This is a genomic window from Pelotomaculum propionicicum (assembly GCF_048984525.1).
Taxonomy (GTDB): domain Bacteria; phylum Bacillota; class Desulfotomaculia; order Desulfotomaculales; family Pelotomaculaceae; genus Syntrophopropionicum; species Syntrophopropionicum propionicicum_A.
On sequence record NZ_JBMGJC010000014.1, the window covers coordinates 1 to 57671 of the forward strand.

Here is a 57671-nt window from a genome sequence, read left to right on the forward strand (position 1 = left end):
TTATTTGGATTACTACAATAACCGTAGAATTAAGATCAAATTAAAAGGAATGAGTCCTGTTAAATACAGAACCCATTCTCTAAAAATCGCCTGATAAAATTTTGTCTAGCTTTTTGGGGTCAGTTCACTTTGGGTGGTTTATTGAAAACGAAGATGATTTGGCTGGCTGTATTACTGCTCTGGTGTATGGCCATATATAATTTTACCCAGCAGACTGTATTTAATGATGAATACACCTATAGGATGTTTTCTCTTCTGGGCCTATCTTATACAGTTACTGAAACTATAGACTTTATTGCCCGTAAGCTAGCCCATGCCGTCATTTTTTCTTTGCTGTCATATTTGGCTTTAAAGGTCATGGAAAATTGGCGCTGGAAATACCCCGCGGCATGGGTCTTTACCACCTTATGCGGGCTGTCGGATGAATTGCACCAGCTTCGTGTGCCCGGACGTACTGCTTCGCTCAGTGATGTAGTTATTGATTCAGCAGCTGCATTAATATTAATTATAATCATATATATTGGGGATAAACGGAGCAGATTATGACATTCTTGTATAATATCAGTTAATATGGTAAATAAGTCCTAAAAAGTTTATACTAAAGTAGTATATGATTTTAAAAGCTAAAACTTGACCTGTAATTTTATAACATATATAATTTTACTTAACATAACTTGTACAATTGAAAAAGGCAAAGTCATCGAAAGGTGGCGGCGCAAAGCTATAGGGACTAAAGCGAAACAATCGCTATGTCAGCCAGTTGCCGGGTTCAAGTTTATTTATTTTTTATAGACTGAGTAACCACCCGACTGGCGGGTGGTTATTTTTTTACAATAAAAATTATGTTTAATGGGCAAAATCACTGAAAAGTGACGGCGCAAAGCTATAGGGACTAAGGCGGTGATTAACCGCTATGTCAGCCAGTTGCAAGTTTGAGTATAACCACTCGCTGCTGGCGGGTGGATTTTTTTATTAATAGGGGTATCATCAAATGTTAGCATTTCGTAGAATATCTTATATTGTTTTAATTTCCCTGATGCTTGCCCTGTTTTTCTTTTCACCGCGTCAGACTGCCGCCTCCGTGCCAGGTCTGCCAATCGGCAGTGTGTCGGATCGGTTTCTGGTCGGTGATAAACCCGATAGGTCGGAAGCCTCCAAAAACCTGAACAACACCGGCAAAGATAAGGAAAAGGTCAAGACATCTGCTGAAGGATCCAATGCTAGGTCTGACATGCCTAAAAAAGACGCTAGCGACTTGAATGATGCAGTTGCCGTTCAAAAAGTTGATAACTCTGCGGAAGGTGTATCGTGTGATGATTTAGGCATGGTCCCCGATGATGAAGCAAAGGGGTTGTATAATTACAATATACTACTTGCTGAGGTAAAAAAGGGGATAAAAATTAATGTTTATGGCACATATTACCTGCAATCACCATATAGTGCAAACTCTATTGAAAATGTAGTTGATGCAAGCTTGTTTTTGAGCGGCAAATCATCTGATATAAGTAAGCTAATCCTAAAAGGAGGAGAATTTTTTGATGTCAAGGGCAAAGCGCTTATAGAAAATATTTCTATTGAATGTCCAACAAGTAGATGCTCTTATTTAATCAGTATGACTGCGCCTTTTGTTAATAATATAACATTTAGAAATAATTATATAACTGGTAATATCCGGTTGATTACATCAGATATTCCAATAAATTTTGATTTTATTTCTACTCTATGCTATATAGAAAATTTAACTGTGGAAAATAATGAGTTTCATGATGTTTACAACAGCGAGGGATCCTTGACCGTAATAAGAGCAGTAGATACCCCGGTAAAATCAGCTTATATCAGAGACAATAAAGTAACAAATTTCTCTTATGTGTTTTATGATAACAGTATAAATAACGACAATCTATCGGTGCAATATTTGATAGAAAATTCTAATGCTGTTATAGAAAACAACGAAGTTATATGTACGGACGATTACGATGCAATTACTAAAAATGGCGGTAAGAAAGGATATTATTATTGTTTTGCAGTAATAGAGGGGTTCAGTGTTGAGTGCAGGGGTAATATATTTGCAGGTTTTCATACTTCAGATGCACCTGATACTTATGTATATGATAATTATTTCAGTGTTACCAAGTTGCTATATGAAAACAATACTTGGAGAAATATTGTAAATTTTACCCCCAGTATTGAGTATGTGGATATTATGAAGTCAAAGTATGCCCCCGAAGTTGCCGGTGAGAAGACAGAAAGGATTTATAGAAATAATACTTACATTGTGGAGCCTGATTATGCCGACAGGTTTGGCAAGGATAGGTTCTTATTAAGGAAAGAAATAAATACCTGGCAGGGTGGTATAGACCGCATAATTATTGAAGATAATGATTTTGATATGTATATACTTAGTTTTACAAGATATGGTGAAAAGTTTAAAGAGTTATACAAATTTAATAGAAACAAAATATTAACGGATACCATCGAACACAGTATAAATACGCAGAATTTTGCTTATGTTGGTGAAATGAAAGATAAATCCGGTGAGTTTATTCCGAGGGATTTAATATTTACAAATAATACTATTACATGCGGAAATGAGCCTTTTGGTCAGGCAATAGGTACAAAAAAGTCTTCTTTATTATGTTATGAGGCAGGGAGCGGAGATAAGACCAGGGTTGATTTCAGTAATAATAATATTAATGTGCCTGGATTGGTAACTATCATATCTGGCAATAGAGCATTCACGGACATTGCAGCGTCTGTTAACTTTGAAAATAATAGGATCGTTGGTATTGAGCCGATTCCGGAACTGGCAAAACTTCCGGTGAGCAAGGATTCAGAACTGTAGTCAAAACTGGACATGTGTGCATATTTCAACAGAGAGTTTTAAGAATTTATGTGTAGAAAGCTAAAGACTAGAAAGCTCCGGTTAAATTTATACAACCCTGGAGCTTTTTAAATATTAAAAATTGGGACTTGTCATTATCTGGCTTTACCAGTATAATTTATATACTTAAGAATATTAAGTTTGTTAAAGGAGGGACTAGAGCAGATGTTAGATAAAGAAAAAGAAGTAAAACTGTCTTGGTCCATGCCGCAAGTAAACGAGATAAATATCAAAATGACAGAAAAACAAAAACCTTATAGCGGAAATGATGGAATTGGAATAGGTCAAGGTCCGGCAGGTGGTTCAGATACCCCTCCTGTATCATAAGCATATAATGTTTTTATCCTGTTGATTCGTATTGATAAAATATGAGTGCTATATGCGGCTTTTATCATTGTAATGGCAGACCAGCTGCACCTGAAAAAGGCGCGGCTATGTTGTGTGAATTTAATATCTATTGCGCGGACGCGGTGAGTTTTTGGCGCCGCGGCTCTGTTTTTTTGGGCTGCCATGCTGTACATATCACGCCTGAATCGGTGGGGGAAACCCTTCCATATCATGATGCACAGGCTGGTTTAACTATTACCGCGGACGCTATCATCGACAACCGGGCTGAACTCTGTGATAAGCTGAAAATTGAGCATGCCCAGCTGGATAAAATAACTGACAGCATGTTAATTATGCTGGCCTTTCAGAAATGGGGCCAGGCCTGTACAAACTATATTTTGGGAGACTATGCCTTTGTTATCTGGGACGAAGGGCGCCGGGAAATGTTCTGCGCCGTGGATCCCACCGGGACAAGGGTTTTTTATTATTATTTTTCAGGTGGCCTCTTTGCTTTTTCCACCATGATCAAGCCGCTTTTTATCCTGCCGGAAATTGAGAAAAAATACAACGAGACCTGGGTTGCTGATTTCCTGGCCATTCCTACCGTAATGCACCAACTGGATCCTGAAATCACTTTATATGAGGGTATTTACCTGTTGCCTGCCGGGTACACATTGACAGTGGGGCCTGCGGGAACCAGGAAACAGCAGTACTGGCAGGTTGAACGTCAGCCTGAGCTGAAATTGCATTCAGATGCCGAATACGAAGAGGCTTTCCGGGAAGTACTGGGTGATGCGGTGCGCTGCCGGTTGCGAAGCACGCGGGGGGTCGGGGTGATGATGAGCGGCGGCCTTGATTCTACCTCGGTAGCCTGCCTGGCAGCCCGGGAACTGGAAAAGAGCGGCAGGCGGCTCCTGGCCTTCAGCTCGGTGCCGATGTCCAGCTACAGGGACTGGGTGAGAGCCGACATGCTGGCTGATGAAACTCCCTATATTGAAGCGGTCAAGGAGCACAGCGGCAGTATGGATGTAGTATACTGCCGCTCGGAGGGCAAGCACCCGCTCAGCGGTACCGGCCGGCTGCTGAACATATTGGAGCAACCTTATAAAATTCTGGAAAACTTGTTCTGGCTTGACGATATCCTGGCCAGGGCACAGGAGCTTGACCTGGGTGTCGTTTTAATGGGGGGCGCCGGTAATGCCACAATCTCCTGGGGCGAACTCAACGCCTATTTGCTGTCGCTTTACCGGTCTGGGAGGTGGCTCCGGCTCTTCCGTCAGAGCTGGCCTGATGCCGGTAGTCAGCCCAGCCCGCTGAGGGCTATGTACAGGATATTCAGGGGCCTATACCATGCTTCTGATGAACGCCAGTTCAAAATACACAGCCTGTCGCCAATCAACCCCGCTTTTGCTGGCCGCAGCGCTGTTGCGGAAAGGTTTCGCCAGCTGCGATATAATCCGCTTCGTCTATTCGACTCCTGGGAAACGCGCCAAACGCTGCTCAGCCCGGAAACATTCAGCCATTTGGGTGTAATTGCTGCCAAACTGGGGATGGCCCACCGGGTGCTCGAACGCGATCCCACAATGGACAGGAGGGTAATAGAGTTCTGCCTCAGTGTGCCGGAAGACCAATATGTGCGGGGCGGCAGGGAGCGGTATTTAATCAGGCGGGCCATGGCCGGCATTTTACCGGACAAGGTGCGCTTAAACGAAACAGTTCATGGGGTACAGGCTGCCGACTGGGCCCAGAGGCTGGAGCCCCAATGGCCGGAAATTAAGGATGAAATATCAAAAATAGGCGTGCTGGCTGCTGAGCGGGAATACCTTGATATAGATAAAATCCAACTTGAGCTAAAGAAATACGATACGCTGGGGGATGCGGCAGCAGGTGATAACAGCCTGCGCATGCTGATCCGCAGCCTCATCTTCAGCAGGTTTTTAAGGCAGGATGGCGTAGTAACATAATAGAAACTGTACAATAATATACAGGATGTGATCATAATGTCTCAAATAGCAGTAATTGGCACTGGCTATGTCGGCCTTGTGTCCGGCGCGGTCTTATCAGATTTCGGCCATACGGTAACGTGTGTTGATGTTGATGAGAATAAGATCAAAGGGCTTAAAGAAGGAATAATTCCTATATTTGAACCGGGACTTGAGAGGATAGTCAAGAATAACTTCTATTATAAACGCCTTGATTTTACAACCGACATTCGGTCATCAGTTGAAAACAACGATGTTATCTTCATAGCTGTGGGAACTCCACCGGCGGAGGACGGCAGAGCTGATTTGCAGTATGTCATCTCTGCGGCAACGGACATTGCCGCCTATATGAACAGTTACAAGGTGATTGTAAATAAGTCCACCGTACCTGTGGGCACCGGACAAAAGGTCAAAGAAGCGATGCAGAGAATACTTTATGAACGCGGTTTTGAATATGATTTTGATGTCGTTTCCAATCCTGAATTTCTACGCGAAGGTTCTGCCGTACACGACTTTATGCACCCTGACCGGGTTATCCTGGGCGCTGAAAGCGAGAAGGCACTCAACACAATGAGGGATGTCTACAGGGTACTTTATATCAACGAAACTCCTTTTGTCGAAACCAACCTTGAAACCGCTGAGATGATCAAATATGCTTCAAACGCTTTTCTGGCCATGAAAATCACGTTTATCAACGAAGTGGCTAACGTGTGTGAAAAGGTCGGGGCGGATGTTCAGAAAGTAGCCAAAGCGATGGGGCGGGACGGCCGTATTGCGCCGAAGTTCCTGCACGCGGGACCCGGATATGGTGGAAGCTGTTTTCCCAAAGATACCAGGGCTTTAATGAAAATTGCCCGGGATTGTGGAGAGTCCATGTCCCTGGTGGAAGCAACAGTGGCGGCAAATGAACGACAGAAAATTAAGATGGTACATAAAATCGCTGACGCTTTAGGTGAGCTTAATAATAAAAGCATTGCTGTTCTCGGCGTCACCTTCAAGCCAAATACAGACGACCTCAGAGATGCGCCGTCACTGGTTATCCTTCCGGAACTGGCCAGGCGCGGCGCCAGGTTGAAAGTATACGATCCTGCCGGACAGAAAGAGGGCAGCTGGCGTTTTTCCAATATTAAAGACAGCATCACCTGGTGTGCTGATGCCTATGAAGCCTTAAGAAACACTGATGCCACAGTTATCCTTACGGAATGGAATGAATTCAGGAACCTGAATTTTGATAAGTTTAAGGAAATTAGCGCCGGTGAGTATTTGTTCGATTTAAGAAACATATATGATAAAAAGACCATGGTCGAAAAGGGCTTTAAATATTATGGTGTAGGTGTATGATGACGCGGCTGAAACCGGTTGATGATCAAAAGATTTATTTGGTGACAGGCGCGGCCGGTTTTATTGGTATGCACCTGTCTAAAAAGCTTTTAGAGCTTGGCTGTACTGTTATCGGCCTTGATAATATGAATGATTATTATGATGTCCGGTTAAAATCTGCTAGATTGGACGTCTTAAAAAAGCATGTAAGGTTCACCTTTTTCCAAATGGACCTGGCCGAAAAAAGTTCTTTGGAAGACCTGTTCAGTGAAAACCGCATTGATGTGGTGATAAACCTGGCCGCCCAAGCCGGTGTGCGCTACAGCATTGAAAATCCGGAGGTTTACATCCAGTCTAATATAGTAGGTTTTTTTAATATCCTTGAAAACTGCAGGAACCATCCTGTTCAGCACCTGCTGTACGCTTCTTCCAGCTCGGTCTACGGGGCCAACGACAAGGTGCCTTTTGCCATTGAAGACAGGGTGGATCACCCGGTCAGCCTCTACGCGGCCACTAAAAAATCCAATGAGCTGATGGCTTATACATACAGTCACTTGTACCAAATACCAATGACCGGGCTGAGGTTTTTTACTGTCTACGGGCCTTACGGCAGGCCGGACATGGCTTATTTTTCGTTTACAAAAGCGATTATGGATAATAAGCCGATCCGGGTATTCAACAACGGCGATATGTACAGGGATTTCACCTATGTCGATGATGTCGTAAGCGGTGTACTGCCTTTAATCGAAAACTCCCCAGTGCTGGATACGCAGGGTGTGCCGTATAAGATATATAACATCGGTAACAACAGGCCGGAAAAACTGCTGGATTTTATTGCCGTGATTGAAAAAGCGGTAGGTAAAGAGGCTGTAATGGAGTTTTACCCCATGCAGCCGGGTGATGTTTATCAGACCTATGCAGATGTGACGGACCTGGTGGAAGATGTAGGCTTCAAGCCCAGTACTGGCATTGGTGAGGGTATTGATAAGTTTGTGGCGTGGTACAAGGAATTTTACAAGTGCTGAACCAGACTTTTATGGATTTTTGTCCGGGATCGTACTCTTTCTTTACAAATAAACCTCAATGTTTATAATGTACAGGAAATAGCAGAATAAGATACTATTGTATTTCGGGGTGAGCTGATGAAAAAAAAGATATTATGGTTGGCCATACTACTGCTATGGTGTGTGGCCATATTTATTTTTACTGAACAGCCAGTATTTAACGATGAACACAGCTTAAAGATTATCTCGCTACTGGGGTTATCTAAGACTGCAACTTCAGTGATAGACTTTATTGCCCGCAAGCTTGCCCATGCCGTCACTTTTTCCCTGCTGGCTTATTTGGCTTTAAAGGCCATAGGCAATTGGCGCTGGAAATACCCCGCAGCCTGGGTCTTTACTACTTTTTGCGGGCTGGCTGATGAATGGCACCAATTGCAAGTGCCCGGACGTACTGGATTGCTACAGGATGTGATTATAGACTCATTTGCTGCCTTTGTATTAATCACAATCGTGTACATTTGGGATAAAAGAAAAGGCAGGATGGGTTGTTAACATAAATAAGCCAGGTTTATTTTAGATAACCAGAGATAAAATGAAGGCTGCCGTTTATTTACTCGCAGCCTTCATAAGCCAAGTCATAGTTATTCTTAAGTAATGCTAGCCTCAGCGCTAAGATCAGCTAACGCTAAGTAAACCGCTGACAGTTGCGAAACCGCTGCCGCCAACTATACTGCCGCCGCCAGCGAAACCGGCGCCGCCACCGCTGCCGTCACCGAAACTGCAACCGCCGCCACCACCGTATCCGCATCCTCCGGATTCAGTCATTTTTAGTTTGATTTCGTTTAGCTGCGGTATGGACCACGACTTCTTTTTACTGCATTTATCTTCTGTCATTGTTTTTTAAACCAGGCCTTCTAATTCAATTTCCTGGCTTATTCGACATTTTACGGTTATTCCCCTTTTTTAGAAAATAAAAAAATCAAATTTTAAAAAAAAATAGGAATAAAGTCCTATAAATTCATTCCACAATAAGGCTGTACAGCTCCTCCAGTTTATAGCCACGGTATTCAGGGTAAGTTGTGACATCACTATATTGTTTTCTTGAATCTGACAGAGAAGGTAGTACCTTCGGTCCCAGTCTTGATATCAATTTTTGCGTTGTGTCTTGATGCAATACTGTAACATACAGCCAGCCCCAGGCCGGTTCCGTTTTCCTTGGTGGTATAGAAGGGTATACCGATTTTTTCTAAAATCTCAGGTTCGATGCCTTTCCCGCTATCCTTTACAGTTAATACTACTTCATCTTCTTCCGAATATGTCCGTATTTCCATTTTTCCTCCCGGGGACATAGCTTCCAGGCCGTTCCGGACAAGGTTTAAAACTAACTGGCGAATTTCCTTCTCATCGAGCAGTAAATCTGATACAACCTGTGTTTCAAGATTAATATATTTATCTTTTACCTGGCCATCTGCCTGTATTAAAGGCAGTATGGAATTCAGGATCTTATTAAGGTTCCTTTTCTTTATATCCACATTCTTATTTTTCGCTAATGACAGGAATTCAGAGATGATGGAGTTGGCCCTGTCCAGCTCATCTATCATAAGATCAAGGAATTCTCTATCCTGAAGGTATCTGTCTTTTTCGCTAAGAAGCTGCAGAAAACCCTTTATTGTTGTCATGGGGTTTCTGACCTCGTGGCCTATACCAGCAGCCATTTCCCCGATGAGGTTAAGCCTGTCCAAACGTGCCATTTCCTCTTGGATCATTTTTTGTTCAGTCATATCCTTAAAATAAACAAACAAGCCATTTTTAGAAGGATAGGCACTAATATAAACCCACATCTTTCCATAAACTGAGAGATGCTCAAAATGTACACTCACTTGTTCCTGAACAGCTCTTTGAAATTCACGGTATAATTTTGTATCAACCAGTTCAGGAAGCGTTTCCCAGAAGTTCTTGCCTGACAGCTCTTCTCTATTAACCCCCAAGTTTTTTTTGGTAAAGAGTTCTGCTTCCTTGTTTAAGTAAATAGCACACCATTTTTTATCTAATACGAAAAAAGCGTCAGTAATGCTTTCTAGAATATTGGTAATTATATTGTTGGAAATTTTTAATTTTTCTTCTGTTTTATTAAGCTCAAAACCATGCATTGCTTGCCACTTGTTATCTCTCTTAATAAAAGTGTATTTATGGTTGACGACAACTTCAATAATTTCCTGGATGTTACATTTATCAATAAGGTAGGTACAAATTGCATTTATATTTAACCCATCAATAACATCGTTAAATCTGGCTTCGTAATCGATAAAATCATTCCACAGCCCTTTATCAATCCAACTGGTATTGCCTGTAACCCTTAACCCGTCATAACCGTTGGATAAGGCTTCATTAAACGATACTACCCAAGAACTTAGAATTTCCTCAACACTAAAGATACTGTTTTTATAATAGTGCTCAGTGTATGGAAGGATCTTCATCTGTCCCCGGTTCAAGTAAATCTCAAAATCAGGGATAAAATTTCTCATTGCTTCCTCGGCTTCCTGTACATTTAAAACTTCCGAAGTCACCCATAAACAAAACTCGTTATTATCTAAGCCTGCTTTGAAGTAGGGAACCAGAATTTCGAACAGATCTTCTTTAGTCTGATAGAAAGTACAAATATGACTTCCCCAGGGTATATATTCGATAAAATCCAGTCCGGTTTTCCTCGTCCTTTCTTCAATTGTAATAAGTGCCAACTTTATAACTCCTTAAAAATGAATAAATTCTAAATTATTACAACCTTCTATTACCATATCTGCCGGCGCTTTTCCTTTAAGAGATTATGTCGATAAATGAAAAATAAAGGGGGAAGCAGGATAACCGTCCCCATGCTTCTGTTCTTTATGCGCCTTATGTATGCGCGACAAGTGACCCTAGAAGTTTGGCCATGGCCAGCAAATCCAGTTTGTTGTGTTCGATGACCGGCTGGATCAGGCCGGCTTCTTGTTTTTGGGCAAAGCGGTGGTAGGTGGCGGGAATTAGGTAGCCGGGAATATCATCTTCGCGGCGCAGGTCGAGCAAGTGCTCTTCCAGGGTTACCAGCCTGCAGTCGGGGAGAGAACCCCTGTAGCGCCTTCTGGCGTGGTGGAGCAGGTCGACCTGGTGGTGGGGGTAGCTGTAAAACAGGCGGTGCTCTATGCTGCGCCCGTAAATGTACGGGAGGTCAAAGCGTTTTCCGTTAAATGACACTACAACCTTGAAATCCTGGATCAAGTCGTTGGCCGCTGCCAGGACCGCTTTTTCCTCCCGGTAGTGCCTGGCCAGGAACTGGCTTACGCGGAGCCGGCCGTTTTTGCAGTACAGCAGCCCGATCAGGAACAGAGGCTGGCTGGCCCAGAGGCCTGTTGTCTCAATATCCAGGAAAAGGAGGTCTTCCGGGTCAAAATAAGAAAGCAAATGGTGGTCCCTGGCGCCCAGCGATCTCAGCTCGTTTATATGGCGTTTTTCCACCAGGTTTGCTATCTGCCGGGCATGGTATCCCCAGCGCGGGTGATTGTGCAGATCCGGGATGCTGGTATAACCCTCGCCCTGGAGTTTGGTTTCCGTTGCCGGCCCGATCCCCTTTATTAATTTAAGGTCAAAAAGCAGGGAAGCGGGGTCGCAGTCCGGGTAACAGATGTCCTCCTGACGTGTTTCTTCAAGCAGCAGACACCTGCCGAATTTTGAGGATATTTCCCGGGCGTCAGGGAGGACGACCGGTTCTTTGGGCCTGGTGTCCCTGGGTTGGATCGTCTCGCGCCCTTTAATGCCGTTTAACCTTTGAAACAGGCTCATCAATAATCACTTCCCTAACGGAGCGAGCGGAGCGCTTTTTTCAGGTGCTCGCGCTTTTGCTTTTGCTCACCGGCTGTGGGGGGAGGAGTGTAGGCCCTGCCGAGGAGCATGTGCAATATGCACACGGCGGCTTCTTTATCCAGCGGGCGGTTGTAGTTGGAGCATTTAGGGGAGTATATGCAGGCCGGGCAGCCCGCCTCGCACTCACAGGACGAGATGGCGTCCAAGGTGGCCTCGAACAGCCTGGTCACCTCGTCATAACCCTTTTCGCTGAAACCCACCCCCCCGTGGCAGGTATCGTGGATAAAAATCGTCGGGCCTTCCGTCTGCGGGTGGAAAACGGTGGAGAGCCCGCCCAAATCGTTCCGGTCGCACATGGCGAAAAGCGGCAGCAGCCCGATAGCGGCATGCTCGACGGCGTGCAGGCCGCCCATCAGGTTCAGGCCATACGCCCTGGTCGCCGTGGCAGCCTGGGCGTTTACCAGCACCCACATCCCCGTCGTTTCCAAAACCCTTTCCGGCAGTTCAAGCTTGCCGCCGCCCACGACTTCACCGGTCCGTTCGTGTTTCTTGATATAACCTGTGACCCTGGTTGTAACTTTGAGCTGCCCGGTAAAAAGTTTGTGGCCAAAAAAATCTTTACTGCGGTCAACTGCCAGGATTTCAGTCGACTTCTCGCGCCCGCACATGGTGTAGTAGTCCACTTCCCTTTGTTCCAGAAAAGCGGTGCCAGTATCAACATCGAGGTCTTTTACCACAAAGGTGTCGCCCTGGTGGGTATAAACCGCGCCGGGGTAAACCTCGGACATGGCCGCGTTCTCATCAAGGACTTCAATGAGGCGGTTCCCGCTGCCGGTGTCCCTGAGGTGAAACAGGGAAGAGGAACTGGACCTGACATTAACCTTTTCAGCCGGGTAGCTCTGCCCGTTGTAATAGAATGATCCCCCGGAGTGAATGACCTTGCCGTCCTCTTCCAGAATGGTGAGCAGGTCGGCGAAATTATCTTCCCAGAGTGAACAGTCATACGGGGTGACAGGCATTTCATGGGCTGCGCAGAGGGCGTGCCCGATCAGGATATAAGGGTTGTCCGGGTCTATTAAAGCCTGTTCGGCAGGCCGCGCGAAGAGAGCCTTTGTATTGCGTACAAAATATTGGTCCAGCGGGTTTTCCACCGCTATGAATATTACTAAAGATTCTTTGCTGCCCCGGCCTACCCGCCCGGCCTGCTGCCAGGTGGAGGCGATGGTGCCCGGAAAGCCGGCGATAATGCAGACCTCCAGGTCGCCCACGTTTATGCCCAGTTCCAGGGCGTTGGTCGAAACCACCCCCAGCAGGGAGCCGCTGAAAAGAGCGTGCTCAATGGCCCTTCGCTCTGTGGCCAGGTACCCGCCGCGGTAAGCCGTCACTTTTTCGGCGGATTTTTCATCCCGCAGGCTTTGCCGGGTAAAACGCAGGATCCGCTCGGTGACCTGGCGCGCCCTGGAGAAGGTGATAGACCTGTACCGGTTGGTCAGGCATAGCGAAAGCAGCCAGGCGACCTCCTGGATATAAGGGGTATGGAACGGCGGCCGCCACAGCACAAATTTAACCTTTCCCCTGGGGGCCCCGTTATTGTCTATCAGAGTTACCTTTTTGCCTGTCAGCCTTGAGGCATGCTCCCCGGGGTTGGCTATGGTGGCGGAGCACAGGATGAAAGCGGGGTCCGAGCCGTAGTGCCGGCACAACCTGCGCAGGCGCCTGATCACGTGTGACACGTGGGTCCCGAATACTCCCCGGTAGTTATGGAGCTCGTCTATGACCACGAATTTCAGGTTTGAGATAAAGCTGTTCCATTTCAGGTGGTTTGGCAGGATGCCCTGGTGCAGCATATCAGGGTTGGTGATAATGATCCTGGCGTTGTCCCTTAAGTCAGCCTTACGGGCGTCAGGTGTGTCGCCGTCATAGACCCCGTCTTTTATCGGCAGGTGGAATTCCCGCAGCGTGTTGAGCTGGTCCTGGCTCAGGGATTTAGTGGGGAAAAGGTAAAGGGCAGTCTGTTTTTCATGTTTTAAAAGGGAATCTAAAACCGGGATATTGTAGCACATGCTTTTGCCGGAGGCGGTAGGGGTGACCACCACGATGCTGTTTCCCCGGCGCACTTCTTTAATCGCTTCAACCTGGTGGGAATACAGCTGGCTTATACCCCGCTGGTGCAGCGCTTTTTCGATTAACGGGTGGATGTCGCGGCATGGTTCGCCGAACACGGGATCCTGGCAGGGCAGGTTTTCGGTGTGGACGATCTGGCCCCGGTAAGAGGGGTGTGACTTTATCTTTTCCAGCAGTTTTTCCATTTCGCCGGCCTCTCAAGAATTGGTTACTTTAATTATAGATTAGGTTTGCCATTATGAATAGATTGAAAACGAATAAATGTTCGACAAAATATAAACCAGGAAGCATGGGGACGGTTCTCCTGCTTCCTTTTTTTCAGAAGTGGAAGCACTGTGACAATTCACTTGCTTCTTATGTCATACATGGTAAAATATAGCTAAAAATTGTGAGAGCTGATACCAATGCCACGAATAAAAGTAATAGAGGAATCTATTTAGCTTTTTTAGGGGGCGTAGGGATGAATTCCAATTAATTAATTAGGGAGGGATAGAAACAGCATGTCAGATTCGAGTAGAGGCATAGCCCAAATAATAAGACAAAGGCCCCTTGTTGCATTTTTTATTTTTTCTATTGCTTTTACTTGGCTGGGGGTTTACCTCATGGTCGGCTTATTGGGCCTTGACGACTATACATTTGGTTTAATAGCAGGTTTTGGCCCCACTATATCAGCGATAATTATCTCAGCAGCGATGAATAATAAACGATCGGAATTTAGACGTGGCGTTTGGTTATGCACATTCTTCCTGGTATTAGTAATTGCCGGTTTTGTCCGCTGGATCAGCCGTATATGGTGGAACCACAATTTAGATTGGAATGTGTTGCCGGGGGATTTTCTTTTGGTTTCACTTGCAGCTTTTGTAATAGCCAGCGCTTTTTCAAGTAATGAGGGTATGCGCTCTTTGTTACGGCCTTATCTTAATTGGAGGGTGCCTCTGATATGGATTATAATTGCCATCGGATTATGGCCGGCTATTACACTAGCCGGCAATTTCATCGGTGAATCATTGGGCTTATCCTCGCCGGCAATGCCTTTAAGGCCAGATGTGCCTTTATACCTGACAATACCGGTTTCTTTTGTTTGGGCTTTGTTTTTCAATGGCTCATTAGGTGAAGAAGCCGGTTGGCGTGGTTTTGCCTTACCCCGTTTGCAGCAACGGTTCAGTCCTCTTGTTGCAAGTCTTATATTGGGTTTTTTTTGGGGAGCCTTTCATTGGATTTTCTTTTTTGTGAACCTGAGGAGCGAGTCCTGGTACATGTTCTGGGTCCGGCTGGGAGATATTCCTCTGGCTATCCTTTTTACCTGGTTGTATAACCGGACAAAAGGGAAAAGTCTTCTCCCTGTACTGCTGCTGCATGCTTCAATGAACGCCACTCTCGACTATCTGCCGCGCATCAAGCTTACTGTTTATGCGGTACTTGGAGTTGTTGTATTAATCGTTATTTTAAAAGATCGTATGTGGCGCAAGATTAATGAGTTTTAAAAAAGCCGGAAGGAACGGATTTTTCATGCATAACAAAACGACTATCCATAATAGGACGGTCGTTTAAAGATAAAGGAAACGTCTCTTAAAAACCAGGAAGGCTGCCTACTGGCAGCCTTCCATCGTAAATTCCCGGGCGAGCTTGCTGATCGCCCTTTTCTCTATGCGCGACACATATGAGCGCGATATGCCGAGGCTGCGGGCTATCTCCCGCTGAGTCTTGCGGTCACCGTCCTCCAGGCCGAACCTGAGTTCAAGCACTTTTTTTTCGCGGCGGGAAAGGTGCAGCACCTTTTCCTTGAGCCGCTTCCTTTCGAAGCTGTTTTCCACTATTTCGGACACCACTTCCGAGTGGGTGCCCAGCACGTCGATGAGGGTGATCTCGTTGCCTTCCTTGTCGACTCCGATCGGGTCGTAAAGCGATACCTCCGCCCTGACCTTTTTCATGAAGCGCAGGTGCATCAGTATCTCATTTTCAATGCACCTGGCGGCGTAGGTGGCCAGCCTGGTGCCTTTACTGGGGTATTATTGTGTTTTTCTTTTTTGTTTTTTATTTGACTTTCTATAAAACTTATCGCCAGCTGCAGATGTTCCTTATCAGATTTCACCGACACCGCATTAATTTTTTATTAGTAGAGGCAGCAGTGCACAGAAAAAAATTATATTTCATAGAAGGATATTTTATATATTAGCAGAAAATGTATTTAATATTAGATATATGTAAAATAACCGCTAAATGGCGGTTATTGTATTTTATAAATGATTCGACAAAAATATACATTATGTAACACTAATTAAGAATGGCATAAATCGGTTACATTTTATTTGCGAGTTAGGGGTACCCCAAAAATATTAACGGATGGGTATCCCAATATTAAAGTGTAGCAATCAAAAGTGAAAATACAAAGATAGACTTCTTATAACTTATAATGGGGGTAATTATTATGTTGTTTATGTCCGGCAAAACTTTCACCTGTAGAATTTCATTATTCAGATTGAAGTTTGTAATTATTATAAGTTCACTCCTGCTACTATTTAGTTTTTTACCTAACCCTTTTGGATTTAGTTTTGGTGTGCAGCCGGCTTCGGCTAACTACGAGTGGGAAGACAGTACAAGCTGGCACAGAGTCAAAACATCCGGGATAAATGGGATGGTTTCAATTCAGAAAAAAACAGACGGAGAGTTGTTGATGGTAGCCATCGAATCGGTTACTGGCGAGGTTTACCAGGGGACTATTCCGAATGTTGAACTGCTGACTAGTATGGATAACTCGGTCTCGAATTGGACAGGTACAGGTATTTTTGCGCCATACGGCGGTTCAGCCTGTCTTTCCTGGGCTGAAGGGGATCTGTATTTAACTGTATGTTGCTCAGGAAACGAAACAACAAATTCTTTTTATAAGATATACAAGTCTACTTCCGGTAACGGTGGGGACTGGCAGATTTATTCAACTCTTCAAGATATCCTGCTGCCCTATATATATACTCCTAGTAATAGTCCAGCAGGAGAGATAAAGGTCCTTGATAGCGGAAGATGGCTTTTGCCCGGACCTTACTATGAGTCGGCATACGACTGGTGGAAAGTGTCAAGACCGTCAGTCTTTGCTTCCGATGATAACGGTCAGACTTGGACCAAAATGGTTTCTGGATACTACGGACCATCAGATCATGCTTATTATACCGGTGCAACATCACGTTGTGTTGTTGAGACGAACACCGGTTCACTTTATTGGGGTTTCGGATACAATCACGGTAGTTCAGGGACAATGTATAAGAGAAGCGTAGATGACGGAAATACTTGGGTAGACGCCTTCCATGTAGATGATGTTTTGCGGAAAAACGGCAGCGTAATGGGTAATTCTATGTCATCAGGGGTAATAAGTGACGGACAGGAGGGCCTTTATGTTCTGGCAAGGGATTGGAATGATATAGAGACATCCATAGTTCATGTGACTACCCCTGATACAACTCCTGTACAAAAATGTGTTGTTGACCTTCCTAATCTACCTCAGAGTTTATCAGTACGCCAGGGACTAACATTAATTGATGGCAAACTGATAATTATTGATAACCTATTTGTTACTGGCGGCGATAAATATGTTATCTCAGGATTAGGGGCAGAAGGCAGCCTCATAATTAGAGATCCAAAAGACATTCTTCAGCCTACTTGTCAAGGTGATCCTGTTGACACTGCATCAGGCGCAATGAATATAAATAAATCGCTTCTCGCCGTCAACGGCGCCAGGCCGCTTTCTTTCGACGTTACCTACAACTCTCTCCTCCTTAATGAAGGTCCTCTTGGAAAGGGCTGGGGTCATAATTTTGAAACCTACCTTGAGCAGTTAATTGACGGCAATGTCAAAATCCATTGGAACGCTAACCGCGAGAATACCTTTATAAACGACGGCTCAGATAATTTTTCCGCTGCAGAGAGAGCTATCCTTTTCGATACTCTGGTCAAGAATGCCGATGGGACTTATACTTTGACCCGCCAGGACCAGCGTGTCTATCAGTTCAATGTCCAGGGCAAACTTGTTGAGCAGAAGAACAGGATCGGACAGTCCCTCACAATGACTTACGACGATTCTGCAGGTCTACTTCAGACCATTACCGAGCCCGTTTCAGGTCGTTATATAAATGTTCATCACAATATCGATGGCTTGATTGATCAGGTCTCTGACCCACTAAACCGTATAGTGTCATTTTCTTACGATTCCGAGAAAAACCTAACTGGTATTACCGACGCACTTGGAAGAACAACATCCTATACCTATAACACAGAAGGCCAGGTGCTTACCGGTACCGACGCTGACGGTAAGCAGTATATTTCACACACTTATGATAGTAAAGGTCGTGTAATTACACAGGATGATGGGCTGTCTTACAACCAGTTGTTCCGGTTCAGTTATGATGAGGAAGATCAGCCTGGTAAGATTGTTACAACAGTTACCAACCGTATCGGAAAAACCAAGGTTCTGGTACATAACAGGAAGTACCAGATGGAAAGCGTCAAGGACGAACTTGGTAACACTACCTATTATACATATGACACTGATGGCAATTGTAATGGGTATACGGACGGTAATGGCCATACCACCAGTTATACTTATGATAATAGTGGCAACATCCTTACCATAACCGATGCGCTTGGACATGTTACAACCATGACCTACGATAGTAAGAATAACCTTAAGACTATAACCAATAATGCTGGTAAGGTCAGTACCATGGAATACGATGCTATGAACAACCTGACTTCGGTAATTGATTTTATGGGGAACAGAACAAGCTATACATATAATTTCAACAGCCTAATGGAAACTAAGACCATGCCGCGCTTAGGGGTTATAACATGGACATGCATCAATGGCCTCCCGGAGACTGTTACTGATGCCCATGGGAACACCACCACCTTTGGTTATGACGCTGCAGGACGAGTGATAAGCACCACTAACCAGGCCGGTAAGACAAGCTATATTTCCTATGACAACGAGGACAACATATTAACGCTAACCGATCCTCTTAACCGTAGCGTCAGTTTCACTTATGGCTGTCGTGATAACAAGCTTACCCAGACCGACGCTAGGGGTTATACTACTACTTTCACATATGATGCCAACAGCAACCTCAAGACTGCTGCCGATCCAATGAACAACATAACGCAGTATCAGTATGATGGAGAAGATCGACTTTTCAGGGTTATAGACGCACGAGGCAATGCCACTACCTACATCAGGGACGACAAGGGCAGGGTGACCGGTATTACCGACCAGCTTGGTTATACCCTAAGCTACGAATATGATGCTGCGGACAACCTAACCGGCACATGGGATAAAAAGGGCATAAAGACAAGCACAATAACTTATGATGCCATGAACAACCAGAAGGCGCTCACAGATGCTTTGAACCGGACATTTATTAAAGACTACGACAACTTGAACCGCCTTTCACAGGTTACCGACCCGGCCGGACATATAACGAAATTCGGTTACGACAACATGGACCGGCTGACGTCCGTTATTGACGCCTTAAGCGGAACGGGAAGCCAGACCTTCGATGCTGACGGAAACCGGAATACCATGACTGACCCAAACAGTAACCAGACAGTTTTTGATTACGATCTCGCTGGACGGTTGACTAGCGAAACTTCCTCTGCGGGAAATATCGTCTTAATGGCCTATAATAATAGAAATCTTCCAGAACAAATCACCAACAGCCGCGGACAGATCATAAGCTACACCTACGATGACGCGAGCCTCATCAAGACTTCGACCGACCCAACTGGGACGGTAGCCTATAACTACGATGAAAACGGAAATGTGTTAACGGTTACAGACAGCAGTGGAACCATCACACGGGAGTTCGATTCCCTAAACCGGGTCAAGAAATATACCGATGCCCGGGGAAATATCATCCAGTATTCCTACGACGCGGTCGGCAACCTTAAAACTCTGACTTACCCAGACGGTCGTCAGGTTGCCTATGAGTACAGTACAGAAAATCTTCTAAAGAAGGTCACCGACTGGGCAGGGCGTGTAATTACTTATGACTACGACCAGAACGGGAAGTTAGTCACAATTACAAGGCAAAATGGGACAACCCTCAGCTGTAGCTACGATGACGCCGGGCAGCTTTTGCAGATGAAAGACGTCGATGCACATAATAATATAATTTCACAATATGACTTAACCTACGACAGCAAAGGCAACGTTGAAACAGAAGTTCCAGCTATTGAGCAGGAATCGTTTATAATGGAAGATGCGGCAATGACTTACACCAGCAACAACCGAATTGCCACTTATAATGACCAGACCATTGTTTATGATTCCGACGGAAATATGACAACAGGGCCTTTAAATGGGCAGATGGTAAACTTCACGTATGATGCGCGGAACAGGCTGACCGTAGCCGGAAGCACATATTATCAGTATGACGCTGAAGGCAATAGGATCAGCGTTGTTGATGGAGTCTATCAAGATAGCTACATCATTAACCCGCACGCCAACTTGAGCCAGGTACTTATCAAAACCGATGGCCAAGGTAACCAGACCTATTACGTCTATGGACTAGGTCTGATCGGCCAGGAGGAACCCGGAGGATCTTATCGAACATATCACTATGACCTCCGTGGCAGCACCATTGCTCTTACTGATGAGAACGGAAACATCATAGACCGATTCCAATATGCACCGTATGGAGAGCTAGTTAACCATAGTGGAAATAATTGGACTCAATTCCTTTTCAATGGTAGTCACGGGGTTATATTTGATGGTAATGGTATCTATTATATGCGGGCAAGATACTATAGTCCCGAGATAAGAAGGTTTATTAACCAAGATCCAATAGTAGGTACCATTGCAGATATGCAAAGCCTTAATCGTTACTCTTATGTTAAAAATAGTCCAGTATTACACATTGACCCACAAGGATTATGGGACAATACAGTGCATAAGGATAGGACTATTATATGGGCTTTGGAAGCTGGTTTTTCAGAAGATGATGCTAATATAATTGCCGATGCTTGTAATGAAATTGACAATAGTTGGAATACTAATCCATTAACTCATAAAGACTGGCATTTCAACAGAGCGAATTTTATGCAGGTTGACGGGGCTCCTGTTGGCGAAGATACCAGGATTTCTCATAAAAATAGCGAGTTTAATCAAGCTACTGAACTACTGAAAAATCCAGAAACACGGACAGAGGGATTAAAACACTTAGGATGGGGGTTACACCCCCTACAGGACATTGATGCTCACATGAATGCGGGTGTTGATTCTCGTTTTATAGTAAGTAAACATGATCTTCATTATCTTGACAAAGATTATTATGACGATATTTACTGGGATTATAGAGATAATCAATGGGTAAAAGTAACTAATGTTGATGACAATATGAGGTTATCGAGGACCCGTGATGCAACAATAGATTATTTAAAAAGTGCAAGGAGCTGTCCTTAATGAAAAATAGAATACTACTTATTGTAATTATTATCACTATTATAATAGGATTTTATCGCTTTTTCATAATGCACCTTTATTATAAGCAAGATGTAGATGTGGGACCAATGGTTGATTTGATAGTGAAGGATCCACTAAGTACCTTAAACGGCATGCCATGTGATAAAATCCATGTGCTAAATGGCTATAACTACACAACAGGAAGTTATAGGGATGATGCAATTAAAGATTGGATAACAATTAATCATGGTTATGGAACAAATGTTGAGATATTTCTTTACAGTAATAATATTGATGCTTTGAAAAATTATCTTATAAAGAAAAAATATAATAAAATTGAATATGATTTAGTTAACTCTGATTATGACTGTTATTTTATCACTTTCATTGAACAATATCGAAATGCTGATAATTACTATTTGCCATCAGGTAATTATTCTTCGAGAGTTGTGTTCTTAAAAAGCAATCTTTTAATTGAATTTTATCAATTAAATAATAATATTGATGTAAAGCAAAAAGAAGAACTTATAGCTATTGTTTCTAGTTATTTAAAGGAGCAGATATTAAAGCAGGAAAATACTAAGACCTAATTGATAGGTAGATAGTTAACTCAATAAATGTAAACAAAAACTATGTGGACTATAACTGGAAAAATAATAACAAGATAATATGGTATTATGGCCTTCCAATTTTGCGGACTCCAAAGTAACATTTAATTTACCAGGAAATTACTGGGCTTACCTTTATTGCACAATATTCTGTTAGCAAGGGTAACATTGATATAAATAATTAGTTTGCGACTTTCATTTAAACCCATTTAATTATATTAATGCCATATTTATGGAGGAATGAAACTATGAGAAAAGGACCAAAAATACTATTAACTTATTTAATATTGGTAATGTTCTTGCTGATCTTGACGCTTCCATCTGGCGCAGTTGTCTACGAATATGATGATTTGGGTCGCCTGACGACAGCAACCTATACGAATGGCCAGACCCTGACATATACATACGACGCTGGAGGAAACCTTCTCTCAGTCTCCCTTACTGATAATTCTCCTCCAACAGTAAGCGTCACGGATCCTGAAAACAATGCGTCAAGTATAAGGGTAGATAAAACCATAACAGTTACTTTTAATGAGAGTGTTGTCCAAGGATCGAGCTTTAACAATATTACGCTCAAGAATGACACAAATGGATCATCAGTTAGTTATACAGCGACTATCTCTGAGAAAACACTAACCATCGATCCGACAAGTAACCTCGGTTACGGAAATCCTTATGTAATAAATATACCGGCTGGAGCTGTCAAAGACAGCAAGGACAACACATTGGCTGCAGATTACAGTTTTCATTTTAATACTTTAGACTCCACTGCGGCGCCGGTCATAACCAGTACAAATCCCTCTGACGGCGCGGAAAATGTTTCAGTCAGCACACCTGTCCACGTTAATTTTAACGAGACTGTTGTTGAAGATGTTTACTTTGACGGCATTAATATGGTGGATACAAATAATCAATTTGTAGTTGATTGTAACTATAATCTGAGCGGTGATGTTTTAAACATTGTGCCTTTAAACAATCTTAACCAGAGCGTTACATATTCGGTATACATACCGGCCCGCGCAGTTAAAAACTCTATAGGCAATTCCCTTGAGAGCCCATATACCTTTAATTTTACTACCGGCAGTACGCCGGTTACCACCTATCCAAATTCCGACCCTGCCGATGGGGCAACAGGTGTCGCCGTGAATAAAACAATTGGAATAACATTCAAAGAGAGTATAGTTGATAACGTTTACGGCGACATCACCATTTCTCATGGCAGTACAGTAGTAAGCTACACTTACGGTGTCACGAATGCCACACTTAGGCTAGATCCCGTGGACTACCTGGAGTGCAACACAGCATACACGGTGACCATTCCTGAAGGTTCTGTCAAATACACAGACGGTGAAGGCCTTGAAGATGATTTTGTATTCAGTTTCACAACTGCAGCAGAATCGGCTGACCGTTTGTATTCCGAAGAATCTATAGAGGATTTTGAAAAAGGTCAACTAGCAGGTGTCCAGGCTACAGGTGACGGTTTATCACCAATTGTTCCAACTGTGGTTAACCAAGCGCTTATATATACCAATGGTTTGACCAAGCCGGCAGGTTATAGTGCCAGCTCCACATATTATCAAGATCACCCTTCAAGCGCGTTTGATGGTGCTGCACATGAAACTGACACATCTCCAACCAAACAAAACCGCGGTATGTGGTATAGTACCTCCGGCTCCAAGACAAATCAATGGCTCAAGGTAGACTTTACTTATAATACTTTTAAAATAACAAAGCTGAGGTTTCACTCAGCAAGGCTGTCACAACAGACACGGAATCCAAAAGATTGCATATTCCAGGGAGCGAATGATGGGGCAAACTGGACAAATATCTATACATTTACGGTAGCGGCTCAAATAGGATGGCAGGAGTGGGAATTTAGCAACCAATCATCATACCGGTATTATCGCTTATTTATGCAGAACAACTGGGGTGACAGCTATATAGGCGTTGGAGAATTGCAACTGTTTGAAACAGGATATATACCTACGGGTCACCGTATTACCAACCCTATTGATTTATCTAACCTTGAAACCAATCGTTATAAAATGGAGTGGGGTGAAACAGTGCCGGATGGGACAAGCGTTAATGTCCACACCGCTGTTACGAATGAACTTGCTTGTTCCGAACAAGTACCACTCATTTCTAATACTATACAAGAAGATATGTGTTATCCCAATACTATTACTGGTAGTAGCTATACGTATATAGAGTCGAGTATCGATACGAAACAAGCATTTGAATTAGGTGCAGTAAAATTTTTAAACAGTGTAAGTGGAAATGTTACTTTAACCATTAAAGATGTGAGTGGAAATGTTTTGAGAGGGCCGGTAACTCAGAATGGTTCCGGCTGGCTAAGGTTTGAATTTACACCTCTTCATGTTAATAATGCAACTCGATATAAACTTTGTTTCAATGTTCCAAACGGACAGCATTATAGGACAGGCACCAATTACGACGGCGTTTTGTGGAAACAGGTGAGCTGTATTTTTGGAGGTTCATCATATAGTTATACGCCAGGAATAAGTTTAGAGTCTGTAGATGCTTTTTATAGGCTTAGCAACTACCCAGCCGACAGGCATAACGACCTGGTTATATACCTGGATGGTAATCCCACTAACGCTTATACCAGGTCTGATAATGATCCGAGAATAATTCTGTTTAATATTCTCCCCGCTGCTGGAACAGTAGTTAACGCCGAATATACCGGGGTGAGAAATCCTGTTAATTGGGAGGACCAGGACACCGGCGATCCTATCCAGAGTCTTCCTACGGGAAGTATGGCAGGCAAACATTTATGGATTAAACAAAATCTAGATTCCAATATCCCAAGTGTAATTCCTGAACTGCATTACGTCCATGTAGATGGATACTAAGAGATTGTTATTTTCTTACTATTGGGAAAAAAAACTGAAGCCTGTATTATATAAACAATGGAAGGCTGCCATCACTGGCAGCCTTCCATTGTAAATTCCCGGGCGAGCTTGCTGATCGCCCTTTTCTCTATGCGCGATACATACGAGCGCGATATGCCGAGGCTGCGGGCTATCTCCCGCTGAGTCTTGCGGTCACCGTCCTCCAGGCCGAACCTGAGTTCAAGCACTTTTTTTTCGCGGCGGGAAAGGTGCAGCACCTTTTCCTTGAGCCGCTTCCTTTCGAAGCTGTTTTCAACAATTTCGGACACCACTTCCGAGTGGGTGCCCAGCACGTCGATGAGAGTGATCTCGTTGCCTTCCTTGTCGACTCCGATCGGGTCGTACAGCGAAACCTCTGCCCTGACCTTTTTCATGAAGCGCAGGTGCATCAGGATCTCATTTTCAATGCACCTGGCGGCGTAGGTGGCCAGCCTGGTGCCTTTACTGGGGTTAAAAGTGTTGATTGCCTTGATTAAGCCGATGGATCCGATGGAGATCAGGTCATCCGGGTCTTCCCCGGCGTTGTCGAATTTCTTTACGATGTGTGCCACCAGGCGCAGGTTCCGCTCTGTCAGCACATTGCGGGCTTTCTCATCGCCCCGCTTCAAAAGCATGAGGTACTTTGCTTCTTCCTCCTCTGACAGCGGCTGTGGAAAGGTATTGTTGGCGATATATGAGACAAGCAATAGGAGGCCGTTTACCAGTGATACCAAGGTCAATGTCCAGAGACCCGGCAGCATCCATTTATCCCCCCTAAAAATTGCATGCTATTAATCATATGCGCCGCGGCTGTTTTGGGTGCGTGTCTATAAATAAATGTTTTTAAAGGATTTTTTAGCCTGCCGGAGAAAATAAGATGTTAAGTTTGTTGAGATCCCTTGTATTATGGGGGCATAATGGAGTAGTAGCAAAAACTTCAGCAAAAAAATTGTATGGGTTAGATTATTTGCAAAAGGGGACGGAGCAATGGCCGATGTCGCGGGTGTAATCCTGGCCGGGGGAAAAAGCAGGCGGATGGGCAGGGACAAAGCTTTTCTGACTGTGGGCAGGGAGGCTATGATCGAGCGCGCCGCCGCTGAACTTGGTAAAGTATTTACAGAGATCCTGATCAGCGGGGGAGAAGAGGAAACCGGCGCGCGCCTGGGTATAAAGGTGGTGCCGGACCTGATCAAGGGATGGGGCCCCTTAAGCGGCATTCACGCCACGCTGCTGGCGGCGCGGAGCCGCAAGTGCCTGGTGGTGCCCTGTGACATGCCCTTTTTGAGCGCCGACCTGGCAAATATTATGGTCGGGCTTTCGGACGGCTATGACGTTACCGTACCCCAGCACGGGGATTACCTGCAGCCGCTGTTCGCGGTCTACGACAAGAACTGCATTCCCGCCGTGGAAGAAGCATTAAGGAACGGCCGGCACAAGGTTGTTGATTTTTACCCGCGGGTGCGGGTAAAATACGTCAGTGAAGCGCTCTTAAGAGAAGCTGCCGACATTGATACCGTGTTTTTTAACGTCAACACGCCTTTGGACCTGGAGAAGGCGAGAATAATGGAGAAAAAAAGAGGTAAGGTCAGGAGAACCAATTGCTGAAAAATCTTTATCCGCGAATGTACGTGCCCTCAATACTGGATATCAAGCCGGCTTTACTGAAAAGCCTGGGACTAAAAGGCGTCATTTTTGACCTTGACAATACCATCGTCCGGAGGGACTCGGTGAACGCGCCCCCGGAGGTGTTGAAGATGATTGTGGAAATGCGCAAAGAGGGTTTCAAGATGGGCATAGTATCCAACAATTCCCGCAGGCGGGTAAGAGCTATAGCCGCGGAGATGGATATGCCGTCTGTACACCGGGCGGTTAAACCTTTCGCCAGGCCGTTCCGCCGCGCCCTCCGGTTGATGGGTACCAGCCCCCGGGAAACAGCCCTGGTGGGCGACCAGATATTCACTGATATACTCGGCGGCAACATAGCCGGCCTTTATACTATCCTGGTTGTCCCGATGCAGGGGAAAGATTTCTGGGGTACCAGGCTGATCACGCGCCACCTGGAGAAAATAGTGCTTGCCCGCCTGAAGAAGAAACCGGAGGTCTTCCATGGCAGGTGGGATTAACGGCCGCACAAAGATATGCGGTATTTTTGGGCGCCCGGTGGAGCATACCTTTTCGCCGGCGCTGCACAACGCGGCTTTTGCCGCCGCCGGGCTGGATTATGCCTACGTGCCTTTCGAGGTGAGCCCTGGCTCACTTGCTGCGGCGGTTGAGGCGATCAGGGCCCTGGGCCTGGCCGGGGTGAATGTGACTATCCCCCACAAGGAAGCGGTGCTGCCTTTGCTGGACGGCCTTTCCGACGAAGCTGAATTAACCGGCGCTGTCAATACTATTATTAACCGCTCGGGGTACCTTTACGGCGACAACACCGACGGGAAAGGGTACTTACGAGCCCTGAAAGAGGCCGGCTTTGACCCCGCCGACAGGACGGTCTTATTCCTGGGGGCGGGCGGCGCGGCGCGCGCCGTGGCGGTGCAGCTGGCGCTGGCCGGGGCGGGCAAACTGGTCTTTGCCAACCGCACTGCGGCGAGGGCTTCCGGCCTGTCCCGTTTTGTGGCTGAAAAAACCGGGGTGCGGGTGGAGTTGGTGTCCTGGCCGGACGGGGCAGACGATAAACTGCCTGAGCAGACGCTGGCGGAAGCGGACCTGGTGGTGCAGGCCACTTCGCTGGGCATGAGCCCGAATGTCAACGAGACGGTCCCGCTGCCCTTCGAAGTCTTCAGGCCGGGGCAGGTGGCCTCGGACCTGGTGTACAACCCGGTCGAGACATTGTTTTTAAAGAAGGCCGGCCAAGCCGGGGCAACTGCTGTCAGCGGCCTGGGCATGCTCCTGCACCAGGGGGCACTGGCTTTCGAGCTCTGGACCGGCGTCCCCGCGCCCTTAGAGGTAATGCGGGAAGCCCTGGTAAAGGAATTGTCAAACCGATAAAGGGACGGGGACACACCCTGGAGACGTGAGAAAAGACGTGAGAACTGTAGGTGCGGCTTCAGCCGCACATCTTTGGCGGAATAAATCCCGACCTACAACATAATACATTCGTTCCAGGGGACGGTTTTTTGTGCACACTTGGTAAATAAATGTCTAGAGCGTGTCAAGAGGACGGTTTTCGTGACATGGTTACGAATATTATGCCAGGAGATAAAAGTGTCGCCGGAGCGTGTCTTGGGGACGGTTTTGTTGACACGATTACTATTATTAAATCTTGAGATAAAAGCGTGTCAACAGAACTGTCCTCATGACACGGTCCAGAGAGAAAAAACGTGTCAGAAGAACCGTCCCCTTGACACGATCTTGGGAAAAAGCGTGTCAAGAGAACCGTCCCCTTGACACGGATCCAACGGGAGGAAAAGATGCTCAGATACCTTACCGCGGGAGAGTCCCACGGCCCGGCCCTGGTCGCTGTCTTAGAGGGCATGCCGGCCGGGCTCGAACTCACAGCCGGGTACATTAATGCGCAGCTGGCGCGCCGACAGGGCGGTTACGGCCGCGGGGCCAGGATGAAGATAGAGGCCGACGCGGTGCGTTTTTTGTCCGGCGTGAGGGGCGGGACCACCCTGGGCAGCCCAATTGCGTTATACATAGAAAACAAGGACTGGGCCAACTGGTCGCAGGCCATGTCGCCTGAGCAGGTCGCGCAGGTAGAGGAGCGGGCGGTGACCAGGCCCCGCCCCGGGCATGCCGACCTGGCCGGGGTCTTAAAATACGGCCACAGGGACATAAGGAACGTCCTGGAGCGCTCCAGCGCCCGTGAGACCGCGGCCAGAGTGGCGGCCGGCAGCGTGGCCAGGAAGCTTTTGGACGAGCTCGGCGTGGAAATAACGGGGCATGTCGTCAGGATCGGCGATATAGCCGCCGGCGCCGGCGCAGAGAGCCTCGCTGAGTTAAAGGAACGGGCGGCCGCGTCACAGCTCCTGTGTGCAGATGAAAAAGCTGAGCAGGAAATGATAGCGGCTATTGATAAGGCCAGGGCAGAAGGGGATTCGCTGGGCGGCGTCTTCGAAATCAGGGCGGCCGGCGTCCCTCCGGGTCTGGGCAGCCATGTGCAGTGGGACCGTAAGCTTGACGCCCGGCTGGCCGCGGCGCTGATGAGTATCCAGGCCGTGAAGGGCGTCGAAGTCGGACTGGGCTTTGAGGCCGCGGCAAGGAAAGGCTCGCAGGTGCAGGACGAAATTTTTTACGATGGCGGCAGGGGTTTCTACCGGCAGACCAACCGGGCCGGCGGGATCGAGGGCGGCATGAGCAACGGGGAGGAAATAGTGCTGCGCGCGGCGATGAAACCGATACCAACGCTTTACCGTCCGCTGCGGAGCGTCGACCTGGTGTCCAAAAAACCTTTTGAGGCTTCGGTGGAGCGCTCGGACGTCTGCGCCGTGCCGGCCGCCTGTGTGGTAGGGGAAGCGGTGACAGCCTGGGAGCTGGCCTGCGCCTGCCTGGAGAAGTTCGGCGGGGACAGCATGGACGAGCTGAGGCGGAATATGGAGAGCTACCTTGCCGCTCTGAAGCAGGTGTAGTTTAATGAAGAATATCGTTATTATCGGCTTCATGGCCACCGGCAAGTCGACCGTCGGGCGGCGGCTGGCGCAGCGCCTGGGCCGGGTCTTTATAGATACGGATAAAGAAATCGAGGCGGTTACCGGCAAGACGGTGGCGCAGATCTTTGCCAGGGACGGGGCGGTGCGCTTCCGTTCCGAAGAAGCGCTGCTGGTAAAAAAACTGTCTTTAAGAGAGGACCTGGTTATTGCCACCGGCGGCGGCATCGTGCTGGACCCTGAAAATGTGCGGCTCTTAAAAAAGAGCGGCATACTGGTCGCCCTGTCCGCTTCGCCCGACGTCATCTACCAGCGAACCAGGGGCAAAAAAAACCGCCCCCTGCTGTCCAGGGGCGACCTCAGGGAAAAGATAGACGCGCTGCTGAAAGAGCGCGAGAATATATACAGCGTGGCGGACCTGACCGTCAATACCGGGGTGTGCACCATTGAAGAAAGCGTGCAGCAGATCCTGGCATTCCTTTCAGAAAGGGAATTGATCCGATGATTACCGTACGGGTGGACCTGGGCTCCCGCAGTTACAACATATACATAGGCAGCGGGATCCTGGGCGGACTGGGCAGTTGGGTAAGGGAGATCTCTTCAGGCGACAAAGCGCTTCTGGTATCAAACCGTAAAGTTTTTGACCTGTATGGCGAAATAGTGAGTAAAAGCCTCGCGTCTGGCGGCTTTGAAGTAATATGCGGCGAAATGGGAGACGGCGAGGAATACAAGAACCTGGACATGCTGGAAAAGCTCTGCGACACGGCCTTTAACCACAAAATGGACCGGCGCTGCCCGGTAGTGGCGCTGGGCGGCGGGGTGGTGGGCGACACCGCCGGGCTGGCCGCGGCGGTCTACCTGAGAGGGGTGCCTTTCGTCCAGGTCCCGACTACCCTGCTGGCCCAGGTGGACAGCAGTGTCGGCGGCAAGGTGGCCGTTAACCACCCCGGGGGCAAGAACATTATCGGCGCTTTTTACCAGCCGGGGCTGGTGGTCGCGGATATGGCGACCCTGCAGACACTCCCTTTGCGGGAAATAAAGTCCGGGCTGGCCGAATTGATCAAGTACGGGGTAATATCCGACGCCGGGTTTTTTAATTGGCTGGAGGAAAACACCGTCAAACTGCTTTCCCTGGACGAGGAGGCCCTGGCGCACGCCGCGGCGGTTGCCTGCCGGACCAAGGCACGGGTGGTGGAAGCGGATGAAACTGAGCAGGGGCTGCGCGCCATTTTGAATTTCGGCCATACTGTCGGGCACGCGGTGGAGGCTTTGTGCGGGTACGGGGTGTATTCGCACGGCGAGGCGGTTGCTGCCGGCATGGCAGCCGCGGCGAGGCTGGCACAGGCTTTGGGTCTGCTGCCGGCGGAGCAGGCCGGCCGCGTGGTTGCTCTGATCCGCCGGGCCGGACTGCCGGTGTCACTGCCGCCGTATCTAGACAGAGACGATATTATTGCCGCCATGCGCCAGGACAAAAAGGCGCGCGCCGGCAGGCTCACCCTGGTCCTGCCGCTTGAGATCGGCAGGGTGAAGGTGTTAAACGATATTTCTGAAGCGGCTGTTAAAGAAGTCCTTTTTTCGGGAAAATGACCGTTGCTGTTGGGCCAGGCCCATATTGACAAGAAGGTTTTACCCTGATAAGATTTTAAGGTAATATTTTTAAAATGACGATGAGAGGGAATATTACGCGCGGGCCTGCCGGCTTCAGAGAGCCGCCGTTTGGTGCGAGGCGGTCGAAAGCGGGGCGCGGAACTCTCCCTGGAGTAGCCGACTGAAATTATTTTAGAAAAGTAGGCTCGGACGGAACTTCCACCGTTAAAAGGAAGGGGATATCGGAGCTTAAAATGTTCCCGTATCCTTAAAGCGAGCGGCTTTTGGCCGTTAATTTGAGTGGTACCGCGGAGTTGCCCTTCGTCTCAAGGTTTTGACGAGGGGTTTTATTTTTTATAAAGGGGGTGGTGTTGTGGACCCGGACCTTAGTGACCTTAATCTTCGAGTAACGTGCCGCCACATTGGATTCATGAAAGGGGATTATTATTTTGCGCAGGCTGAAAATATTCGACACTACCCTCAGGGACGGGGCTAAGTCTCTGGGATTAAACCTTAATATAAATGAGAAAATGGAGATCAGCAGGCAGCTGGTCAAGCTTGGCGCGGACGTGATTGAAGCCGGTTACCCGGCCTGCTCAGCCGCGGACCTGGAAGCGGTGCGGGCCATCGCCAGGGAGGTCAAAGACGTAGTCATCTGCGGCTTTTCCGGGGCGGACGAGCGGGAAATAGACTGCTGCGCCGGAGCGCTGCGGGGAGCGGCACAGCCCAGGATCCACACCGGCCTGGCGGTATCGCCGCAATACATGAAAAGGAAACTGCGGCTTACTCCCGAGCAGGTCGTGGAAAAGGCTGTTTTTGCGGTAAAGCGCGCCAAAAAATATGTAAGCGATGTGCAGTTTTACACGGAAGACGCCTTTCGCAGCCAGCCCTCCTTCGTCGCCGAAATTATTGAGAAGGTGATCGAGGCCGGGGCGACCGTGGTCAATATCCCGGACACCTTTGGCTACGCCACGCCGTGGGAATACAGCGAGCTGATTTCTTACTTGATGGACAATGTCAGAAATATTGACCGGGCCGAGGTCAGCGTCCACTGCCATAACGACCTGGGGATGGCCACCGCCAACAGCCTGGCGGGGATAAAAGCCGGGGCCAGCCAGGTAGAGGGCACTATCAACGGCATCGGGGAAAGGGCCGGCAATACTTCCCTGGAAGAGGCGATCATGGCGGTCTATACCAGGCAGGCGGCCTACGGCGTCGAGCTGGCGGTGAAGACGACGGAAATCGCCCCCACCTGCCGCCTGGCGGCAAGGATAACCGGGGTGCCGGTGCCCGCCCACAAGGCCATTGTCGGCGCCAATGCCTTCAAAGGCGACGGCGGCATATACGCGGACGATATATCGGGCGAAGGGTCGCCTTACGAGGTAATCAGGCCGGACGCTGTCGGCGTTACAGCCGGTGATGATCAGCAATTGCTGGCGGAGGAAATGGAAGTAAGCGACAGCATCAGCGTAAAAAACATATCGATCACCACGACCGGTGTTTCCAGGGCCACGGCCACAGTGACGCTGGATGTGGAAGGTGACACAATCACCGACGCGGCTTGCGGCAACGGCCCGGTGGACGCTGTTTTTAAAGCAGTCGAGCGCATGGTGGGAGAGCATGTCAACCTGGAGGACTTTTCCCTCAAGTCTGTCAGCCGGGGCAGCGAGTCCCTGGGGGACGCCACTGTGAAGGTCCGCTGCGGCGACAGCGGGCTGGTGGTGGGAAGGGGCGTCAGCGCCGATATCATCGAGGCCAGCGCCAGGGCCTATGTAAACGCCATAGCCAAAGTAAAGACATTAAGTATTTCCTAAGCCAGCCTTTTACAGGCGGCCCAAATTTAATATAATAAAGGAAAATCCGCGGGGGGTGAGTGGAGATGGCTGTAGTTGACGTGACCATAGTCCCGGTCGGGACGGCTTCCGCCAGCCTGAGCGGCTATGTCGCCGGATGCCTGGAAGTGCTGGAGGGGGCGGAAGGGGTCTCCTGGCAGCTGACTCCCATGTCCACGGTCATCGAGGGCGAGCTCGGCCGGGTGCTGGAAGTGGTCAGGCTGATGCACGAGCAGCCCTTTATCAAGGGCGCGGGGAGGGTGGTCACCACCATCCGCGTCGATGACCGCAGGGACAAGGCGCTGACCGCGGCCGGCAAGGTGGCGGCGGTCCAGGCCAGGCTCGGCAAAAAATAAGGTGTGGTATTGCAGTGGATTACTATATTGAACTTTTAAACAGCATTAAACGGGGAGTCCTCCACCCGGTCTACCTTTTTTACGGCGAGGAGGGCTGGCTGCGGGAGCAGGCTGTAAACAGCCTGGTAGATTTCTGCCTGCAAGGCGGCGGGTCGGACTTTAACATCGACCTTGTCGACGGTGAAACGGCTCGCCCCGGGGATATCGCCGCCAGCGCGGAAACCCTGCCGCTGTTCGCCGAAAGGCGCCTGGTCGTGGTTAAAAACCCCTCTTTTTTCAAGGCCGCCAAAAAGGCCGGCCGTGAAGCTCCGGAGGAAACAGAGGCCCTTCCCGCGGCCGGCGGGGAAACTGTGCTGCTGAAATATTTAAAAGACCCCCTGCTCTCGACGGTCCTGGTCTTTAATACCGGCGAGCCGGTGGACAAAAGGAAGCGCATTTTCAAGGCGGTTAAAGAGGCCGGGAAAGCGGTGGACTTCACTCCCCTGAGCCGGGCCGACCTGGCCCGCTGGCTGACGCAGAAAGCCGGGAAGGCCGGCAGGAAGTTTTCCGGCCGGGCCCTGGACGAACTGCTGGACGCGGTTGGCCCGTCCCTGCAAAAACTGACCGTAGAGTTCGACAAACTGCTCAATTATACGGAGCAGAGCGGGGTGATCGCTCCGGAGGACGTGCGCAGGCTGTGCCCGCCCGTCCTGGAGGATAACATTTTCACTATTGTCGACGCGGTGGGAAGCCGGCGCTGCGGTGAGGCCCTGAGCGGCATCAAAGACATGCTGGCGGCGAAGGAGCCGCCGCTGAAGATACTTTCCATGATCGCAAGGCAGTTCAGGCTTTTGCTGCAGGTGCACGACCTGGCCGGGCGCGGCTGCCCGCCCAGGGAAATCGCCGCGCGGCTCAAAATGCACCCCTATGTTGCGCAAAAAATCTCCGCGCAGTGTAAAAATTACAGCAGGGAGAGCCTGGTCCACGCCATCGAAGGCCTGCTGGACGTGGATGTGGCGGTGAAGACCGGCGGGCAGGAGTTTTACCCGGCGGTGGAACATTTTATACTAAAGCTTTGCGCCGGACCGCGAGGATGAATATTTTAAAGTCTCTATGGTGCTGTAGGGTCGGCTTCAGCCGACCAATGTGCGGCTGAAGCCACACATGCAATTTTGAGTTACATCTTTCCTGTTAGTATGTAATTCCAGTACAAATGCGGCAGGACGTTTTTGTCAAGAAGATACATGCTGTATCTCTCCCTGGCCTGGTTAAACGGAAATGTCTCACACGGATTTTTCTCATAGTCGAATTCCATCAGAACCACTTTCCCGTACCCTGTGATTATGGGGCAGGAAGTATACCCGTTGTACCTGCAGTCCATAGACCTGTCTTTCAGCCGGCGCAGTAAGTTCTCTGTGACTACCTGCGCTTGTTTTCTGGCCGCGGCGCCGGTTTTGGACGTGGGCAGGTCCGCCGCGTCGCCCAAAGCGAAGACGTTTTTATATACTTTATGCTGCAGGGTATAGTGGTCCACGTCAACAAACCCGTTTTTATTGGCCAAGCCGCTTTCTTTTATGAAGGGCGGGAGCTTAAAGGGGGGAGTTACGTGCAGCATGGAGTACGCCACTGTTTTTTTGCTACCGGTTTCCAGGCACTCAAAGGTCGCCTCTTTTGCAAGGGCATCTATTTCCAGCAGCTTGTGTTTGTAAAAGACCTTGATCCTTTTCCGGTCTATTACTTTATTCAGGGCTGCAATATACTTTTTCACTTCACAGATGTTGTCCTTGGCCGAGAAAAAGATCAGGTCCGAGTCCTCGCGCACACCTTTTTTGGTAAAATACTCTTCCGCCAGGTACATTACTTTTTGGGGGGCGGAGGGGCATTTCACGGGTGAGCCGGGCAGGGTGAAAACAGCGTTGCCTCCCTGGAAATCCCTGATACTGCGCCAGGTTTCGTCCAGGTGTTCGTACGAATACACGCTTACGACGCCGTCCCGGCCTATTGATTCCCGCAGCCCCTTGATGCCCGACCAGTCCGGGATGATACCGGGAGCCAGGACCAGGTAGTCATAACTTATTTTCTTCCCCTGATCAGTAACAATATAATTTTCTCCGGGGTGCAGGGCCGCCGCAGCCTCCTGGAGAAAATGGACTTTGTCCGGGATTAAAGATTTCAGGTCGCGTACTGAGGCTTCCTTTTCTATGATGCCGGCCCCTGCGAACACCCACGCCGGCTGGTAATAGTGTTTGCGCGCGGGGTCGAGCAGGACGATATCAGCGCCCGGCCGGCTTTTAATTAGCCGTGAAGCGACCGCGAGCCCCGCGGTGCCCCCTCCGGTAATTAGTATTTGACAGTGTCGGTATCCCACCAAGTTATCACCTGTTTTTAATAGATTGGTTATTATTGCCTCTGTTGGTTTATTAATTTTCTATCTGATTCGGGAAATACCTTCACAAAACCCAATAATTCCAATATTCAAGCAATTTTTACAGCGAATTATTCCTTTTAAGATAACAGGTAATTATATATAATGAAACAAGATTTTATGAAAATTGAGTGGTAAGATTTTGAGCGAAAACAGTGAGCTGTTATATAACCTGGAAGACCGCCCGCCTTTAAACCGGACGCTTACATATGCCGTGCAGTGGCTGGGTTTTACCGTGGCCAACTCGGCGGTCCTGCCGATTGTAGTGGGAAGCGCTTTGGGACTTGACCAGGCCGGCATCGCCACCCTGGCCCAGCGCACTTTCTTTTTCCAAGCCCTGGCGTCGCTGCTGCAAGTCTGCTTCGGCCACCGCCTGCCTATTATCGAAGGCCCGTCCGGCATGTGGTGGGGTATTTTCATCACCCTGGCGGCCATGGCGCCGGGGTTGGGCAAGCCCCTGAGCCTGCTGCGCACCGACCTGGAGTTTGGCGTGATGGTGGCTGGAGTGATCCTGGTGGTTGTGGGCATGACCGGCCTGATCGGCAAGGCTTTGAAACTTTTTACGCCCGCTGTTACCGGCTCCGTGCTGGTATTGCTGGGGCTGCAGTTAAGCGGTACCTTTGTCAGGGGAATGTTCGGGATCAGCGACGGGGGGAGTATAGACCTGAGGTCAGCCTTTGTGTCGCTGGTTGTTGTGGCCATGGTCGTGGTGATCAACCTTAAGGCCAGGGGGTTCTTGAAGAGCATCGCCATACTGGCCGGCACCGCGGCGGGGTGGGCCCTGGCCGTGCTGGCAGGGGTCCCCTCCGGGGAGTTTATCAGGTCGGACGCGGTGGTCGCGCTGCCGCAATTATTTGCCTGGGGCACGCCGACTTTTGATCCGGGCATAGTATTTGTTTCGGTCCTCACCGGCCTGCTGGTGCTGTCCAACCTGGTGGCCAGCATCCTGGCCATGGAGAGGGTTCTGAATATAGAGCTGCCCCAGAAGTCATACAACAGAGGCGTGGTATTTACCGGCTTCGCCGATATCCTGGCCGGGCTGGGGGCGACGGTGGGCTTTGTGCCGTATTCGGCCGGCGCCGGCATGGTCGCCCTGACCAGGGTCGCCGCCAGGCTGCCGTTTGTCGTATTTGCCGCTGCCCTGGTGGTCATGGGCCTGCTGCCGCAGGTGGGCGCTTTTCTGGCGTCGATTCCCCCGCCGGTGGGCTATTCGGTGCTGCTGGCCTCCTTCTGCCAGATGCTCGGCTTCGGGCTGAAAGATTACGCCAGGCTGGAGTTTAACGCCAGGGACTACTTTGTGGTGGGGCTGCCGCTCCTTATAGGGACCGGCGTGATGAACCTGCCGGGCGGCTCCTTCGCGGGTATCCCCGCGTTCGCCCAGTACATCCTGGGCAACGGGTTTATCGCCGGCATGCTGCTGTGCATGCTCCTCGACCACGTCCTCCTGCCCAAAAAATAAACCGTGTCAAGGGGACGGTTCTTTTGACACGATCGTGTCAAGGGGACGGTTCTTTTGACACGCTTAGAGTCCGTAAAGAAAAAAATCGGTATCTGTAGCCACTGAGTTATTAGATATCAGGCGATTAACAAATATGCTTCGACCAAAGACAACGCCAAGAGCACGCTGATTGCAATTCTTCCCTTTGTTTTGTTATATGTAAACAGAAAATAGGCCCACCAGGCGAGCGCTAAAATAATCAGGTACCCGCCTATAGTGAAACCTGAAATGAAAGAAAGGATCATTATTGTTATGCCGATTGAGATAATATAAGATAATTCCATGCTAAAAGCAGTAAAGACCTTCCATATTATGCATTATACAAAAAGCCACAGCTTGCAAGCTGTGGCTCTGCTTTTCATGATTTTGTTACCCTGTAAGCTTGTTGAACCTTTTGGTCAGGCGTGATTTTTTACGTGAAGCTGCATTTTTATGTAAAATGCCTTTCGTAACAGCCTTGTCAATGGCAACTACAGCCTTCCTGAGTTTTAAACCGGCTTCATCGCGGTCGGCAGCTTTCATAGCCTCCTCGAACCTTCTGATAGTGGTCCTCAGAGCGGACTTGATCCTGGCGTTACGTATCGTCCGCTTGCGGGTTACCTCAACCCTTTTGATGGCGGATTTGATATTTGGCATGTTGTTCTCACCTCCCAACGGCAACCATTTTACCATGCGCAGAAAAAAAATGCAAGGGTTACCGGTATATCCTTTGATTTTTTGGTTAAAGCTATTTTTAGACTGCGAGAGACAGGAGGTGATAATGATTATGCAGTGGCTGGGAGTTATTATCAGGTTTGTTGTTTCAGCACTTGTTTTAATTGTCGTAAGCTGGCTTTCACCCGGTTTCGTGGTGAGAGGGGGATTTGTTGGAGCGCTGATTGCCGCTGTCGTAATAGCCGTCCTCGGGTATGTGGCCGAGGCTCTGCTGGGTGACCGTATTTCCCCGCAGAGCAGGGGCCTGGTGGGATTCATAACAGCGGCGGTGGTTATTTATCTGGCCCAGTTTATTATCCCCAACTTGCTCAGCGTGAGTGTTGTCGGAGCTTTAATTTCAGCATTTATTATCGGACTAATTGATGCTTTTGTACCAACTGCCTTGCGATGACAGCTCACCCACATAAACCCCCCGCTCCGGGCATAAAATTAATCAGCAAGCCCGAACGGGGGGTTTATCATGTATTCTGTTCCAGCCAGCAGGTACAGGAGGGCTTTTCAGGGCCGCCTGTACATTAAGGTTATTGGCATTTTATTTTTGCTCTCATACTGCCTCATCAAGATAATTCCCGCCATTTTCACAGCTTACCCTTCAGCTGCCGGCGCTATAAAGGAACTGCCTGGCAGGGTCCTGGAATCATACCGGGCTGAGCCCCTGCAGATTATAAAAGCAGCGCTGCCGATACTCCGCTGGAGCAGTTTTGAGGGTGACGGCGCGGTCCCGTCGGTTACGGAGGCTTTTTTAAGCTGCGCCGGAGTTGTGGGAAGGGTAAACCTGCTCAGCCCGGCCGCGGTCCTGCAGTCACAGATACCGCTGCTGGCCGCGGTTGAGTACCCGGATTCAGCCATTGTGACAGGCCCCGGTTTAGATGTAGGGGGGGGGAACGAGGTCCCCGCCCTGACCGGGGAGAGCCTGGTCTGTATATATAATACCCATACCGGTGAAACATACAGCCTCACCGACGGGGTCGAAAGGCTGGATGGGCGGCACGGCGGGGTGGTAACGGTAGCGGCCGCCATGCAGGAAACACTCGAAAGCAGTTATGGGATAAAGGTGGCCAGGTCTGACAAGATCAATGATACAGACTACAACTTGTCTTATCTTGAGTCGGAAAAAACGGCCCGCGAGCTCCTTTCAGCAAACCCGAAAGCCGGCGTTGTCTTTGACATCCACCGTGATTCCGGCAAGACCAGGGAGCAGAGTGTTGTAAATATTGACGGCCAGACCCTGGCGCCCGTACTGTTTATTGTTGGTTCAGACGCCCGCAGGCCTTTTCCGGCCTGGCGGCAGAACTACGCCTTCGCTGTTGACCTTTCAGACAGGATAAATGAAAAGTATCCGGGGCTTTCCCTTGGGGTCAGGGTAAAGGACGGTCTCTACAACCAGTCCCTGCACCCGCGTGCGGTCCTGCTGGAAGTGGGCACAACAGAAAACTCCTGCGAGGAAGCGGTCCGCTCCGCCCGGCTCATAGCTGGCGTGGTGGCTGACGTACTCGTTGGAGAATAAACCGTGTCAAAAGAACCGTCCCCTTGACACGATCGTGTCAAGGGGACGGTTCTTTTGACACGCTTAGCAAAGGGACCAGTTCTCGCGCAGCTACTTGGCACAGGGAAGCACAACTGTCCTAATGCGCTAATGTGCCTATGTTGACTGTTTTACAAGTGTTAAGTAAGGTCATAATATTAATAATACGGACGGGGACACGCTCGTTGAGGCTTGGACTTGAGAATATAGGGATAGATAATCTACGGATACTCGACGTCCACGGCTCACGACTCAGTCCCCGATTATGGAGCAATATCTATGGAATGGACAAGGTTTAGGCTTACGCTTCTGTTATGCGCCGCCGCGGTGGTCTGGGGAGTAACAGTCTCGGTTGCCGAATTCAATTACCGGGTCCGCCCGGAGGTCCCTTTATACGCGTTTAAAGTGGAGAGACAGGGTCCAGGTCTGTTTCAGGTTGATTTTCTCGGTGAGAGGGTCAGTTTGGCCCTGCCGCTGGACCAGGCCACACCATATACCGATTCAGAAAAGCTCAGGATATACCGGGAGCAGGCGGCCAGTTTTTCAGATAGTACAAGCCGCAGCGTTAAGGTTTTTTTGTCCGAAACATCGACAAAACTAAATGAGTGGATAGAGGTACTGAAAGAAGATTTAATCTTCTATTCTTCAAGTTGGGAAGACCTTATTACATTGGAAGAATAGTTGGACCTGTTGTGCGGCAGGTTTGCGTGGTAAACAGTTGATGCCCACTGTGAACATGTTAGGTGGCAGAGAACTGAAAGGAAAACTAAGAACGTCCCCCTGTTTCCCTTGCTGCAAAAGTGGGTATACTTCACAATAGGCCAGCTCCTCCATTAGCTTGTAGCTCTGTACTTTCGTAGTATAACCTACGTGTCGCTATTGGAGTGGCTGGCCCTTTCATTAAGTGTTTTATTTCACAAAGGAAACAAAAAGAACATTTCCCTGTGTTTGAATGCGACAACGAGCGTCCCCTGTGTCGCACTGTCACCAAAAGATTGATACCCACCTGCGACGGTGATATAATTATATGGTTGTTTATATATACACGGAGGTCCGTCAATGGAATGGGAGAAAGATAGAATCCGGAATTTTTGCATCATCGCCCACATCGACCACGGTAAATCGACCCTGGCCGACAGGCTGCTGGAGTACACGGGAGCGCTGAGCGGCAGGGAAATGACCGACCAGGTGCTTGACCAGATGGACCTGGAAAGGGAGCGGGGCATAACCATAAAAATGCAGGCCGTGCGTTTGTACTACAGGGCAAAGGACGGCCTGGAATACCAGTTGAATTTGATTGACACGCCGGGGCATGTGGACTTTTCCTACGAGGTCTCGCGCAGCCTGGCCGCCTGCGAGGGGGCTCTGCTGGTCGTTGACGCGGCGCAGGGGATCGAGGCCCAGACCCTGGCCAACGTCTACCTGGCCCTGGAGCATAACCTTGAGATCATCCCGGTGATAAATAAAATCGACCTGCCCAGCGCGGACCCGGACGGGGTTAAAAAAGAGATAGAAGACGTTATCGGGCTGGACGTGTCGGATGCGGTGCTGGCTTCAGCGAAAAGCGGCAGCGGCATCGAAGAGATCCTGGAAAAGATAGTGAAAATCATCCCGCCGCCCGGCGGCCAGGCCGGTTCGCCCCTGCGGGCGCTGATATTTGACTCGCACTACGACCCATATAAAGGCGTTATAGCTTATATCCGTGTCATGGAAGGCTCGGTGAAAACGGGCATGCAAGTCAGGATGATGGCCACCGGCAAGGTATTTGAAGTGAACGAGGTTGGCATCTTCAAGCCTTCCCTGACCAGCATAGGCGTGCTGCATACCGGCGAGGTGGGCTTTATCGCGGCCAGCATAAAAAACGTGAAGGACTGCCGGGTGGGCGACACTGTTACAGACGCCGCCAGGCCGGCGCCGGTGCCCCTGCCGGGCTACCGCCGGGCGACCCCGATGGTGTACTGCGGGCTTTACACGGCCGACACCGTCGATTACGGCGATTTGCGGGAGGCCATGGAAAAGCTCAGCCTGAACGACGCCTCGCTTACCTACGAGCCGGAAACTTCCGAGGCGCTTGGGTTTGGCTTCCGCTGCGGTTTCCTGGGGCTGCTGCATATGGAGATAGTCCAGGAGCGGCTGGAGCGCGAATACGGGCTGAACCTGATTACCACCGCCCCCAACGTCGTTTACCGGGTGACGACAACGGCGGGAGAAATATTAGAGATCGAAAACCCCAGCAAAATACCCCCGGCCGGCAATGTGGAATACATTGAGGAGCCTTATGTCAGGGCCACCATCATGGCCCCCAAGGACTTTGTGGGCGCGGTGATGGAACTCTGCCAGGAACGCCGCAGCGTATTCAACAACATGGAGTACATGGGCGTAAGCAGGGTGATGCTGACTTACGATATGCCGCTCAGCGAGATCATATATGACTTCTTCGACCAGCTCAAGTCGCGCACCAAGGGCTATGCCTCCCTTGACTACGAACTGGCCGGGTACAGGCAGTCCGACCTGGTCAAACTTGATATCCTTATCGCGGGCGAAGTGCTGGACGCGCTGTCAATCATCGTGCACAAGGACAAGGCCTACTACAGGGGGCGCCAGCTGGTGGAAAGGCTGCGGAGCCTGATCCCGCGCCACCTATTTGAAGTGCCGATCCAGGCCTCCATTGGCAACAAGGTCATCGCCAGGGAAACGGTGAAAGCGGTGCGCAAGGACGTCCTGGCCAAGTGTTACGGCGGCGACATAACCCGTAAGCGCAAGCTGCTCGAAAAACAAAAAGAAGGCAAGAAAAGGATGAAACAGGTGGGCAGCGTGGAAATTCCGCAGGAAGCCTTCATGGCCGTCCTTGGCCTGGGCGAAAAATAAGGGGGGCTTATTATGAGCTGCTATCTCCGGCACCTTAAACCGTTTTTAGGCGAACTGGGCATACAGCCCGCGACAAAAGAGGAGCGCCGGCGCGTGGATATGACTGTCAGGGCCGTGGTAGGCATGGAAAACGAGCAAAAATGCCCCGAGGTCTGGAAAGTAGTAAAGGTCTGGCTGCAGGACGCGGAAAAGAAACAGGCTCTGGCTGACGCGCTAAATAAATTATAATCGGTACCAGGTACCTTAGGGAGATCTGTAGGTGCGAATTTAGTCGCACATTGGCCGGTTGAAGCCGGCCCTACAATCATATAGATTTACATGAGGAATGCCAGAATCCCATGACTCACGTCTCACGACCCAATTTCCGGAGGTGTCCGGTCATGCCTATCGGACTTTATATACACGTCCCATTCTGCATTAAAAAATGCCTTTACTGTGATTTTACCTCCTACCCGGTGAGTGGCCGGGGGGTTAAGGTATACCTGGAGTCCCTTATCAGAGAAATCAACCTTTACGGATCAACGCTGGCTGGTGAGGATAAAATCATCTCCAGCGTTTTTTTTGGCGGCGGCACTCCGACCACCCTGCCGCCGGCTTCGTTCAGGACGGTGCTGGACGAGGTGCGGGCGTCCTTTTCCCTGGCGGCCGGCTGTGAAATCACGGCGGAAGCCAACCCCGGCACTGTTGACAGCGCGGGCCTGGCCCAGCTGCTGGAGGCGGGGGTGAACAGGCTCAGCATCGGCGTCCAGTCGTTCAACGACGGGCTGCTGGGTGTACTGGGCCGGGTCCACAGTGCGGGACAGGCGTTGGAAGCGGTGCGGCTGGCCAGGAAAGCGGGTTTTGACAACATTAACCTGGATTTTATATGCGGCATCCCCGGCCAATCGCTCCATGACTGGCGGGAGACGCTGAATAAAGCTGTGGAAATGGCCCCGGAGCATATTGCCGCCTACGGGCTGCAGTTGGAGAAAGGGACTCCCCTGGCAGAGGCGGCCTCCCGCGGTGAAATTTGCGCCTGTCCCGAGGAGACTGAAGAAGCAATGTACCAGGAAGCTATTGAGATTTTAACAGCGCATGGCTATCAGCATTACGAGATATCGAATTTCGCCAAACCCGGCAGGCAGTGCGCCCACAACCTGGTTTACTGGCTGAACCGGCCTTACCTGGGGCTCGGCCCGGCAGCCCACTCTTTTATCGGCGGGTCCAGGTTTTCCAATGATGCTTCGCTGGAAAGGTATTCTGACAGACTCTCCAGGGAAGAATACCCGGTAGAAAACAAAACGCTGCTGTCGGCGGAAGACGAAATGTCAGAGACGATGTTTCTCGGGCTGAGGCTTACCGGCGGCATTGATTTGGACCTTTTTCACAAACGCTTCGGCCGGCGGGCCGAGGATATCTACCGGCGTGAAATAGAAGGCCTGATCGATAAAGGCCTGCTTGAAATGTCCGGCGGCCGACTGTGTCTTACAAAAAAAGGACTGCCGCTGGCCAACATAGTTTTTAGGGAATTTGTGTGAATCCTTTTTCCCTATTCCCTTGACAAATATATAGAGGTTTGTTATTTTTTATTTAAGTGTTTTTAGCACTCAGCGTCATAGAGTGCTAACAATGAAAGGGGGTTCCGGTAATGGACGACCGCAAGCAAAAAGTACTTCTCGCCATCGTTCAGGATTTTATAGCCACCGCTGAACCCGTTGGATCCAGGACTATAGCCAAAAAATACGGGCTCGGAGTGAGTCCCGCCACCATACGCAACGAGATGGCCGATCTCGAGGAGATGGGCTATATTGAACAGCCGCATACTTCCGCCGGGCGTGTCCCGTCCGTGCGCGGTTACCGCTATTATGTGGACTACCTGATGAAAAAGCGTGAGCTGACCAGGGATGAGGAAGAGCTGATCCGCAGCCAGCTTGAAACAAAAGCCAGGGACGTGGGCCGGGTTATCCAGCGGACCGGAAACCTGCTCTCGCAGCTTACCAGCTATACATCAATGGTGCTGACCCAGCAGATGGGCCCGAACAATTTCAAGCACGTCCAGTTGGTGCAGATGAACCCTTCCCAGACCATGGTGATAGTGGTAATGGACAACGGGGCTGTGCACAACAGGATGATCGAGACTCCTGAAAGCATCATCGCCAGCGACCTGGAGACGCTTTCCAAAGTATTAAACGCCAAGCTGCAGGGCCTGAACATGGAGACCATAAAGATCACCCTGCTCAAGGAACTGTATTTTGAGCTGGGCAGGCACAAGCATATCCTGGACCTGGCCCTGGAACTGATCCAGGACAGCCTGGCTTTAAAAGAAGAGGACAAAATCTACCTCGGCGGAGTATTTAACATGCTCACCCAGCCGGAGTTCCACAACGTGGAAAGGGTCAAGACGATGCTGGGCATCCTGGAGCAGGAAAAGCTTCTCTGCGAGCTGTTGTCCGGCGAGAGCAGGGACGAGGGCGTTACCGTAAGGATAGGCGGGGAGATCAAAGATTACGATATCAAGGACTACAGCGTGGTGGCCGCGCCATACACTTTAAGCGGCCGCAAAATCGGCACCGTCGGCGTGCTGGGCCCGACCAGGATGGACTACGCGAAGGTAATCAGCGTGGTTGACTTTTTAACAAAGAATCTTTCCATAGCCCTGGACCGCGTGATCTTTGGCAGGGGGAGATAGGAGGTTACCGTATTTGAGCCTGAAGAGGGAAGCGGCATCCGGGTCGGATGTGGACGAGCGGCTGGCTGCCTTGATGACCAACTCCAACGCTGTCCGGGCTATTGCCAGCGCGGTGGAGGGAACTCTCGGCCCCAAGGGGCTGGACACCATGCTTGTGGATAAATTCGGCGATGTGGTTATTACCAACGACGGTGTGACCATATTGACCATGATGGAGGCGAACCATCCCGCGGCCAGGATGCTCATCAACATAGCGCGGGCGCAGCAGGAGGAAATCGGCGACGGCACCACCACGGCGACCGTGATGGCCGGCGCCCTGGTAAGCTCCGGGGTGGAGCAGGTGGCGCGGGGAGTCCCGGTGGCCCGGGTGATTGAAGGGCTGCGGGTAGGCCTGAATAAGGCGCTGGAGATTATGCGCGAGCAGGCGCGCCGGGTGTCCGGCCTGGATGACGGGGCGGTCCGCCAGGTGGCGCTGATAGCAGGCCGCAGCCACGAGGACATTGCCGACCTGGTGGTGCAGGCCGCGGTGATGATCGGCGAGGAGAAGCTGAAGGATAAAAATTTTAAGTTCTCAGATACAATTGTGGCGGAAGAGGGGGCTGATAATGAGGTCTTTATGGGCGTCATTGTTAACAAGGAACGGATAAGCCGCCAGATGCCCGGTGAATTGAGAAATATAAGCGTACTGGTTATTGACGACGCCCTGGAGCCGGAGGAGATCGACGAGGAAGCCCTGCGCACCGAAGCGGGCTTTGCGCGCTACATGCAGCTGCAGGAGGAATTCAGCGGCAATTTAAAAAAAGTTGCGGCGCTCGGCGTAGGCCTGGTCCTCGTGGACCGCGGGGTCAGCGACACTGCCGAGGATATCCTGACTGACGCCGGAGTGATGGTGGTCCAGCGGGTGGCCAACAAGGAGCTGCGCAAGGCGGCGGAACACACCGGCGCCAGGATGCTGAAGCGCACCGGCCTGAAAAAGACGCGCGAGGACTTGGAAAAGTGCCTGGGCCGGGCCGATAGAGTGTATAACGACGAAAAACTCGAGCAGGTCTGGATCCTGGGCGGCGGCGGTAAGCCCATGGCCACGGTGCTGGTGGGGGCCGCCACTTCGGAAGTGGTGGGCGAAAGGGAGCGTATCGCCAGGGACGCGGCCGCGTCGGTGCAGTCAGCCATCAAAGGCGGTGTGGTCCCGGGCGGCGGGTCACTGGAGCTGGCGGTAGCCCGCGAGGTGGAGAAAGTGCGCGAGGGCATCCGCGGCATGGCTGCTTACGGTGTGGACTGCGTGGTGGAAGCGCTGAAGCGCCCCCTGTCCCAGATTGCGGCCAATGCCGGGTTCAACCCGCTGGAAAAACTGGGTGACGTTATCGCCGCCCAGGCGGAAACGGGGAAAAACTCGCTGGCCATCGACTGCGACAGCGGCCAGGTGGCGGATATGCTTGAAAGCGGGATTGTAGACCCGGCCGATGTGAAAATATATGCCCTGAGGGCTGCCGGTGAGGTGGCCGAGGCGATACTGAGGATAGATACCATTATCAAGAAACGCGAGGAAAAGGAAATTGAGAGAGACCTGCAGTCCAGGGAAAGCAGCAAAATGTTTTAGCGAGGTGATTTTGAGTGGGCATGCATGATGAAGAAAAAGATCTGGAAAAGTTAAATGACGACTGCGGCGAATGTCAGCAGGACGGACCGGAAACGGTTTCTGCCGAAGGCGCCCAGGGCGCCGCGGAAGTAGAACCGGGCGGAGAAGCAGGGGGAACTGGGGGAGCCGGCGGGGAAGCGGCGGGTGAAAATGACCCCGCGGTCCTGCGAAAGATGCTGGCGGAACAAACGTCACGGGCCGATGAAAACTACGATCGCCTTATCCGGCTGCAGGCCGACTACGATAATTTCAGGCGCCGGACTCGCCAGGAAAAGGAAGAGATCTATAAATATACTTCCGAGAAGCTGGTCAGCGCGCTGCTGCCGGTACTGGACAACTTTGACCTGGCGCTGTCGGCTGAAGGCAACTCTATAGAAAGTTTTAAGTCCGGGGTGCAGATGATCTACAAGCAGTTGATGGATGTGCTGGCCGCGGAGGGGGTCGCGCATATTCCCGCTGTCGGCGAACAGTTTGATCCCCTGGTCCACGAGGCCGTGCTGCGGGCGGAATCGGATGAGCATCCCGACAACACGGTTATTGAAGAACTGCGGCGGGGTTATTATTTAAAGGACAAGGTGATCCGCCCTTCCATGGTTAAGGTAGTCAAGTCATTGTAACAATGAATTTAATATAACGGGAGGTATAAGCAATGTCTAAAGTAATAGGAATAGATCTGGGCACCACCAACTCCTGTGTGGCTGTGATGGAGGGCGGCGAAGCGGTGGTAATTCCAAACGCTGAGGGAGCGAGGACCACTCCATCGGTGGTGGGTTTCTCCAAGACCGGAGAGAGGCTGCTCGGGCAGGTGGCCAAAAGGCAGGCGGTGAGCAACCCGGACCGCACGGTTAGCTCTATAAAACGCCATATGGGTACCGACTATAAGGTTACCATTGACGATAAAAACTACACGCCGCAGGAAATATCGGCGATGATCCTGCAAAAGCTTAAGGCGGACGCCGAAGCCTACCTGGGCGGCAAAGTGGACAAGGCGGTTATTACCGTGCCGGCCTATTTCAGCGATTCCCAGCGCCAGGCTACCAAGGACGCTGGTAAGATCGCCGGCCTGGAAGTGCTGCGCATCATCAACGAGCCGACCGCGGCCGCGCTGGCCTACGGGCTGGACAAGGAAGAGGAGCAGACAATATTGGTTTACGACCTCGGCGGCGGCACATTTGACGTTTCCATCCTGGAGCTGGGAGACGGAGTTTTCGAGGTCAAGGCCACCAGTGGCAACAACCGGCTGGGCGGCGACGACTTCGACCAGAGGGTTATCGACTACCTGGCCACGGAGTTTAAAAAAGAGTCCGGTATCGACCTGCGCAACGACAAGATGGCCATGCAGCGCCTGAAAGAGGCTGCTGAAAAAGCGAAGATCGAGCTTTCCGGAGTGGCCACGACTAATATCAATTTGCCGTTTATCTCGGCTGACGCCAGCGGGCCAAAACACCTGGACATCAACCTTTCCAGAGCCAAGTTTGAGGAAATGACGGCAGACCTGCTGGAAAAAACCATGGGCCCGACCCGCCAGGCGCTTTCAGACTCCGGGCTGGAGCCGAAAGACATCGACAAGATCCTGCTCGTGGGCGGCGCTACCCGGATGCCGGCTGTGCAGGAAGCCATCCGCAAGTTTTTGGGCAAGGAATCCCACAAGGGTATTAACCCCGACGAGTGCGTCGCTATCGGCGCCGCCATCCAGGCGGGTGTCCTGGCCGGTGAGGTCAAGGACGTTTTGCTGCTGGATGTGACGCCGCTGTCCCTGGGTATTGAAACGCTGGGCGGTGTGTTTACCAGGCTGATCGAGCGCAACACGACAATCCCGACCTCCAAGGGACAGACTTTCTCCACGGCGGCTGACGGGCAGACCACTGTTGAAATACATGTGATCCAGGGTGAGAGGGCGATGGCCGCGGACAACAAGACCCTGGGCAGGTTTACCCTCACCGGGATCCCGCCGGCGCCTAGGGGTGTGCCCCAGATCGAGGTAAAATTTGATATCGACGTTAACGGCATCGTTAACGTTTCGGCCAAGGACATGGGCACCGGCAAAGAGCAAAGTATGACCATCACCGCTACCACTAAACTTGAAGAAAACGATATAAACAGGATGGTTAAAGAAGCAGAGCAGCACGCTGCCGAGGACAAGGAGCGAAAAGAACAGGTAGAGATCAGAAACCAGGCCGACAGTATGGTCTACCAGGCGGAAAAGACCATCAAGGACTTCAAGGACAAGGCTGACGCCGCGGCTATAGAAAAACTCCAGACTGCCACAGACGAGCTGAAAGAAGCTTTGAAGGGCACCGACACAGGAATGATTAAAACCAAGTTGGAGGCGCTGACCGGTCCTCTCTACGAGCTGACTGCTGCCATGTACCAGAAAACAGGGCAGGAGCAGGCGGCTCAGGGCCAGGCCGGAGATGGCGCCGGCACTGGCGGCGCTGCCGGGCAGGACCCCAAGGACAATGTCGTTGACGCCGACTACGAGGTCAAAGAAGACAAATAGCGTGTCACGGGGACGGTTCTCTTGACACGATCGTGTCAAGGGGACGGTTCTTCTGACACGGTAAGCGTGTGGACTGTTCCCGGTTGCGACACCGGGGACGGTCTCTGTTGCCGCATTTGGAATGAGACTTGAGACGTGAGATGTAGGGCCGGCTTCAGCCGACCAACGTACGGCTTCTGCCGCACCTGTTGCCCTCACATGATGAGCAGCTGGTTTCAACGCCATGGAGCAGTATTAATATGTCGACACTTTGCGGCGGGATAAATCCAGCCCTACAGCAAAATAACTTCAATACAACTCACGGCCCACGGCTCATTTAATGTTTCCGATGTGAAGTTTATATTTGTACCATTTCTGCAAGATCGTATATAATAGTATATCGTAGAGACTAGTATACCTTTTCAGGGGAATCATGGTTCCCCTTTGCTTTGTTTATTTTGACAAGGTGGTGGACTGATGGCGAAGCAGGATTATTATGAACTGCTGGGTGTATCCCGCAGCGCTTCCACGGACGAGATAAAAAAGGCTTACCGAAAGCTGGCGCGCAAGTATCACCCCGACGCCAATCCCGATGACCCCAACGCGGAGGCCAAGTTTAAGGAAATCAGCGAGGCTTACGTGGTCTTGAGCGATCCTGAAAAGAGAGAGAATTACGACCGCTTTGGACATGCGGGAGTTGACGGGCAGGGTTTTGGCGGTTTTAACGGCTTTGGCGACTTCGGCGGCCTTGGAGATATTTTTGAAATGTTTTTCGGGAGCTCCGGCCGCAGGCGTTCCGGCCCTGAAAAAGGCGCGGATATAAGGGCTGAGCTTGAATTAACCTTAAATGAGGCTGCTTTTGGCCTGGAACGCGAAATCAAGGTCGCGCGCACCGAGACCTGCGGCACTTGCGGAGGCAGCGGGGCCGCGGCAGGCAGCAAGCCGGCGACATGCAGCGCCTGCGGCGGGACTGGCCAGGTCCAGTTTGCCCAAAACACACCTTTTGGCCGTATTGTCCAGTCACATACCTGTGACCGCTGCCGCGGCACTGGGAAAATTATTGAGAAGCCTTGCCCCACCTGCCGCGGTACCGGGCAGACCAGGAGAATGCGCAGCATAAAGGTTAAAGTCCCGCCGGGAGTTGATAACGGTTCCCGCCTGCGCGTCGCCGGTGAAGGTGAATCCGGGACAAGGGGAGGCCCAAGGGGCGACCTGTACGTTTATATTCACGTTAAACCGCACAAAGTATTCAAGAGGGAAGGCGACGACCTGATCTGCGAGCTGCCCATTTCATTTGTCCAGGCAGCCCTGGGCGATGAACTGGAAGTGCCCACACTGGAAGGCACTGCAAAATTAAAAGTGCCTGAAGGGACCCAGTCCGGGACGATTTTCCGGATGAAGGGCAAAGGCGTGCCTAACGTGAGCGGGTTTGGCCGCGGAGACCAGCACGTCCTGGTCAAGGTCGTGACTCCGACCAAGCTGAGCGAGAAGCAGAAAAGCCTGCTGAAGGACTTCGCCAAAATGGGCGGAGAACACCAGAATATACCACAGGCTGACAAAAGCATTTTTGAGAAGGTTAAGGACGCTTTCATGGGTTAGCTTGCACAGAGTGCGAAAAGTGTGTCAAGGGGACGGTTCTCTTGACACGTTTTTATACTGAATTAGATAACGGGGAATTTCTTAATACCGCATAAGGGCTTACTGGTTAGGTTCCTGACCGGTACTTAAACCGGCACTCGTTAATGGAGCGTGTCAGAAGAACCGTCCCCTTGACACGATCGTGTCAGAAGAACCGTCCCCTTGACACGATATATACTGAATTAGATAACGGGGAATTTCTTAAATACCGCATAAGGGCTTACTGGTTAGGTTCCTGACCGGTACTTAAACCGGCACTCGTTAATGTAGCGTGTCAGAAGAACCGTCCCCTTGACACGATCGTGTCAGAAGAACCGTCCCCTTGACACGATATGGAGGATATGATTGTGGAATGGTTGGAAATCGCGGTGCGCACCCCTGCCGACGGGGTCGAGCCGGTTTCGGAAATTTTTATAGAAATGGGCGCTGGCGGGGTTGTTATAGAAGATCCCGCCCTTATTCTTCAATACGAACGTAAAACACATCCTGACGAATGGGCTGTCTCGGAACAACCGGAAGAGAACGGCCTGAGCCTGGTAAAAGCCTACCTGCCCTTGGAGGACGGCTGGCCAGGCAGGGTTGAAGAAATAAGAAGCCTGGTAAGCCAGCTGGGCCTTGCCCCCATGCCTGAAATAGCGACGCGTGCCGTGGCTGAGGAAGATTGGGCCGAGGCATGGAAAAAGTATTATAAGACTGTGCGTGTAGGGCGGCGGCTGGTGATAAAACCGTCCTGGGAGGAATATCAACCGCTGGAAGGCGATCTCGTCATCGAAATGGACCCCGGCATGGCTTTTGGCTGCGGCACCCACGCCACGACTGCGCTCTGCCTGACGCTGCTTGAAAAATATGTGCGGACGGGCATCACTGTGTACGACATAGGGACAGGTTCAGGCATCCTGGCCGTGGCGGCGGCCAGGCTCGGAGCGGGACGGGTGTACGCGGTCGACCTGGATCCGGTGGCCTGCAAGACGGCGGCGGAAAATGTCGAAAGAAATAATGCCGGCGGCGTGGTCAGCGTAAGACAGGGCAACCTGGCGGAGCTCCTGGAAAACGGGGCCGACCTGGTTGTCGCCAATATCATTGCCGACGTTATCGCCGGCTTTGCTCCCCAGGCCGCGGCCATTCTCAAACCCGGCGGGGTCTTTATCGCTTCCGGGATTATCCGGGAGAAGGCGGATATGGTGCGGAGGGCGCTTGAAGCAGCCGGCCTTTCAGTATGCGAGGACCTGGAGGACGGGCTGTGGATCGCCCTTGTGGCCAGGAAAGAGAGCTAATCTGTTGAAAATAGGGAGGTGTTAAGTAATGCCATTCGTCAATATAAAAATAACAAATGAAGGGGCCACCGCGGAACAAAAAGCCAAACTTATCCAGGGGGTCACCAGGCTGCTGGCGGACACGCTGGGAAAAAACCCGCAAACCACGGTAGTTGTAATTGAAGAAGTCGACACGGACAACTGGGGTATCGGGGGAGAGACCGTGACGAGCCGAAGAGCGCAGGGCAAATGAAAGAGACTAACGCCCCCCGCTTTTTTGTGGACCCCGGCAGCATTAAAGATGGCCTGGCCCGCATAACAGGGCCGGACGTGGTACATATAACAAGAGTCCTCCGCCTGGGGGCAGGCAGTACTGTTGTTGTCCTTGACGGCAGGGGCAGGTCCTACGAGGCTGAGATCCAAAGCTCCGGCAGGGACGAGGTCGTCTGCGGGATTATAAAAGAGCTTATGACGGCCCCGGCCTGCCCCGTGAAGGTTACCCTCGTGCAGGGCATTCCCAAGGGCGACAAAATGGATATAATTATACAAAAGGGGACCGAGCTCGGTGTCAGCCGGGTTATCCCCCTGATCTGCCGGCGGGCTGTGGTTAAACTGGAAGGCGAGCGCATGTCCAGGAAAGTTGAGCGCTGGCAGCGGATAGCCCTTGAGGCGGCAAAACAGTGCCGCCGCCCGGATGTGCCCGAGGTAAGCGAGCCGGCGGAACTGGACGGTGTGCTGGCCGGACTGCCGGAGCAATGTGTGGCGCTCATTCCCTGGGAGGAAGAAAATACAGTTTCGCTAAAAGATATTTTGTATAATAACAACGCGGTTGTGGAAATATATGTATTTATCGGCCCCGAGGGAGGTTTTACCCCCGCTGAGGTCGAACAGGCGCGGTCGGCGGGCGTCCGGCCGGTAACACTGGGGCCGCGTATTCTTCGTACAGAGACTGCCGGCATCGCTGTTTTGACAATGGTCCTCTGCCGGTGGGGAGATCTCGGAGGGATGGTCAATGACAAAGAAGAGGGTGGCGGTATACACCCTGGGATGCAAGGTCAACCAGTATGAGTCAGCCTCCCTGGCCGGGCTTTTCCAGGAGCGGGGTTACCAGGTCGTGGACTTTGCAGGCGAAGCCGATGTCTACATAATAAACACCTGTACCGTCACCCACCTGGGGGACCGCAAGTCGCGGCAGTTGATCCGCCGGGCCGCGAAGGCCAATCCTGACGCCGTGGTCGCGGTGACCGGCTGTTATGCCCAGGTTTCCCCGGGCGAGATCGTGGAAATCCCGGGAGTTGACCTGGTGGTCGGCACCAGGGACAGGGCAAAGCTGGTGGACCTCGTGGAGAAGGCGGTTAAAGGGCGCGCCCCAGTAAACGCTGTCAGCGAGTACGCGGACGGGGATGCATTTGAGGAAATCTATGTACAGCCAATACAGGGCAGGGTGCGGGCGTTTTTGAAAATACAGGAAGGCTGCAGTAATTTCTGCACCTACTGCATCGTGCCTTATGCCAGGGGACCGCTGCGCAGCAGGGATCCGGGCCGGGTAATAGACGCCGCCCGGAAACTGGTAGCCTCCGGCTACAAAGAAATTGTTTTAACCGGCATCCATACCGGGGCCTACGGCGTGGACCTGGATAACGGCATCACCCTGGCCGGACTCTTGAAAAGCCTGCTCGACATACCAGGGCTCGTAAGGCTGAGGCTGAGTTCTATCGAACCGCACGATATAACTCTGGAGCTGGTTGACATCATGTCAGGTTCAGAAATATTCTGCCGCCACCTGCACGTGCCGCTGCAGAGCGGTAATGACGAGGTCCTCCGGATGATGGGCAGGAGGTATACCTCCTGGGAATATCTCCGGCTGGTGGATGTCCTGAAAGAAAATATCCCGGGGCTTGGTTTAACTACTGACGTGATGGTTGGATTTCCCGGCGAAAGTGAAGAATATTTTCAGAGCACACTCGAGCTGATAAAAAGAATAGGGTTCAGCGGGCTGCATGTTTTCAAGTTTTCACCACGCGAGAGGACTCCCGCCGCCTGTTTCGACCGGCAGGTGGAACCAGCATTGAAAGATGAGCGCAGCCGCAAACTAATCCAGCTGGGCAAAAAATTAACGGCTCAATTTGCCAGGTCGCATCTCGGCCAGGATTTAAGCGTCCTGGCGGAGCAGCCTGTCCAGGATGCCGCCGGTTATTTTGAGGGACATACAGATAACTATATCAAGGTTGTTTTTCCGGGGACTGAAGGCCTGGCGGGACAGATTGTCCGGGTGAAGGCAGAAAAGGTGAAGGGGACTATAATCGAAGGCAGAATTATTGATCAGCAGGATGAAGGATTTAATTGCTGATATGTTGAATAAAAGTTATAAAACAAATTTCCTCAAGGGGGAGGTGGAAATATGTCGGATTGCATCTTTTGTAAAATAGCCAGCAAAGAAATACCAGCGGATATTGTTTATGAAGACGGGCATTTAGTGGTTTTTAAAGATGTTAAACCAGTTGCTCCTGACCACCTCCTGCTGATCCCGAAAAAACATTTTTCTTCGCCGCTTGATTTTGGCGAAGAAGACATTGAAACAGCGGGCCGGCTGATGGTAACCGCCGCGCGTATCGCCCGGGAGATGGGATTCGCTGAAAAAGGCTTTCGCGTGGTGTGCAACTGCGGGCGCGACGGGGGACAGACGGTTAGCCACATCCATTACCATCTTTTGGCGGGCAGAGCGCTCCAGTGGCCGCCGGGTTAGGCGCTGCCAGTGACTGAGACAACCTTTAGAATTGACAGATTAAGAAAGTAAATTTAGACTTTGGTTGACTCTTTGCTTTTAGCTGTTGTATAATGTTTAGTGTTTGTTTATGGAAAGTGATTTTAGACAAAGTTGTGTTTTATGGTTTAAGCGGAGGGAGGGAAAGTATTGTGGCGGAAGTAAAAGTTGGAAAAAACGAAACACTGGACAGTGCCCTCCGGCGGTTCAAGCGTACCTGTCAAAAAGCTGGTGTTCTGGCTGAAGCGAGAAAGCATGAACATTATGAGAAACCCAGTGTGCGGAGGAAGAAAAAATCTGAGGCGGCTAGAAAACGCAGATTCCACTGATCAACACAAAAACAATGCTTGGCGTTAAGCCAAGCATTTTTATATTATTGAGCTCTTTTTATTCTATTTGCAGATGTATTGAGGTTATTAATAATCAATTATTCTGCCGGGAGTACCGGGATCTTCATTAACGTCCTTTAGTGGATTGATAACCACAAGCGGTCGCAACTGCTCAACAATGTGGGGCTTAAGGCCCAATCCCTCTGCAAATTCCTCGATAGATTTGAAGCTGTTTTTAGATAACCGTAAACCTAATGCTTTTTTGGCAAGTATTACGCCAACGCCAGGCAGAGAGGCAATTGTTTCCTCGGGGTCATTGTTGATATCAACCAACGCAGACGGACCGGAAGGCGCGGGTGCGGAAGGGGGTGCAGTTTGTTGGTGGACTGAAGCGCCGGGAGTTGAAGCAGTCTGAAAAGGTGGATTAATACTGCCGGCAGACTTGGAATGATTTACTTGATACTCACGGGCAAACTGCTCTTTTAACTTATCATCCATAGTTTTTTCATTATTCAGGTAAGCGTCAAGCCGCAGTAGATATTCCTTGCGGACAAACAGGGCGTGAGCTATGGAACCCGCCCACAACCCAACGATGGAACCATATACAAGGTTCTTTAATTGAAAACTGTCCCCTACAATTGAGGGTGACGTTGTAATCATAAGAATCAAAGGGAGAGAATAAACTGCTCCCCAAATTATCCATTTACGCTGTTTAACCTTTGTCCCTATATAAAAGAAAGATATCCAGGCAAATATCATAAACAAAGTGAATACTATCCAAAATGAATTTAAGATCTCCCATTTCTTGCCTCTGGATGTTAAGGGCATCTATTTCACCTTTCCTTCCATATTTATTTCCTGAGGTGTCTCAACCTGCAATATTTCATTTTCGTAGTATTCGGCCGTATAGTTAGAATCTACCGTTTTCGCCTGTAGTAACTCCTCCAGAATGTGAATATAATCCGTACATTTCTTTCCTTTCACTCCCTGGACTTCGGCCTGGATACGACCGTCGGGGAAAACCTGAATTTTAACCCTCTTTGTCATACTGCACCTCATCGAATATTAAAGGTTAGCACAATAGAATTATCCTGTTGGATCTCCTCTGTCTCAAGAACAAAACCGTGCTCCTGCGATCGGGCCAGGAGGTTTCGGTACACCTGCTGCTGCACTTCTTTGGTATATTCGGCCTGCAGGTCGTTTATAAAACTCTGGGCGGACTCAAGAGAAATCGGTCCCGAGAATACAGCTTCAAATACTTCCTGTTGGTTGCGTTGAAATAATATCCGGCTTCCGTCTATATTGGAGTCAATGTTATTGCCAAGGCTCACATACCGGCAGCCATAATTTTGCAGCGCCTTCTGTAGAAGATTTTCGTCCCGGAACACGGTCTGAATGTTAAGTGATTGTGACTCCACATTTTCTTTTTTTATGTTGACCGCACTGACAATAGCAATGGCGATGGGCACCATGATCAAACCAATCCCCACGTTGATCCTTCTTTCTAAAGAATTACTTTATTTCCTTACTAAAAGACTATATAATTATTTTCTCTCTTTCTCCACCATATGGTAAATTCCTGCTGGAAATAAAGGATAATTTTACTATCTTGTCGAATGATTAGAAAAATTTCGTTCCCTCTATAGGGAAAATTAATCAAGGAGGATTTTTGTAGTGGTTGCTGATAGAAATTATGCGTTTAATATACAGCTGGCCAACCTCTTTAAGGCACGCTTTCCTTTTTTATATATTCCCACCTGGGAGGAAGATCGAGCCCTGGCTATTATCGCCATGGTGACTAAAGATGAATCCTTGATCAGAACCTCCCGCGCACTCTTTACCTGGACTATGACCTCAGGTATATCCGGTGAGGGAAATCCAGGCCGGGAGGAAACGAAATCTCCGCTAAAAGCGCTTGAGTACATCGAAAATTATAGTGAGCCAGCCGTTTTTGTGCTTAAAGACTTTCATGTTTTTTTCGGTGGTCAGGGCAGGACACCCGATTTCCAGGTTATTCGCAAGATTCGTGACCTGGTCCCGGTCCTGAAGCAGAGCTCCAAACCAAAAAACGTCGTTTTGGTATCTCCTTTTTTAGTTCTGCCGAACGAACTTCAAAAAGATCTAACCATTGTAGATTTTGACCTCCCCTCCTTTGAAGAGATTAAAAATATCTTGCGTGAAATGATAGACACCAACAAGCGCAGCGGAAGGATAGCAATAGAACTTGCGCCGGATGAAGAAGACCGGCTGGTGAGGGCTGCTTTGGGACTCACCTTATACGAGGCTGAAAATTCATTTGCGCGGGCAATGGTGGAAGACGGAAGCCTTAACATAGGAGACTTAGAGGTTATCCTGGAAGAAAAACGCCAAATTATTAAAAAATCTGAAATCCTGGAGTTCGTCAAAACTGATGTCAGAATGGATGATGTCGGTGGTTTGGAGAACCTCAAGCGGTGGTTGACAAAGCGCAACAAATCATGGCTGGATTCCGCACGTAAGTACCGCCTTCTTCCCCCTAAAGGGGTGCTGATTACCGGTGTCCCCGGCTGTGGTAAGAGCCTGACCGCCAAGGCCGTAAGCGCAATGTGGCAGCTCCCGCTGCTGCGTTTAGATTTGGGAAAGATATTCAGCGGAATAGTGGGCAGCAGCGAGGCAAACATGCGCCAGGCTATTAAAACCGCTGAAGCTATCGCCCCCTCCATTTTGTGGATCGACGAGATTGAAAAAGGATTTAGCGGGACAGAATCTACCGGTGACAGCGGCACCTCAAGCCGCGTGTTCAGTACCTTTCTTACCTGGATGCAGGAAAAAAACAAACCGGTTTTTGTCATTGCCACTGCGAATAATATCCATCTTTTACCTCCGGAGTTTATGCGGAAAGGACGTTTTGACGAGATATTCTTTGTTGATCTGCCCACATTAAATGAAAGAATTGATATCTTCAAGGTCCATCTTAAAAAACGTCTGGTTGAACCCCAGGTTATAGGCGAGTTTAAAATGGACGAAGATACTTTCAAAAGACTCGCTGACCTAACTGAAGGTTTTGTAGGGGCGGAAATCGAACAGTTAGTAATCTCCGCACTCTTCGAGGCTTTCTACGATGAACGCAGTAT

The 57671-nt window shown here is 50.0% G+C and carries 51 protein-coding genes, 1 pseudogene, 2 riboswitches and 1 other annotated feature (1 of these 55 running past the window's edge); of the genes and pseudogenes, 40 read left to right on the forward strand and 12 right to left on the reverse strand.

Translation table 11 applies throughout. From position 1 onward, the window contains the following. From ACOBQJ_RS14305 to ACOBQJ_RS14340, 8 genes are all read left to right on the forward strand, one after another. On the forward strand, positions 1-94 hold a 94-nt coding region (locus tag ACOBQJ_RS14305; protein WP_421071597.1), incomplete at its 5' end, for an IS3 family transposase. Positions 95-141: 47 nt separating this feature from the next. Beyond that, the gene (locus ACOBQJ_RS14310; protein WP_421072450.1) at positions 142-546 is read left to right on the forward strand and encodes a VanZ family protein; all 405 of its coding nucleotides are present in this window, start codon (positions 142-144) and stop codon (positions 544-546) included. Between the two features lie 134 nt (positions 547-680). Beyond that, positions 681-768, forward strand: a riboswitch (cyclic di-GMP riboswitch). A 74-nt stretch (positions 769-842) separates the two neighbouring features. Then, positions 843-932, forward strand: a riboswitch (cyclic di-GMP riboswitch). 59 nt (positions 933-991) lie between these two features. Continuing rightward, the gene (locus ACOBQJ_RS14315) at positions 992-2842 is read left to right on the forward strand and encodes a hypothetical protein (protein ID WP_421072451.1); all 1851 of its coding nucleotides are present in this window, start codon (positions 992-994) and stop codon (positions 2840-2842) included. A 204-nt stretch (positions 2843-3046) separates the two neighbouring features. Next, positions 3047-3208: a hypothetical protein gene (locus ACOBQJ_RS14320; RefSeq protein WP_421072452.1), complete on the forward strand. Its 162-nt coding sequence runs from the start codon at positions 3047-3049 to the stop codon at positions 3206-3208. Between the two features lie 107 nt (positions 3209-3315). After that, positions 3316-5172 carry an asparagine synthase-related protein gene (locus tag ACOBQJ_RS14325; RefSeq protein WP_421072453.1) on the forward strand — a complete coding sequence of 619 codons (1857 nt, stop codon included), beginning with the start codon at positions 3316-3318 and terminating at the stop codon, positions 5170-5172. Between the two features lie 36 nt (positions 5173-5208). Further along, a complete protein-coding gene (locus tag ACOBQJ_RS14330) occupies positions 5209-6531 on the forward strand; it encodes a UDP-glucose dehydrogenase family protein (RefSeq protein WP_421072454.1) in 1323 nt (440 codons plus the stop codon). Continuing rightward, a complete protein-coding gene (locus ACOBQJ_RS14335) occupies positions 6528-7535 on the forward strand; it encodes an NAD-dependent epimerase (protein WP_421072455.1) in 1008 nt (335 codons plus the stop codon). The genes ACOBQJ_RS14330 and ACOBQJ_RS14335 overlap by 4 nt, the downstream gene beginning before the upstream one ends. A gap of 117 nt (positions 7536-7652) precedes the next feature. Continuing rightward, positions 7653-8066: a VanZ family protein gene (locus ACOBQJ_RS14340; protein WP_421072456.1), complete on the forward strand. Its 414-nt coding sequence runs from the start codon at positions 7653-7655 to the stop codon at positions 8064-8066. A 123-nt stretch (positions 8067-8189) separates the two neighbouring features. On the opposite strand, the gene ACOBQJ_RS14345 is transcribed toward ACOBQJ_RS14340, so the two are convergent. The 4 genes from ACOBQJ_RS14345 to ACOBQJ_RS14360 all read right to left on the reverse strand — a co-directional run bounded on the left by ACOBQJ_RS14345 (position 8190) and on the right by ACOBQJ_RS14360 (position 13660). After that, positions 8190-8408 carry a hypothetical protein gene (locus ACOBQJ_RS14345; protein WP_421072457.1) on the reverse strand — a complete coding sequence of 73 codons (219 nt, stop codon included), beginning with the start codon at positions 8406-8408 and terminating at the stop codon, positions 8190-8192. Between the two features lie 194 nt (positions 8409-8602). Continuing rightward, the gene (locus ACOBQJ_RS14350; RefSeq protein ID WP_421072458.1) at positions 8603-10252 is read right to left on the reverse strand and encodes an MEDS domain-containing protein; all 1650 of its coding nucleotides are present in this window, start codon (positions 10250-10252) and stop codon (positions 8603-8605) included. A 154-nt stretch (positions 10253-10406) separates the two neighbouring features. After that, positions 10407-11330: a ribonuclease H-like domain-containing protein gene (locus ACOBQJ_RS14355; RefSeq protein ID WP_421072459.1), complete on the reverse strand. Its 924-nt coding sequence runs from the start codon at positions 11328-11330 to the stop codon at positions 10407-10409. A gap of 14 nt (positions 11331-11344) precedes the next feature. Then, positions 11345-13660, reverse strand: a complete 2316-nt coding sequence (locus ACOBQJ_RS14360) for a DEAD/DEAH box helicase (protein ID WP_421072460.1) — start codon at positions 13658-13660, stop codon at positions 11345-11347. A 315-nt stretch (positions 13661-13975) separates the two neighbouring features. On the opposite strand from ACOBQJ_RS14360, the gene ACOBQJ_RS14365 reads away from it, so the two are divergent. Further along, positions 13976-14959 (forward strand): CPBP family intramembrane glutamic endopeptidase, encoded by a 984-nt coding sequence (locus ACOBQJ_RS14365; protein ID WP_421072461.1) that lies wholly within the window; start codon positions 13976-13978, stop codon positions 14957-14959. A gap of 105 nt (positions 14960-15064) precedes the next feature. On the opposite strand, the pseudogene ACOBQJ_RS14370 reads toward ACOBQJ_RS14365, so the two are convergent. Beyond that, positions 15065-15481, reverse strand: a pseudogene (locus tag ACOBQJ_RS14370) (sigma-70 family RNA polymerase sigma factor); the annotation flags it as partial. 431 nt (positions 15482-15912) lie between these two features. On the opposite strand from ACOBQJ_RS14370, the gene ACOBQJ_RS14375 reads away from it, so the two are divergent. The 3 genes from ACOBQJ_RS14375 (at position 15913) to ACOBQJ_RS14385 (ending at position 24400) form a co-directional block, all read left to right on the forward strand. Continuing rightward, entirely contained in the window at positions 15913-20919 is a 5007-nt protein-coding gene (locus tag ACOBQJ_RS14375) for an RHS repeat-associated core domain-containing protein (protein WP_421072462.1), read from the forward strand. Continuing rightward, positions 20919-21509: a hypothetical protein gene (locus tag ACOBQJ_RS14380; protein ID WP_421072463.1), complete on the forward strand. Its 591-nt coding sequence runs from the start codon at positions 20919-20921 to the stop codon at positions 21507-21509. The genes ACOBQJ_RS14375 and ACOBQJ_RS14380 overlap by 1 nt, the downstream gene beginning before the upstream one ends. Before the next feature lie 266 nt (positions 21510-21775). Beyond that, positions 21776-24400, forward strand: coding sequence for an Ig-like domain-containing protein (locus ACOBQJ_RS14385; RefSeq protein ID WP_421072464.1), 2625 nt, complete (start codon positions 21776-21778; stop codon positions 24398-24400). A 71-nt stretch (positions 24401-24471) separates the two neighbouring features. Here ACOBQJ_RS14385 and sigK read toward each other — a convergent pair whose 3' ends face one another. After that, positions 24472-25179, reverse strand: coding sequence for an RNA polymerase sporulation sigma factor SigK (gene sigK / locus ACOBQJ_RS14390; RefSeq protein WP_421072465.1), 708 nt, complete (start codon positions 25177-25179; stop codon positions 24472-24474). A gap of 226 nt (positions 25180-25405) precedes the next feature. Here sigK and mobA point away from each other — a divergent pair, with 226 nt between their 5' ends. The 9 genes from mobA to holA all read left to right on the forward strand — a co-directional run bounded on the left by mobA (position 25406) and on the right by holA (position 33858). Further along, complete coding sequence (mobA, locus tag ACOBQJ_RS14395; RefSeq protein ID WP_421072466.1) at positions 25406-26023, forward strand: molybdenum cofactor guanylyltransferase; 618 nt, start codon at positions 25406-25408, stop codon at positions 26021-26023. After that, positions 26017-26541, forward strand: a complete 525-nt coding sequence (locus ACOBQJ_RS14400; RefSeq protein ID WP_421072467.1) for a YqeG family HAD IIIA-type phosphatase — start codon at positions 26017-26019, stop codon at positions 26539-26541. Before mobA ends, ACOBQJ_RS14400 begins: the two co-directional genes overlap by 7 nt. Continuing rightward, the gene (locus ACOBQJ_RS14405) at positions 26525-27406 is read left to right on the forward strand and encodes a shikimate dehydrogenase (RefSeq protein ID WP_421072468.1); all 882 of its coding nucleotides are present in this window, start codon (positions 26525-26527) and stop codon (positions 27404-27406) included. Before ACOBQJ_RS14400 ends, ACOBQJ_RS14405 begins: the two co-directional genes overlap by 17 nt. A 422-nt stretch (positions 27407-27828) precedes the next feature. Then, complete coding sequence (gene aroC / locus ACOBQJ_RS14410) at positions 27829-28989, forward strand: chorismate synthase (RefSeq protein ID WP_421072469.1); 1161 nt, start codon at positions 27829-27831, stop codon at positions 28987-28989. Positions 28990-28993: 4 nt separating this feature from the next. Next, positions 28994-29512 (forward strand): shikimate kinase, encoded by a 519-nt coding sequence (locus ACOBQJ_RS14415; RefSeq protein ID WP_421072470.1) that lies wholly within the window; start codon positions 28994-28996, stop codon positions 29510-29512. Next, positions 29509-30594 carry a 3-dehydroquinate synthase gene (gene aroB / locus ACOBQJ_RS14420; protein ID WP_421072471.1) on the forward strand — a complete coding sequence of 362 codons (1086 nt, stop codon included), beginning with the start codon at positions 29509-29511 and terminating at the stop codon, positions 30592-30594. Before ACOBQJ_RS14415 ends, aroB begins: the two co-directional genes overlap by 4 nt. Before the next feature lie 71 nt (positions 30595-30665). Then, positions 30666-30926: a binding site (T-box leader), on the forward strand. A 117-nt stretch (positions 30927-31043) separates the two neighbouring features. After that, entirely contained in the window at positions 31044-32408 is a 1365-nt protein-coding gene (locus ACOBQJ_RS14425; RefSeq protein ID WP_421072472.1) for a 2-isopropylmalate synthase, read from the forward strand. A 65-nt stretch (positions 32409-32473) separates the two neighbouring features. Beyond that, positions 32474-32782: an MTH1187 family thiamine-binding protein gene (locus ACOBQJ_RS14430; RefSeq protein WP_421072473.1), complete on the forward strand. Its 309-nt coding sequence runs from the start codon at positions 32474-32476 to the stop codon at positions 32780-32782. A 14-nt stretch (positions 32783-32796) separates the two neighbouring features. Continuing rightward, positions 32797-33858, forward strand: coding sequence for a DNA polymerase III subunit delta (holA, locus tag ACOBQJ_RS14435; protein ID WP_421072474.1), 1062 nt, complete (start codon positions 32797-32799; stop codon positions 33856-33858). Between the two features lie 80 nt (positions 33859-33938). Here the strand turns inward: holA and ACOBQJ_RS14440 are convergent, their stop codons facing one another. Beyond that, a complete protein-coding gene (locus tag ACOBQJ_RS14440; RefSeq protein WP_421072529.1) occupies positions 33939-35129 on the reverse strand; it encodes an FAD/NAD(P)-binding oxidoreductase in 1191 nt (396 codons plus the stop codon). A gap of 184 nt (positions 35130-35313) precedes the next feature. On the opposite strand from ACOBQJ_RS14440, the gene ACOBQJ_RS14445 reads away from it, so the two are divergent. Next, positions 35314-36645 (forward strand): uracil-xanthine permease family protein, encoded by a 1332-nt coding sequence (locus ACOBQJ_RS14445; RefSeq protein WP_421072475.1) that lies wholly within the window; start codon positions 35314-35316, stop codon positions 36643-36645. A 116-nt stretch (positions 36646-36761) separates the two neighbouring features. Here the strand turns inward: ACOBQJ_RS14445 and ACOBQJ_RS14450 are convergent, their stop codons facing one another. Beyond that, positions 36762-36968: a hypothetical protein gene (locus tag ACOBQJ_RS14450; protein WP_421072476.1), complete on the reverse strand. Its 207-nt coding sequence runs from the start codon at positions 36966-36968 to the stop codon at positions 36762-36764. 85 nt (positions 36969-37053) lie between these two features. Continuing rightward, complete coding sequence (gene rpsT / locus ACOBQJ_RS14455; RefSeq protein ID WP_421072477.1) at positions 37054-37320, reverse strand: 30S ribosomal protein S20; 267 nt, start codon at positions 37318-37320, stop codon at positions 37054-37056. A gap of 130 nt (positions 37321-37450) precedes the next feature. Between rpsT and ACOBQJ_RS14460 the strand changes: the two genes are divergently transcribed. From ACOBQJ_RS14460 to rpsU, 17 genes are all read left to right on the forward strand, one after another. Continuing rightward, entirely contained in the window at positions 37451-37789 is a 339-nt protein-coding gene (locus ACOBQJ_RS14460) for a phage holin family protein (RefSeq protein WP_421072530.1), read from the forward strand. A 69-nt stretch (positions 37790-37858) separates the two neighbouring features. After that, the gene (gene spoIIP, locus ACOBQJ_RS14465) at positions 37859-38905 is read left to right on the forward strand and encodes a stage II sporulation protein P (protein ID WP_421072478.1); all 1047 of its coding nucleotides are present in this window, start codon (positions 37859-37861) and stop codon (positions 38903-38905) included. A 297-nt stretch (positions 38906-39202) separates the two neighbouring features. After that, positions 39203-39604, forward strand: coding sequence for a hypothetical protein (locus ACOBQJ_RS14470; RefSeq protein WP_421072479.1), 402 nt, complete (start codon positions 39203-39205; stop codon positions 39602-39604). A gap of 378 nt (positions 39605-39982) precedes the next feature. After that, complete coding sequence (lepA, locus tag ACOBQJ_RS14475; RefSeq protein WP_421072480.1) at positions 39983-41791, forward strand: translation elongation factor 4; 1809 nt, start codon at positions 39983-39985, stop codon at positions 41789-41791. Positions 41792-41803: 12 nt separating this feature from the next. Next, positions 41804-42019 carry a hypothetical protein gene (locus ACOBQJ_RS14480; RefSeq protein WP_421072481.1) on the forward strand — a complete coding sequence of 72 codons (216 nt, stop codon included), beginning with the start codon at positions 41804-41806 and terminating at the stop codon, positions 42017-42019. Between the two features lie 152 nt (positions 42020-42171). Continuing rightward, positions 42172-43308, forward strand: coding sequence for a radical SAM family heme chaperone HemW (hemW, locus tag ACOBQJ_RS14485; protein WP_421072482.1), 1137 nt, complete (start codon positions 42172-42174; stop codon positions 43306-43308). 110 nt (positions 43309-43418) lie between these two features. Next, entirely contained in the window at positions 43419-44459 is a 1041-nt protein-coding gene (gene hrcA / locus ACOBQJ_RS14490; protein WP_421072483.1) for a heat-inducible transcriptional repressor HrcA, read from the forward strand. 13 nt (positions 44460-44472) lie between these two features. Beyond that, positions 44473-46056 carry a TCP-1/cpn60 chaperonin family protein gene (locus ACOBQJ_RS14495; protein WP_421072484.1) on the forward strand — a complete coding sequence of 528 codons (1584 nt, stop codon included), beginning with the start codon at positions 44473-44475 and terminating at the stop codon, positions 46054-46056. A gap of 20 nt (positions 46057-46076) precedes the next feature. After that, the gene (grpE, locus tag ACOBQJ_RS14500) at positions 46077-46712 is read left to right on the forward strand and encodes a nucleotide exchange factor GrpE (RefSeq protein WP_421072531.1); all 636 of its coding nucleotides are present in this window, start codon (positions 46077-46079) and stop codon (positions 46710-46712) included. A gap of 32 nt (positions 46713-46744) precedes the next feature. Beyond that, positions 46745-48595: a molecular chaperone DnaK gene (dnaK, locus tag ACOBQJ_RS14505; protein WP_421072485.1), complete on the forward strand. Its 1851-nt coding sequence runs from the start codon at positions 46745-46747 to the stop codon at positions 48593-48595. Positions 48596-49051: 456 nt separating this feature from the next. After that, positions 49052-50173: a molecular chaperone DnaJ gene (dnaJ, locus tag ACOBQJ_RS14510; RefSeq protein WP_421072486.1), complete on the forward strand. Its 1122-nt coding sequence runs from the start codon at positions 49052-49054 to the stop codon at positions 50171-50173. Positions 50174-50559: 386 nt separating this feature from the next. After that, on the forward strand, positions 50560-51486 hold the full coding sequence (gene prmA / locus ACOBQJ_RS14515; protein WP_421072487.1) for a 50S ribosomal protein L11 methyltransferase: 927 nt from the start codon (positions 50560-50562) through the stop codon (positions 51484-51486). 28 nt (positions 51487-51514) lie between these two features. Further along, entirely contained in the window at positions 51515-51718 is a 204-nt protein-coding gene (locus tag ACOBQJ_RS14520) for a tautomerase family protein (protein WP_421072488.1), read from the forward strand. After that, positions 51715-52533, forward strand: a complete 819-nt coding sequence (locus ACOBQJ_RS14525; protein WP_421072489.1) for a 16S rRNA (uracil(1498)-N(3))-methyltransferase — start codon at positions 51715-51717, stop codon at positions 52531-52533. Before ACOBQJ_RS14520 ends, ACOBQJ_RS14525 begins: the two co-directional genes overlap by 4 nt. Then, the gene (gene mtaB / locus ACOBQJ_RS14530; protein WP_421072490.1) at positions 52478-53815 is read left to right on the forward strand and encodes a tRNA (N(6)-L-threonylcarbamoyladenosine(37)-C(2))-methylthiotransferase MtaB; all 1338 of its coding nucleotides are present in this window, start codon (positions 52478-52480) and stop codon (positions 53813-53815) included. The genes ACOBQJ_RS14525 and mtaB overlap by 56 nt, the downstream gene beginning before the upstream one ends. A gap of 51 nt (positions 53816-53866) precedes the next feature. Continuing rightward, positions 53867-54211, forward strand: a complete 345-nt coding sequence (locus tag ACOBQJ_RS14535) for a histidine triad nucleotide-binding protein (protein ID WP_421072491.1) — start codon at positions 53867-53869, stop codon at positions 54209-54211. 170 nt (positions 54212-54381) lie between these two features. Further along, positions 54382-54558 carry a 30S ribosomal protein S21 gene (gene rpsU, locus ACOBQJ_RS14540; protein WP_134213427.1) on the forward strand — a complete coding sequence of 59 codons (177 nt, stop codon included), beginning with the start codon at positions 54382-54384 and terminating at the stop codon, positions 54556-54558. Positions 54559-54645: 87 nt separating this feature from the next. On the opposite strand, the gene ACOBQJ_RS14545 is transcribed toward rpsU, so the two are convergent. From ACOBQJ_RS14545 to ACOBQJ_RS14555, 3 genes are all read right to left on the reverse strand, one after another. Continuing rightward, positions 54646-55218 (reverse strand): ComEA family DNA-binding protein, encoded by a 573-nt coding sequence (locus ACOBQJ_RS14545; RefSeq protein WP_421072492.1) that lies wholly within the window; start codon positions 55216-55218, stop codon positions 54646-54648. A 168-nt stretch (positions 55219-55386) separates the two neighbouring features. Further along, positions 55387-55605 (reverse strand): DUF2997 domain-containing protein, encoded by a 219-nt coding sequence (locus tag ACOBQJ_RS14550; protein WP_421072493.1) that lies wholly within the window; start codon positions 55603-55605, stop codon positions 55387-55389. An 8-nt stretch (positions 55606-55613) separates the two neighbouring features. Next, the gene (locus ACOBQJ_RS14555; RefSeq protein WP_421072494.1) at positions 55614-56048 is read right to left on the reverse strand and encodes a hypothetical protein; all 435 of its coding nucleotides are present in this window, start codon (positions 56046-56048) and stop codon (positions 55614-55616) included. Between the two features lie 184 nt (positions 56049-56232). Between ACOBQJ_RS14555 and ACOBQJ_RS14560 the strand changes: the two genes are divergently transcribed. Further along, a protein-coding gene (locus tag ACOBQJ_RS14560; protein WP_421072495.1) for an AAA family ATPase crosses the window boundary here: on the forward strand, positions 56233-57671 show its 5' portion. 208 nt of this gene lie beyond the right edge of the window; only the first 1439 of its 1647 coding nucleotides appear in the window; it begins with the start codon at positions 56233-56235; its stop codon lies beyond the right edge, outside the window.

What these genes read in the sequence shown, in the direction of transcription:
- ACOBQJ_RS14330 (WP_421072454.1), top strand. Translation starts at nt 5,209, where the DNA reads ATGTCTCAAATAGCAGTAATTGGCACTGGCTATGTCGGCCTTGTGTCC.
- ACOBQJ_RS14385 (WP_421072464.1), top strand. Translation starts at nt 21,776, where the DNA reads ATGAGAAAAGGACCAAAAATACTATTAACTTATTTAATATTGGTAATG.
- hemW (WP_421072482.1), top strand. Translation starts at nt 42,172, where the DNA reads ATGCCTATCGGACTTTATATACACGTCCCATTCTGCATTAAAAAATGC.
- ACOBQJ_RS14545 (WP_421072492.1), bottom strand. Translation starts at nt 55,218, where the DNA reads ATGATTACAACGTCACCCTCAATTGTAGGGGACAGTTTTCAATTAAAG.
- ACOBQJ_RS14405 (WP_421072468.1), top strand. Translation starts at nt 26,525, where the DNA reads ATGGCAGGTGGGATTAACGGCCGCACAAAGATATGCGGTATTTTTGGG.
- ACOBQJ_RS14335 (WP_421072455.1), top strand. Translation starts at nt 6,528, where the DNA reads ATGATGACGCGGCTGAAACCGGTTGATGATCAAAAGATTTATTTGGTG.
- ACOBQJ_RS14320 (WP_421072452.1), top strand. Translation starts at nt 3,047, where the DNA reads ATGTTAGATAAAGAAAAAGAAGTAAAACTGTCTTGGTCCATGCCGCAA.
- rpsT (WP_421072477.1), bottom strand. Translation starts at nt 37,320, where the DNA reads ATGCCAAATATCAAATCCGCCATCAAAAGGGTTGAGGTAACCCGCAAG.
- ACOBQJ_RS14430 (WP_421072473.1), top strand. Translation starts at nt 32,474, where the DNA reads ATGGCTGTAGTTGACGTGACCATAGTCCCGGTCGGGACGGCTTCCGCC.
- dnaK (WP_421072485.1), top strand. Translation starts at nt 46,745, where the DNA reads ATGTCTAAAGTAATAGGAATAGATCTGGGCACCACCAACTCCTGTGTG.
- ACOBQJ_RS14355 (WP_421072459.1), bottom strand. Translation starts at nt 11,330, where the DNA reads ATGAGCCTGTTTCAAAGGTTAAACGGCATTAAAGGGCGCGAGACGATC.
- ACOBQJ_RS14325 (WP_421072453.1), top strand. Translation starts at nt 3,316, where the DNA reads ATGTTGTGTGAATTTAATATCTATTGCGCGGACGCGGTGAGTTTTTGG.
- dnaJ (WP_421072486.1), top strand. Translation starts at nt 49,052, where the DNA reads ATGGCGAAGCAGGATTATTATGAACTGCTGGGTGTATCCCGCAGCGCT.
- ACOBQJ_RS14525 (WP_421072489.1), top strand. Translation starts at nt 51,715, where the DNA reads ATGAAAGAGACTAACGCCCCCCGCTTTTTTGTGGACCCCGGCAGCATT.
- ACOBQJ_RS14415 (WP_421072470.1), top strand. Translation starts at nt 28,994, where the DNA reads ATGAAGAATATCGTTATTATCGGCTTCATGGCCACCGGCAAGTCGACC.
- ACOBQJ_RS14345 (WP_421072457.1), bottom strand. Translation starts at nt 8,408, where the DNA reads ATGACAGAAGATAAATGCAGTAAAAAGAAGTCGTGGTCCATACCGCAG.
- ACOBQJ_RS14535 (WP_421072491.1), top strand. Translation starts at nt 53,867, where the DNA reads ATGTCGGATTGCATCTTTTGTAAAATAGCCAGCAAAGAAATACCAGCG.
- ACOBQJ_RS14450 (WP_421072476.1), bottom strand. Translation starts at nt 36,968, where the DNA reads ATGGAATTATCTTATATTATCTCAATCGGCATAACAATAATGATCCTT.
- ACOBQJ_RS14360 (WP_421072460.1), bottom strand. Translation starts at nt 13,660, where the DNA reads ATGGAAAAACTGCTGGAAAAGATAAAGTCACACCCCTCTTACCGGGGC.
- ACOBQJ_RS14315 (WP_421072451.1), top strand. Translation starts at nt 992, where the DNA reads ATGTTAGCATTTCGTAGAATATCTTATATTGTTTTAATTTCCCTGATG.
- ACOBQJ_RS14375 (WP_421072462.1), top strand. Translation starts at nt 15,913, where the DNA reads ATGTCCGGCAAAACTTTCACCTGTAGAATTTCATTATTCAGATTGAAG.
- ACOBQJ_RS14340 (WP_421072456.1), top strand. Translation starts at nt 7,653, where the DNA reads ATGAAAAAAAAGATATTATGGTTGGCCATACTACTGCTATGGTGTGTG.
- ACOBQJ_RS14380 (WP_421072463.1), top strand. Translation starts at nt 20,919, where the DNA reads ATGAAAAATAGAATACTACTTATTGTAATTATTATCACTATTATAATA.
- aroC (WP_421072469.1), top strand. Translation starts at nt 27,829, where the DNA reads ATGCTCAGATACCTTACCGCGGGAGAGTCCCACGGCCCGGCCCTGGTC.
- ACOBQJ_RS14480 (WP_421072481.1), top strand. Translation starts at nt 41,804, where the DNA reads ATGAGCTGCTATCTCCGGCACCTTAAACCGTTTTTAGGCGAACTGGGC.
- mobA (WP_421072466.1), top strand. Translation starts at nt 25,406, where the DNA reads ATGGCCGATGTCGCGGGTGTAATCCTGGCCGGGGGAAAAAGCAGGCGG.
- hrcA (WP_421072483.1), top strand. Translation starts at nt 43,419, where the DNA reads ATGGACGACCGCAAGCAAAAAGTACTTCTCGCCATCGTTCAGGATTTT.
- ACOBQJ_RS14550 (WP_421072493.1), bottom strand. Translation starts at nt 55,605, where the DNA reads ATGACAAAGAGGGTTAAAATTCAGGTTTTCCCCGACGGTCGTATCCAG.
- ACOBQJ_RS14470 (WP_421072479.1), top strand. Translation starts at nt 39,203, where the DNA reads ATGGAATGGACAAGGTTTAGGCTTACGCTTCTGTTATGCGCCGCCGCG.
- ACOBQJ_RS14365 (WP_421072461.1), top strand. Translation starts at nt 13,976, where the DNA reads ATGTCAGATTCGAGTAGAGGCATAGCCCAAATAATAAGACAAAGGCCC.
- sigK (WP_421072465.1), bottom strand. Translation starts at nt 25,179, where the DNA reads ATGCTGCCGGGTCTCTGGACATTGACCTTGGTATCACTGGTAAACGGC.
- aroB (WP_421072471.1), top strand. Translation starts at nt 29,509, where the DNA reads ATGATTACCGTACGGGTGGACCTGGGCTCCCGCAGTTACAACATATAC.
- lepA (WP_421072480.1), top strand. Translation starts at nt 39,983, where the DNA reads ATGGAATGGGAGAAAGATAGAATCCGGAATTTTTGCATCATCGCCCAC.
- spoIIP (WP_421072478.1), top strand. Translation starts at nt 37,859, where the DNA reads ATGTATTCTGTTCCAGCCAGCAGGTACAGGAGGGCTTTTCAGGGCCGC.
- mtaB (WP_421072490.1), top strand. Translation starts at nt 52,478, where the DNA reads ATGACAAAGAAGAGGGTGGCGGTATACACCCTGGGATGCAAGGTCAAC.
- grpE (WP_421072531.1), top strand. Translation starts at nt 46,077, where the DNA reads ATGCATGATGAAGAAAAAGATCTGGAAAAGTTAAATGACGACTGCGGC.
- ACOBQJ_RS14520 (WP_421072488.1), top strand. Translation starts at nt 51,515, where the DNA reads ATGCCATTCGTCAATATAAAAATAACAAATGAAGGGGCCACCGCGGAA.
- ACOBQJ_RS14460 (WP_421072530.1), top strand. Translation starts at nt 37,451, where the DNA reads ATGCAGTGGCTGGGAGTTATTATCAGGTTTGTTGTTTCAGCACTTGTT.